Origin of the sequence: Tateyamaria omphalii (assembly GCF_001969365.1) — a bacterium.
In the GTDB taxonomy this organism is placed as follows: domain Bacteria; phylum Pseudomonadota; class Alphaproteobacteria; order Rhodobacterales; family Rhodobacteraceae; genus Tateyamaria; species Tateyamaria omphalii_A.
This window is the reverse complement of record NZ_CP019312.1, coordinates 2,653,753-2,710,307: the sequence shown is the minus strand read 5'-3', so window position 1 is coordinate 2,710,307 and position 56,555 is coordinate 2,653,753. Positions and strand designations below refer to the sequence as shown.

Sequence of the window (56,555 nt, the reverse complement as noted above, 5' to 3'; positions counted from 1 at the left end):
TGCAACCGTCGACTTCTGCGGTGCCAACCTGGTGACCACACGGCTGGACGTCGATCCGAATGATCCCGCCGCCGTGCTCGAAGAGAGCCACGCCGCGGCTGCCAGGCAGCGCGCGGCACATGACCTTGATGATGATCGCTTTGCCGGGGTCGGGGTGTCGATGCACGGGTTCCGGCTCAGCAGGGATGGCGCCTTCATGACCCCGCCACCGCTGTCGCAATGGGTCGACCTGCCGGTCAGCCCGATGTTCAAACCGGTGTTCGGCCCCCACGTCTTTGCAGAGAACAACGCGACGCTGGGCGCCATCGCGGAATCCTGGGTCGGGCACGGGGTGACGACACCAACCTTCGGCTACCTATCGTTCAACCATGGCTTCGGCGGCGGCATCATCCACAACGGCAATCCGATCTTCGGCGCCAACGGCAACGCGGGCGAGATCAGCACGATCTACTCGCAAGACGTGGTCGAGCGGCGTCCGCGCCTCGCTGGTCTCATCCAGGCGCTTCAGACGCATGGCGCTGACATTCAGGATATCTCGCAACTTGACGACGCCGTGCGCCGCGACCTGCCCGGCCTGCAGGACTGGCTCAAAGACGTCATGCCCCAGCTCGATCTCATCGTGCGCGGCCTGACCGCGATATTGGATCCCGAAAAGATCGTGTTCGGGGGCGAGGCGCCGCGCGTCCTGCAAAAAAAGCTGCTGGAACGTTGCGCGCCCCGTCGCCCTGACAGGTTCGGACGCACCGCACCCGCGCCGCTGCTGGTGCCCAGCCTCGTCAAGGGCGACCCCGCCTTGCTTGGCGCGGCGATCCAGGTGTTTCGCAGACGCATCTTGGCGAAACCCGCCTGAGCGGTTCGCAAATCCAACAAGCAATGCGATGGCGAGTACGCGGGCGCTTCCCGAAAACGGAGCACGCATCGGCCCTCGAAATTCGCGCGCCTCAAGACCAATTTTGCCAACGGCCCTTGGCTGCGTTGCCGGAGCTAAGATGGTTTGGGCCGGTAACACAGCGCTCTGCGGAACCACGGCCAAAGGTGGCTGTTGCAAAACCGTTCTATCCCAGACTTATCCACAAAAACGTCCACAAGACCTGTTGACGAACCCGGCGGATTACCGCCTACTGGTTGATATAGGCACACGATGTAGATGTGCCAACGCAAGCCGAGCAGCGTATCTGGGGGATATTCTATGGCATTGAAATATTTAAGGGACAGCCTCCCGTGGCTGGTTCCGTCCGCTGCAATTGTGTTTGCAGCATCCGGTTTTCTTGAATTGGGGGGCAAGGACGAGGCCGGACCGGCACAATCCATTGCAGCCGTCACACCGGTCGCACCACAAGCTGCACCCATCCAGGCCCCCGCTCCAGCACTGACCGCAGTGCCTGCCGATCAAGAGATCGTGGCCCGTCAGGTCACGCCCGAGACATCCCTGACCGGCATCGCGCCTGTCGCGGTGCACCCTCAGCCGCTCGCCGCCGCAGTGCCCACGCCCACGCAGCCAGCCAGTGCCGCGCCGCAGCGCACTGCATCGCTTGCAACAACGCCCGCCGCACCTTTGTTTGATACGAACACGTTTGCTGCAGGCGCCCGGCAGCAATGCGTCGATGACCTGCGCAACATGGCCGCGCAGGCGCGTGTCTATTTTCCCAGTGGCGGTCTGACGGCTGACCAGGGTGGGATTGAGCAGGGCCGCCTTCTGGGTTTGATCGCGCAGAACTGCACCGGTGTGCAGATCCGGGTCGAAGGGCACTCGGATCCGTCCGGTGATCCGGCCGCCAACCTCCGCCTCAGCCAGGCCCGCGCCGAGGCAGTGATCAATCGCATCGGTGCCTCTGGCATCGACACCGCCATGTTCTTTGCCGAAGGTCTGGGTGATCGCCAACCCTCCGGCATCGTAGGGCCGGAACCTGCATCATATTACGACCGCCGCGTCGAGTTTTCGATTGTCGACGACGTCACGCACGTCGCTGTCCGCGCACCCGCCGTGGTCCCCAAGCCCTGGGCCAACGCAACCTGCGTGACCGCTCTGCAACGCGCCGTGGACAGCACGATGTTGTTCTACGCACCGCGCTCCGTGTCCTTGGGTTCCAGCGACGTTGATACGGCGATGACCCTTGCCACGATGGCCATGGAATGCCCCCACGCGCGGCTGCGCGTCATCGGCCATCACGCGGGCGATGTGCAGGCGGGCGAGGGCGTCTCGACCGGTCTCCTGCGCGCCAAGGCGCTCATGGCGATGCTCGTCGGCCGTGGAGTAAATGCCGAAGAAATCATTATCGCAGCGCCCTCTCGCCCCCTGAACGATGCAGGCCTGCCCGGCAGCCGCGTCCGCTTTGACGTGATCCTCGAAGAGGGCTGACGTCCCGTCCCCGCGGGGACATTCCCCCTTGTCTTTCTGGCAGGAGCGCTGTAACCGGCGCTCCTGTTGCTTTGCAACATTCCCCGTGGGAGGCGAGGGCATCGCGATGCTCGGACCAAGACCACGTCAACATAGGTTTTGAAACGCGTTTCGAAGCTGTTTGAAAAGGAGATTGGCACATGGCCAAGAAACTCGCAGGCACCATGAAATTGCAGGTGCCCGCCGGTCAAGCAAACCCTTCCCCGCCGGTTGGTCCGGCGCTGGGTCAGCGCGGCATCAACATCATGGAATTCTGCAAGGCGTTCAACGCCAAGACAGCAGACATGGAGCCCGGTGCGCCGTGCCCGACCGTGATCACGTACTACCAGGACAAATCCTTCGCCATGGATATCAAGACGCCCCCCGCGTCCTACTATCTGAAGAAGGCGGCCAAGGTGAAATCCGGCGCCAACAACCCAAGCCGCGAAACCGTGGGCAGCGTGACCGTTGCGCAGGTCCGCGAAATCGCAGAGGCCAAGATGAAGGACCTCAACGCAAACGACATCGAGGGCGCGATGAAAATCATCGTCGGTTCCGCGACGTCCATGGGCATCGAGGTGAAGTAAGATGGCAAAGCTTGGAAAACGCACAAAAGCAGCCCGCGAAGCCTTCGCCGGCAAAGAGAACCTGACCGTTGAAGAAGCCGTGGCGCTGGTCAAAGGCAATGCCTCGGCCAAGTTCGACGAGACGGTTGAGATTTCCCTGAACCTGGGCGTCGACCCCCGTCACGCGGACCAGATGGTGCGCGGCGTGGTGGGCTTGCCCAACGGCACCGGCAAGGACGTCCGTGTCGCCGTGTTTGCCCGCGGTCCCAAGGCCGAGGAAGCGCAGGCGGCAGGGGCCGACATCGTGGGCGCCGAGGACCTGATGGAAACCGTCCAGGGTGGCACGATCGAGTTCGACCGCTGCATCGCCACGCCCGACATGATGCCCATCGTGGGCCGTCTGGGTAAGGTGCTGGGCCCCCGCAACCTGATGCCGAACCCCAAGGTCGGCACCGTGACCATGGACGTCGCGGACGCCGTGAAGGCGGCCAAGGGTGGCGAGGTTCAGTTCAAGGCGGAGAAGGCCGGTGTGGTCCACGCGGGCGTGGGCAAGGCATCGTTCGACGAGGCCAAGCTGGTGGAAAATATCCGCGCCTTCGTGGGGGCCGTGGCCAAGGCCAAGCCGTCGGGCGCGAAGGGCACGTATATGATGAAAGTCTCGCTCAGCTCGACCATGGGTCCGGGCGTGAGCGTGGACGTGGAGAATGCCGTCACCGAGTGATCGGAGATGGGATTTGAAAAAATGGACGCGGGCCCGGACGGGTCCGCGTTTTTTTTGTCCCGTGATGGGACAGAGGGCAGGGGCAGCAAAAACAAGGGGTTGCAGGGGCGGATTAACCGTTTGGTAGGGTTTATGCGGCGCGTGGGTGGGTCAGGGTGGGCCTTTGCCCGGTGGGGCATGGGGATTTTCACGGGGTGCCGCCGCATGACGCCCTAAGGCGGGCGGTTTTTGACGAGACGCCCCGATTGTTCATTTTGAAAGTGAGGCATTCGTGAAGCCGCCGCGGTCATTTTTGGATTTTTCGAGGGAGTTTCACCAAGACCTCGGCCTTGTGCATCCGGGGGGGCGGAGGGGCCGCCGCAGGTTCGGTACGAGATGTATGCGGATGTTCGGCAGAGATACGGCGACGCGGCGGTGCGGGACCTGGCGGCCTACTTTACCCGGATGTTGGCGGCGCCGGATCATGTGCTGGGTGCGCTCTGGTTTCGGACATCCGAGGCGGAGTGGGGCTGCCGGGGAAGGGCGTTCGGCGGATTTTTGAAGAGTTCGTGGATTGGGCGGCTGGGAGCGAATGACGCCGGTGTGGTCTGTGCCTGGTCGTCGGATGGTGGGCAGATTGCCCACCCTACGGTGCATTGGCTGCGCGGTGAGACGGACATCGCCGGACCGGGGGATGGCGATCTTGGGGTTGTGCGGGGCAACTGATTGACTTTGAATGATCCAACAATCTGATCTATCGGCGACTCTAGTAGTCAGTCGATCAACTTTACCGCAATTGCATTATGCAATAGAACCTCATTGTTTCCTAGCAAGCCAGTGTTTGCGGTCCACATGCCGCCACTTATACTGCCACTAAATCTCATAGCCGAATCGCAAAACGTCTCTATCAGAAGGAACTTTGTTAGAGACAAAGTGCTGATGCCAGTTGAAAAGCCAAAATACAGAGTGCCGGTATTAGAAATGCACACAAAGGGAATATTTTGGGCATCTGACACTAACCTATTTTCGCCAAACGAGAGCTGTCTGTTGTCAAAATTGGACTTGCTGTTGGCGATCATAAGCGGCCCTGCTTGGATGCAATCCGGGTAGTTGAATGCCAAATTTGATGGGTGCTTGAGAATAACCCAATCGCTGCCCGACGCACAAAATATACCAGTAGTGAGCCATGTATTGTGTGCTTTGCTATAATCGCGATCTTTGGATCGTACTAAGCCCAAAGGGATCACCGGAACGAATTCCGACAAGTATCCACCAGACAAGAAATAATCGTAATCTGTGCGCTGTACAAATTCAAGAAGAAGCAATCCTTCTCTTCTTCCAACCCCAAGAGTCTCGGCAACCAATATTTCGATAGAGGCTGTGCCGGGGGCAAACTGGCTCATCTGAACTTCGCCGGTTTCCCACTCAAATTTTTTAACATCTGCGGCGGCATAGGCTGGTGAAGAAGCTGTAAGAAGAATAACCAAAAGACCAAAGAAATATATCATTGCCTTACTTCCCGCAGCACGTTTCGAAATGGAGGAGACACAAATGCCAAATACTCTATGTAAACATCCGCATCTGACAAAGTGTCAAGCTCGCGCTTCTTTGCAGCTTCTTCAGAAATCGTGAGTATCACCTGGACAGGAAAATAGTTGTCTACTTCAGTCCCGAGCCTTCGAACAATACCATCCTTTTGATGTACACAATTGTTTGATAAGTCGATCTGCACATGGTAGTCATCGTCTTCTCGTAACCTGCTGATTGAATTCAATACGCAGTGAGGATGCTTGTAGATAATTTGAATTTCTTGTTCCGCCTCTAGGCCTTTTACATCCAACGCCAAGTCAACGGCATGCCCGGGTCTAAGATACAGTGGTATTGTATGCCTACTTGCGTCATTTGACAGAATTGTTGACCCTGCCACGACTGCGCCTATGTTTTGTGATAGCCTACGTTCTAGGGTCGACACGATGGCTTTCGACAATTCACTATCAGCATCACTTATTTGTGTTTTTACGTATTTTTCCACTACCGGCAGGACCAATTGCTGGCGCGCTGAAAAATACCAGTTTTTCAAATAAACCGACACCGCGTCTTCTGTGAAACCTGCTGCTATTAGAAACCCACTAAATATGACCCCAACTGCCATACTCCAAGGCTTCGTGATCACCTTGAAGAACCGATCGCGCAAGCCCGTAGAGCCTTCTCGGTTGTCGGGGACACTTGCCGTTGTAGGGACGCCCGTTGCAGTCTCTTCGGCGACAGCGTTTGTATTTGTGATATCTTGGTCTTCTGATGACATGTTTAATCGCCAAGCAAAAAAGAGACGTTCTGATAAATTGCTTAAGAAAGCTGAGACTAACTTAACGAGCCGAGCCACATGATTATGCATTCGATAGGGCTTACGTGCAACATTTGTTGTGCAGTTTGATATAGCGCCCGGCTAGGTCCAACTTTCGGTGTCAGAGACTTGCCCGCTGTCAGCTAGAAGCGATAGAGTAAATAGCGAGTAGCTGATTGATTTTAAAAGAAATATGCTTACGATTTCGTGGCGGGGGTGGTAAAAGCACCTTGTACAAAGTTATCTGAACGCACTTTGGATCACGCTATCGAAACAGTCGTTTTCCTTCATCTGCTTCTGTGGCGGTGTCGCAAGTGTGCTGGAGTTAACGTCAACTTGAGCTGACCGAGCCCTTCACAACGCCCCCCAAACCCTCTAACCCCCTCCTCCGAGGGTGTCCGATTGATTCGAACGCCCTCGCTTTCGTCCGAGACGGTGGGTGAGCCAGTGCTCATAAATCCTGCCCGAGGCGGGAACAGACCTTCTTCTCCAGATGCTCCGTCGAGCCTCTGGCGGTCTTGGACCCGTGTATTTCGAGGACCAAACCGCCGGAGTGATCCGGTGCAAACTGAGCCGGGGGGTTCGCCCCTCAGAAACTGGAGAAAACTGTGGATAGAGCCCAGAAAGAGAAAGTGGTCGAGGAACTCGGCCAGATCTTTGAAAGCTCTGGCGTCGTTGTGGTTGCCCACTACGCCGGTCTGACAGTTGCCGAAATGCAGGATCTGCGCGCCAAGGCGCGGGATGCGGATGCTGCGGTTCGTGTTGCCAAAAACAGGCTCGCCAAGATCGCCCTTGAGGACAAACCCTGCGCAAGCATCGGTGCGTACCTGACGGGCATGACCGTTCTGACCTATTCCGAAGACCCCGTGGCAGCCGCCAAGGTGTCCGAGGACTTTGCCAAGGGTAACGACAAGTTCGTGATCCTGGGCGGCGCAATGGGTGAGAACGCGTTGGACCGGGCCGGTGTGACGGCTGTGTCGAAGATGCCATCGCGCGAGGAGCTTATCGCTACCATCGCAGGCATGATCGGCGCACCCGCCAGCAACATCGCCGGGGCCATTGGCGCACCTGCAAGCAACATCGCCTCCATCCTCTCGACCATCGAGGAAAAGGCGGCCTGAGGCATTGTCTGAACGGCGTGGGACACCCCGCGCGTTGGAACACACTCATAAACGGAAAGAGCTGATACAATGGCTGATCTGAAAGCACTCGCCGAAAGCATCGTGGGTCTGACCCTGCTGGAAGCACAAGAACTGAAAACCATCCTCAAGGACGAGTACGGCATCGAGCCCGCCGCTGGCGGCGCTGTGATGATGGCGGGCCCTGCTGACGGCGCTGGCGCCGCGGCCGAGGAAGAGAAGACCGAATTCGACGTTGTTCTGAAGAACGCCGGCGCCTCCAAGATCAACGTGATCAAGGAAGTCCGCGGCATCACCGGTCTGGGCCTGAAAGAAGCCAAGGACCTGGTCGAAGCCGGTGGCAAGATCAAGGAAGGTTGCGGCAAGGACGAAGCCGAAGAGATCAAGGGCAAGCTGGAAGCAGCGGGCGCCGAGGTCGAACTGGCCTAAGCCACGCGACATCGCGAGACGGGGGGCGTTCCGGCGACGGGGCGCCCCATTTTCGTCAGGGTGGCGGGATTTGACAAAAGCGGGCGTTTGTTACAGTGTGCGCCTTGTGCTTTCCCCTCTGTCATCCTAAATGAACGTCTCCGCTGGGAGCGATGATTCGCGCCCGGCTTTTTGCGTCTTGTGTCGATGGGGGTATCCAGAAACAGCAATCAGTGTTCCGATCTTTCGCAAAAAGCCGCTGGACCGAACCGCCGCGGCGGCTTTTTAGGAAAGATTGTGATCGGGCGCGCATCTTGGGCGGGTGCGCAGGGATAGATCACCTTTTCGATCTTTGAGGATCGCGCCGGACCGCCCTCCCGCTGCGCGATCAGAACAAAGATGGAGTGCGAGAACCGCATGGCAAATACGTTCCTTGGCCAAAAACGTCTTCGGAAATATTACGGTAAGATCCGCGAAGTGCTGGACATGCCGAACCTCATCGAGGTGCAGAAATCATCCTACGACCTGTTCCTGAACTCTGGTGATGAGCCGACCCCCATGGATGGCGAAGGCATCATGGGTGTGTTTCAGTCGGTCTTTCCCATCAAGGACTTCAACGAGACGTCCGTGCTGGAATACGTCAAGTACGAGCTGGAAAAGCCCAAATACGACGTGGAGGAGTGCCAGCAGCGCGACATGACCTACAGCGCGCCGCTGAAGGTCACCCTGCGCCTGATCGTGTTTGATGTCGATGAAGACACCGGCGCGAAGTCCGTCAAGGACATCAAGGAACAGGACGTGTTCATGGGCGACATGCCCCTGATGACGCCGAACGGGACGTTCATCGTGAACGGCACCGAGCGTGTGATCGTGTCGCAAATGCACCGCTCGCCCGGCGTGTTCTTTGACCACGACAAGGGCAAGACCCACTCGTCCGGCAAGCTGCTCTTTGCCTGCCGCATCATTCCGTACCGCGGCTCGTGGCTGGACTTTGAGTTTGACGCCAAGGACATCGTGTTCTGCCGCATCGACCGTCGCCGCAAGTTGCCCGTCACCACGCTGTTGTACTCCCTTGGTCTCGACCAGGAAGACATCATGGACGCGTATTACGATACGGTTCAGTACAAGCTGGAGAAGAACAAGGGCTGGGTTACCCCGTTCTTCCCCAACCGCGTGCGCGGCACCCGCCCGACCTATGACCTCGTGGATGCGAAGACCGGTGAAGTCATCGCGGAAGCTGGCAAGAAGGTCACGCCCCGCGCCGTCAAGAAGCTGATCGACGAAGGTGCTGTCACCGACCTGCTGGTCCCTTACGAGAACATCGTGGGCAAGTTTGTCGCGAAGGACATCATCAACGAAGAAAACGGCGCGATCTATGTCGAGGCCGGTGATGAGCTGACCCTGGAATATGACAAGGACGGCGATCTGATCGGCGGCACCGTGAAGGAGTTGATCGACGCAGGCATCACCGACATTCCGGTGCTGGACATCGACAACGTCAATGTCGGTCCGTACATCCGCAACACGCTGGCGCAAGACAAGAACATGAACCGCGAGACCGCGCTCATGGATATCTACCGCGTCATGCGTCCGGGTGAGCCGCCCACCGTTGATGCGGCAAGCGCGCTGTTCGACACGTTGTTCTTTGACTCTGAGCGCTATGACCTGTCGGCCGTTGGTCGCGTGAAGATGAACATGCGTCTGGCCCTGGATGCCGAAGACACCCAGCGCACCCTGCGCCGCGAAGACATCGTGGCCTGCATCAAGGCGCTGGTGGAACTGCGCGATGGCAAGGGCGATATCGACGATATTGACCACCTTGGGAACCGTCGTGTCCGGTCCGTTGGCGAGCTGATGGAGAACCAGTACCGCGTGGGCCTCTTGCGTATGGAGCGTGCGATCAAGGAGCGTATGTCTTCGGTCGAGATCGACACGGTCATGCCGCAGGATCTGATCAACGCGAAGCCTGCTGCTGCTGCCGTGCGCGAGTTCTTTGGCTCGTCCCAGTTGTCGCAGTTCATGGACCAAACCAACCCACTGTCCGAAGTGACGCACAAACGCCGTCTCTCGGCGCTTGGGCCGGGCGGTCTGACCCGTGAGCGCGCGGGCTTTGAGGTGCGCGACGTGCACCCGACACACTATGGTCGGATGTGCCCGATCGAGACACCGGAAGGGCCGAACATTGGTCTGATCAACAGCCTCGCGACCTTTGCCCGTGTGAACAAGTACGGCTTTATCGAAACGCCGTACCGTGTGGTGAACGAAGGTCAGGTGACGGACGAAGTCCACTACATGTCCGCGACCGAGGAAATGCGTCACACCGTGGCGCAGGCCAACGCGATGCTGGATGATGACGGCAAGTTCCGCAACGAGATGGTGAACACCCGGAAATCCGGGGATTACACCTTGTCGCCCGTGGATCAGGTGGACCTGATCGACGTGTCGCCCAAGCAGTTGGTGTCGGTTGCGGCATCGCTGATCCCGTTCCTTGAAAATGACGACGCGAACCGCGCCCTGATGGGGTCGAACATGCAACGTCAGGCGGTTCCGCTTCTGCAAGCCGAGGCGCCGCTGGTCGGCACCGGCATCGAAGAGGTTGTGGCGCGCGATTCCGGGGCGGCCATCATGGCGAAACGCGCCGGTATCATCGACCAGGTGGACGCCACCCGGATCGTGATCCGGGCGACCGAGGACCTTGAGCTGGGCGACGCGGGTGTGGACATCTACCGCATGCGGAAATTCCAGCGGTCGAACCAGAACACCTGCATCAACCAGCGTCCGCTGGTGAAGGTGGGCGATCTGGTGACCAAGGGCGAAGTGATTGCCGATGGGCCGTCCACCGATATGGGGGAACTGGCGCTGGGCAAGAACGTGGTCGTCGCGTTCATGCCGTGGAACGGCTACAACTACGAGGACTCGATCCTGATTTCCGAGCGCGTGTCGCGCGATGACGTCTTTACCTCGATCCATATCGAGGAGTTTGAAGTCGCCGCCCGTGACACCAAGCTGGGGCCGGAAGAGATCACCCGCGATATCCCGAACGTCGGTGAGGAAGCCCTGCGCAACCTCGACGAGGCGGGCATCGTGTATATCGGTGCGGATGTTGAGCCGGGCGATATCCTGGTGGGCAAGATCACCCCCAAGGGCGAAAGCCCGATGACGCCGGAAGAAAAGCTGCTGCGCGCCATCTTTGGTGAGAAGGCCAGCGACGTGCGCGATACATCGCTGCGGGTGAAGCCGGGTGACTTTGGCACGGTTGTGGAAGTGCGTGTGTTCAACCGCCACGGTGTGGAGAAAGACGAACGTGCCCTGCAGATCGAGCGTGAGGAAGTCGAACGTCTGGCCCGTGACCGGGACGACGAGCTGACCATTCTGGACCGCAACATCTATGCCCGTCTGGGCGACATGCTGCTGGGCAAAGAGATCGCCAAGGGGCCGAAAGGCGTCAAGGCAGGCTCGAACGTCGATGCGGATCTGCTTGAGGCCTTCCCACGGTCGGCCTGGTGGCAGATTGCGCTGAAAGACGAGCAATCGGCACAGGTGGTCGAGGCCCTGAACGAGCAGTATGAGGCGCAGAAGCGTGCCCTGGATGCCCGTTTCGAGGACAAGGTCGAGAAGGTCCGCCGTGGTGACGATCTGCCCCCGGGCGTGATGAAGATGGTCAAGGTGTTCGTGGCGGTGAAGCGCAAGCTGCAACCGGGCGACAAGATGGCTGGCCGTCACGGCAACAAGGGTGTGATTTCGAAAGTGGTGCCGATGGAGGACATGCCGTTCCTCGCCGATGGCACCCCGGTCGATTTCTGTCTGAACCCGCTGGGCGTGCCATCGCGGATGAACGTCGGTCAGATCCTTGAGACGCACATGGGCTGGGCCGCGCGCGGTCTGGGCGTGAATGTCGATGAGGCGCTGCAAGAGTATCGTCGCTCGGGTGACCTGACGCCGGTGCGTGAGGCGATGCAACTGGCCTATGGCGAGGATGTCTATAACGAGGGCATCACCGTCATGGACGAGGATCATCTGGTCGAGGCCGCGGGCAACGTGACACGCGGTGTTCCGATCGCCACGCCCGTCTTTGACGGTGCGAAAGAGGCCGATGTGAACGATGCGCTTGAGCGTGCCGGGTTCTCGACCTCGGGTCAGTCGGTGCTGTTCGATGGTCGTACGGGTGAGCAGTTCAGCCGCCCCGTGACCGTGGGCATCAAGTACCTGCTGAAGCTGCACCACCTTGTGGACGACAAGATCCACGCCCGGTCGACCGGTCCGTACTCGCTTGTGACCCAGCAGCCGCTGGGTGGTAAGGCGCAGTTCGGTGGTCAGCGCTTTGGTGAGATGGAGGTCTGGGCCCTGGAAGCTTATGGCGCCGCCTACACCCTGCAGGAGATGCTGACGGTGAAGTCGGACGACGTGGCGGGCCGGACCAAGGTCTATGAGAGCATCGTCAAGGGCGAGGACAACTTCGAAGCCGGCGTGCCGGAATCGTTCAACGTTCTGGTCAAGGAGGTCCGCGGTCTGGGCCTCAATATGGAGTTGCTCGACGCCGAGGAAGACGAGTGAGATTAGCTGTGGCGCTTGTCGCCACAGCCACCCTCACCGGATGCTACAAGATCGCTGGAGGAACCGTGTACGATCAACAGAGCCAACGCTTCTTTGGATACGAAGAAGATGTATCGGCGAATGTGAACGCAGCGATTTGTCCATCAAGCTTTGAGCTTAGCCCCGAGGCAGCCACAGCACCGCAACGGCGCAACACCAGACAAGTCTGGGGATCGCGCGGCACACAAGAAATTCCCATGAGGTGGCGCTCTTATCGCCGTGCCACCTTCTACGAATGCAAAGAGCCTGGAAAGGACGCCCAATGAACCAGGAACTGACAAACAACCCGTTCAACCCGCTGACGCCGCCGAAGGTCTTTGACGAGATCAAGGTGTCGCTGGCCTCGCCCGAACGCATCCTCTCGTGGTCGTTTGGCGAGATCAAGAAGCCCGAGACCATCAACTACCGGACGTTCAAGCCCGAGCGTGATGGCCTGTTCTGTGCCCGTATCTTTGGCCCGATCAAGGATTACGAATGCCTGTGCGGCAAATACAAGCGCATGAAGTATCGCGGCGTTGTCTGCGAGAAATGCGGTGTGGAAGTCACGCTGCAAAAGGTGCGCCGCGAGCGGATGGGCCACATCGAACTGGCCGCACCCGTCGCGCACATCTGGTTCCTGAAATCGCTGCCGTCCCGCATCGGTCTGATGCTGGACATGACGCTGCGTGATCTGGAGCGGGTTCTGTATTTCGAGAACTATGTGGTAACGGAGCCGGGTCTAACGGACCTGTCCTATGGCCAGATGCTGTCGGAAGAAGAGTTCATGGACGCGCAGGACGCGTTTGGTATGGACGCTTTCACCGCCAATATCGGTGCCGAAGCCATCCGCGAGATGCTGAGCCAGATTGATCTGGAAGCCGAAGCCGAGAACCTGCGCGCCGATCTGAAAGAGGCAACGGGAGAGCTGAAGCCCAAGAAGATCATCAAGCGTCTCAAGGTGGTTGAGTCCTTCCTTGAATCCGGCAACCGCCCGGAGTGGATGGTTCTGACCGTGATCCCCGTGATCCCGCCAGAACTGCGCCCGCTGGTGCCGCTGGATGGGGGCCGTTTCGCAACCTCCGATCTGAACGACCTGTACCGCCGCGTTATCAACCGGAACAACCGTCTGAAGCGCCTGATCGAGTTGCGCGCGCCCGACATCATCGTGCGCAACGAAAAGCGGATGTTGCAGGAATCTGTCGACGCATTGTTCGACAACGGCCGTCGTGGCCGCGTGATCACCGGTGCCAACAAGCGCCCGCTGAAATCGCTGTCGGACATGCTGAAAGGCAAGCAAGGTCGCTTCCGTCAGAACCTTTTGGGCAAACGCGTCGACTTCTCGGGTCGTTCGGTCATTGTGACCGGGCCGGAACTGAAGCTGCACCAATGTGGTCTGCCCAAGAAGATGGCGTTGGAGCTGTTCAAGCCGTTCATCTACTCGCGGCTTGAAGCCAAAGGTCTGTCATCCACCGTCAAGCAAGCCAAGAAGCTGGTGGAAAAGGAACGTCCCGAGGTTTGGGATATTCTGGATGAGGTTATCCGCGAACACCCCGTCATGCTGAACCGTGCGCCGACACTGCACCGTTTGGGCATTCAGGCGTTCGAACCCGTTCTGATCGAAGGTAAGGCGATCCAGCTGCACCCGCTGGTCTGTTCGGCCTTCAACGCCGACTTTGACGGTGACCAGATGGCTGTGCACGTCCCGCTGTCGCTGGAAGCACAGCTGGAAGCGCGTGTTCTGATGATGTCGACGAACAACGTGCTGTCGCCTGCCAACGGCGCACCGATCATCGTGCCGTCGCAGGACATGATCCTGGGCCTTTACTATGTCACGCTGGAACGCGCGGGCATGAAGGGCGAGGGCATGGTCTTTGGCTCGATCGAGGAAGTGCAACATGCTCTCGACGCGGGCGAAGTGCATCTGCACGCCAAGATCACGGCACGGGTGCCGCAGATTGACGCGACCGGCCAGGAGGTCATGCAGCGTTTTGAAACCACGCCGGGCCGTGTCCGTCTGGGCGCACTTTTGCCCCTGAACAACAAGGCGCCGTTCGAACTGGTCAACCGTCTTCTGCGGAAGAAGGAAGTGCAGCAGGTCATCGACACCGTCTACCGTTATTGCGGTCAGAAAGAGTCGGTTATCTTCTGTGACCAGATCATGTCCATGGGCTTCAAGGAAGCGTTCAAGGCGGGCATTTCGTTCGGCAAGGACGACATGCTGATCCCCGACACCAAGTGGACCATCGTTGACGATACCCGCGAGCAGGTGAAGGATTTCGAACAGCAGTACATGGACGGCCTGATCACCCAGGGCGAGAAGTACAACAAGGTGGTCGATGCCTGGTCGAAGTGTAACGACAAGGTCACCGACGCCATGATGGGTTCGATCTCGGCCGATCGTCGGGACGAGGACGGGTCCGAGATGGAGCCGAACTCGGTCTACATGATGGCCCACTCGGGTGCCCGTGGTTCCGTCACGCAGATGAAGCAGCTGGGCGGGATGCGCGGCCTTATGGCGAAGCCGAACGGCGACATCATCGAGACGCCGATCATCTCGAACTTCAAGGAAGGTCTGACCGTTCTTGAATACTTCAACTCGACCCACGGTGCCCGGAAAGGTCTGTCTGACACCGCCTTGAAGACGGCGAACTCGGGCTATCTGACCCGCCGTCTGGTGGACGTGGCCCAGGACTGTATCGTGCGCGATCTGGACTGCGGCACGGACAAGGCCATCACCGCCGAAGCGGCTGTGAACGATGGCGAAGTGGTGTCGTCGCTGGCCGAGCGTGTGCTGGGCCGTGTGGCCGCCGACGACGTGCTGAAGCCCGGCACCGATGAGGTGATCCTGGCCGCTGGCACGCTGATCGACGAGCGCATGTCCGACATGATCGAAGAGATGGGTGTGCAGTCGATGCGCATCCGCTCGCCCCTGACCTGCGAAAGCGAAGAGGGTGTGTGCACCATGTGTTACGGGCGCGATCTGGCCCGCGGCACCATGGTCAACACCGGCGAGGCTGTCGGCATCATCGCCGCCCAGTCCATCGGTGAGCCCGGCACGCAGCTGACGATGCGGACCTTCCACATCGGCGGTGTTGCGCAAGGTGGTCAGCAGTCGTTCCTGGAAGCGAGCCAGGAGGGCAAGATCGTCTTTGAGAACGCCCAGACGCTGACCAACGCGGCAGGGCAGGTTCTGGTCATGGGCCGGAACATGAAGATGTCGATCATGGACGAGAACGGCGACGAGCGCGCGAACCACAAACTGGGTTACGGGACGGCATTGTTCGTGACCGATGGTCAGGATGTGAAGCGCGGCGACAAGCTGTTTGAGTGGGACCCCTACACGTTGCCGATCATCGCGGAGAAGGCCGGTACGGCGAAATACGTGGACCTCGTGAGCGGTCTGGCCGTGCGCGACGAGACGGACGATGCCACCGGTATGACCCAGAAGATCGTGATCGACTGGCGGACAGCGCCCAAGGGCAACGAGCTGAAGCCGGAGATCATTCTGGTGGGCGAAGATGGCGAGCCGGTCCGCAATGATGCGGGCAACCCGGTGACCTATCCGATGTCCGTGGATGCCGTTCTGTCGGTCGAGGATGGCCAGACCGTGGAAGCCGGTGACGTTGTCGCCCGGATCCCGCGCGAAGGTGCCAAGACCAAGGACATCACCGGTGGTCTGCCCCGTGTGGCCGAGTTGTTCGAGGCCCGTCGTCCCAAGGACCACGCGATCATCGCCGAGATTGATGGCTACGTGCGCTTTGGCAAGGACTACAAGAACAAGCGCCGCATTGCGATTGAGCCCAGCGACGAGACCATGGAGAAGGTCGAGTACATGGTGCCCAAGGGCAAGCACATCCCGGTGGCCGAGGGCGACTTCATCCAGAAGGGTGACTACATCATGGACGGCAACCCTGCCCCCCATGACATCCTTGCCATCATGGGTGTGGAGGCCTTGGCCGACTACATGATCAACGAGGTGCAGGAGGTTTACCGACTGCAGGGCGTGAAGATCAACGACAAGCACATCGAGGTCATCGTGCGTCAGATGCTCCAGAAATGGGAGATCGAGGACTCGGGCGACACCACGCTGCTGAAAGGCGAGCACGTGGACAAGCAGGAGTTCGACGCGGCCAACGACAAAGCGCTGTCGAAAGGTGGTCGTCCGGCACAGGGTGGTCCAATCCTGCTGGGGATTACAAAGGCGTCGCTGCAAACGCGGTCCTTTATCTCTGCCGCGTCGTTCCAGGAAACGACGCGTGTTCTGACCGAGGCGTCGGTGCAGGGCAAGAAGGACAAGCTGGTGGGTCTGAAAGAGAACGTGATCGTGGGCCGTCTGATCCCGGCAGGGACCGGCGGGGCAACCCAGGCCGTGCGCAAGATCGCATCGGATCGCGACAACGTGGTCATCGAAGCCCGCCGGGAAGAGGCCGAAGCGGCCGCTGCCTTGGCCGCGCCGAGCGCCGACGACGTGGTGGGTGGCGATGTGTTCGACACGGTCATCGACCATTCGGAAGACAGCCGCGACTGATCCCGTCCTTCGATTTTGACATTGAAACCCCCGCCCGAAAGGGTGGGGGTTTTTGCGTTTGTCAGGTTGTAGTTTAGCGGGGCGCGCGGTGGTTCAGGTTGGGTGCATTTGGGGTGAACTGGCGCTTGGCTTTCGGCTAAGGTGCACATTTTCCTGCCAATACTGCGTGTTTTGAAGAGGGAGGCGGAGTTTAGACGGCGTTTACCGTTGGCTCGCGTGGACGCGTTTGGGGAGGGGAACTTTTGGGTAAGGTTTGCTTGCGGCTTGGAACGGACGTCCGTCGCTGCTTGTCCGATGTCGTCGGTGCGGGACGGAGCGGCCGTTCGCGACAGTTACCCAAGGTCCGCTTCCAGGATTGACACTCAACAGGCCCTATATACGGACGCGGCGAAGCAGCCGGGCTTTGCGTTATGCAGATGAACATATGCGATTTCATCATTTTCGAGAGCCTTCGAGAGTTCCTCTGCAACCCGATCGCCCGACACAACGTCCGCATCTATCATCATGTGACTTTTGTCGAAGTATCGCATGGACATGAGCCGCGAGCGAATGACATCCGGAACCTCGTTGATGGCAAGATTGGCTTGCTCGGCACGTTCCCTGATGAAGACAGCGTGGCTGGCCTTGTAGGGGCTGTCTTCGGGCTGATGCTCATAGTTGAAAAGTATAACGGTCTCACCGACTTCAGCGTCTTGCATGCTAACCCGACAAGGGGTTCCCGGCTTCGATGAAACGATCTGTCGGCAGGCGTGTTGCGCGGCAAGTTCGGCGTCCGTCAACTCGAAAAGGTGCGCGAAGTCTGATCTTTGCAATGGTTTGATTTGGAAGTTCACAACAATTCCTCCTTCATTCCTGGTCGAACAATTTATGGATCTTTATTGGTCCGGGCGACCCGATTCATGCGCTTCCGTTTTACCGCGGTTGGTCATCCCAAATGCATCATCGGTCACTTTGGGCTCTTCGCCGCCGCTAGGCCTGACGCAGCATCTCAGCCCTTGGCATAGTTACATCCCGCAACGACGGCCCAAAGCCGCATCCGCTTGGATCGTCGGTCGCTGCAACGCAGCCCGTCAAAGGAGACATTCGCCGCGAGCGCAAAACCATGCCGCCGTCGAACTGGTGGTGTGCGGGACAAACTGGCCGTTCAGCTAGGTGAATAAACGTCAGCTTTCGATCTGAGTGGGTCATAGAGACCCGCGGTCACTCACTTATTGCCGTGTTGGAACGAACCGATCTCCTCATGAGATCAATGAATGCCTGGACTTTCGCTGGAACATAACTGGTGGCAACATAGACGGCGTGCAGCGGAAAAGCCTCCAACTCATAGTCCGGCAGCACTTGCACGAGCGATCCGTCGGCAAGGCCATCTTTGAACACCCAGGTTGGTCCCAAGTGTAGGCCCTTGCCCGCCCAGACGAGCCGTTTGATGGCAGACACGCTGTTGACGGTTAGGTTGCCTGACATCTGCATCGAAACGTGTTTTCCGCCCCGACGCATCTTGATGGAGGTGTTGTTCTGTTCGGGCCGGTAGATGATGAAGGGGTGTGCTTCGGCGTCGCCAGGTGTGTTGGGCGTGCCATGTTTTTCCACATACGATCTTGATGCCACGATGACCCGGGGCACCGCACCAAGCCGCCGGGCGATCAGGCTGGAATCCGGCAGCCGCCCGATGCGGATCGCCACGTCAATGCCTTGTTCCACGAGGTCCGAAAATGTGCTCCCGAGCAGCAGTTCAACCTTCAGGTCGGGGGCCTGCTCTTGCAGCTCGCTGAGAACGGGGGCCACGAATTCGGACCCGAAATCCACCGGTGCGGTCACGCGCAGCTTGCCGGTGGGCGTGTCGACCAAGCCCGCAACACGCGCTTCCAACGCGGATTGCTGTTCGATCAGCGCGCGCATCCCTTCGTAGTACTGTGTTCCAGCCTCTGTCGGGGTCGAACGTTTGGTGGATCGTTGCAGTAGTTTGACGCCTAGCCGGTCTTCGAGTGCGGCAATCTTGCGGCTCACGGCAGAGGGATCTGCGTGCACCTGTTCCGCGGCGGCCTTGAGGCTGCCAGCCTCAACCACCCGCAGGAAAAGCTGTTCGTTTGTCTCGATCATTAAGTGCGGTTTTTGCATGTAGTGAATGAGTTTTCTCTCTCTACATGAGTTTAGACCAGTACGCCATCTTCTTCATCAAGGCAGGGATGATCCTGCTTCCAACCAGATGGAGAAAGAACATGACAACCGAAACAAACACACCCGCCAGTTACGGACGTGACCTGACAGGCAAGGTGGCTCTGATCACCGGCTCGGCCCGCAACATGGGCCGCGCCTTTGCGCTCAGCCTTGCCGCCCGTGGCGCCGACATCGTGGTACATCACCACTCGGACAGTTCAGCAGCGGACGCGGAAGAAACGGCCCGCCTGGTGCAGGAAAACGGCGTGCGCGCCCTGATCACCAGCGGTGATCTTTCCAACCCATCCGAAGTCGAAGCAGTCTTTGCCAGTGCCAAGGATGCTTTCAACCGGATCGACATCGTGATCAACAACGCGGGCGTCGTCATCAAGAAGCCCTTTGCCGAGATCACCGAAGCCGACTTTGACCGTGCCTTCGGCATCAACACCAAGGCGGCGTTCTTTGCCATGCAGCAAGCGGCCAAATACATCGAAGATGGCGGCCGGATCATCAACATGGGTACAACCCTGCTTGGCGCGACAACGGGCATGTATGGCCTCTATGCCGGGTCCAAGGCCCCGCTGGAGGACTTTACCAGGGCGCTTGCCAAGGAGATCGGCAGCCGAGGCGTGACCGTGAACGTCGTGGCCCCCGGACCGATCAACACCGCCTTCTTCCATGGCGAAGAAAACGAACAGTCCACCGCGTACCTCAGCAATATGAGCGTCGCCGGACGGCTGGGTGAGATCACCGACATCGTGCCGTTGATCGACTTCCTGGCCTCGGACAGCAGCCAGTGGGTGACCGCCCAGACCTTGTTCATCAATGGGGGCTTTCTGGCCCGCTGATGCGCCGCATTGGGACGGATCGGCGCGGTCCATCAAATTGCCGCGCCGTTCCCGATCGCGCCGATCCACAGGAGAAAGCTAATGAACCGCATCGCAACGCTTGCCGCCGCAGCCCTTCTGCCAACCCTAGTCGCCGCACAGCAGGCCCCGCCCGTCGATCCCGCCAGCAGCATGGAAACCAAGCTGCAAATCCTTCTGGACCGCGAAGAGATCCGCCAGGTCATCACCAATTACGGGCTGGCCTTTGACATGCAGGGCTGGGACCTGCATCGCTCCGTCTTCACGATTGAACTCCAGATGGACTTCACGGCTTCCGCCTAAAGCACCACCCAAGCAAATCACCCCAACAAAAAAACCCGGCGCGAGCCATCGCTCTCGCCGGGTTCCTGAACATCAACGGGCTTAGTTGATCCAGGTTTGCACGATGTCCATGTTCTCGGCCACCCATTCTTCGGCGACGTCTTGCGGGTCCATCTCATCCCGGCCGATGGCAAGGATCCAGCTGTTCACGACCGCGGGGTCCAGTTGGATCTGGCTCAGGAATTTGGCCGCGGGCGGGTTCCGTTCTTCCAGCGACTTGGAGTAGCTGACAAAGATCTGGGCGTCCGGCGTTTTGCAGCCTGCTTCGGACACTTCCAGCCAGTCCTCGCCATCCAGCTGCAGGTTCATGCAGCCTTCGGTGTGCTCAGGCTCGTCCAGCGGCGTGATGTCATAGGCGGCGTGGATCCATTCGGGCGTCCAGTAGTAGAACAGGATCGGTTTCTGGTTGCCGTAGGACGATTTCAGCTGCGCCTTGAACGTCGCGTCCGAGATAATCTCGGGCTCCCACAGTTCGGAGAGGCCATAGGACTTCATCTTGACCTGCCAGATTTTCGTGGATTTCCAAGAGGCGTCACCGGCCCAGTATTCGCCCTTGCCGTTGCCGTCCTTGTCGAACATGGCAGCCACGGCCGGGTCCTTCAGATCCTCGAACGAGCTGATCTGGTCGGACATGTAGCTGGGCACGTACATCTGCTGGGTGCCCGCGTAGGGCTGGTTGTGGGCGACGGTGCCTGCGTCCTCGATATACTTGTCCCAGGGCGCTTGCTGGTTCGGCATCCACATGTCGGTCCAGACGTCGGCCGAGCCGTCGCCCTTGTCCATGCCTGCGCCGATGATGGCCTGGTCGGAGAGCCCTTCGACGATCTCGGCTTCGGAGTTCAGCGGCCCTTCGATCACGGTCTTGATGACGTATGCGATGGCCTTGGCGCCGGTCCAGTTGAGGTCGGAGATGGCGACCTTTTCCTGTGCCTGCGCGCCCACGGCAGCGACCGACAGGGCCCCTGCAGCGGTGAGGGTTGTCATGAGTTTCATATGTGTCTCCCTTATTGAACTCATTCTTGGTTAGTGTTTGACGGTGTTGGCCTTTTGCACGACCCGGTCGATCATCATCGCCAGAAGCGCGATGCCGATCCCGGCCAGGATGCCCGCGCCCGTGCGGGTGTTTGCCAGTGCTTCGGTGACGATGAAGCCCATGCCGCCCGCGCCGATCAGGGCCGCGACCACGACCATCGACAACGCCATCATCACCACCTGGTTGACGCCTGCCATGATGGACGGCAGCGCCTGGGGCAGTTCGACCTTGGTCAGCAGTTGACGGGGGTTGGCGCCGAAGGCGAGGGCCGCTTCCTTGGTGTTTTCGGGGACGTGGCGGATGCCGAGGGCGGTGAGGCGCACCATGGGCGGCATGGCGAAGATGACCGTGGCCAGGATGCCCGGCGGTTTGCCGATCGAGAAGAAGGCGACCGCAGGCAGCAGGTACACGAAGGACGGGATCGTCTGCATGATGTCGAGGATGGGCGTGATGATCGCCTGCCCTCGTTTCGATTTGCCGACCCAGATGCCTAAGGGTAGGCCGAAGACGATGCATATGATTGAGGCGGCGACCACGAGGCTCATGGTGTCCATGGCCGTTTGCCAGAAGCCGAAGAGGGCGAGGTAACAAAGGGAGGCGGCGACAAATATGGTTATTCGGGTGCCTGCCATCGTATAGCTGATCGCCATGATCGCCCCCATGGCGATGATCCATGGCGTGCCCACGAAGACGGCTGTGATGGCGGACAGCATCGACCGCAGACCCGCCGTGATCCCGTCGAAGAAGAAGCCGTAGAAGGCGGTGAGGTAGCCGATGCCGTCGTCGATCAGTTGTGCGGTGTAGCTGTTGAGGTTGACGGGGGGCAGGCCTTCGCGGGGCGCTTCGCGGCGCACGAAGCGGTCGCCGTTGTCGTCGCGGGGGTATGTGACGATGTCGCGCCGGTCGAGCCAGACGATTGTGGGGAATTCGCCGATGATGAGACAGTCGAACCGGTCCTTGAACCCGACCTCTTCGCCGTCGGCGATGGCGCGGGCCTGTTTGATGCAGGTCCGTTCCTCTGGCGGGAATTGCGAGGCGCGGTAGAGCATCAGCGGCGCGATCATCGCGACGATGACGGCGGCCCAGACGAGGCGTTTGGTGTCCCAACCCGAAGGCTTGGAGTGGTCTACGCGCCAGGTGTTGTATTGCTTGAAATAGAGGCGGTCGGCGAGCCAGCCATAGAGCAGGCGGCCCAGCACGAAGATGATGACGGCGGCCCAGAGGCTGGAGGAGGTCCAGTTTTCGTAGCGTTCGACGAGGAAGTCCTTGTTGTCGATGACCGCCTGTTCGGCGGCGCGCGAGAATTTCCAGACCTGCATCAGGTAGACGGCGGCCACGAGGTCGATCAGGAAGCCGACCCAGAACAGCATTTTGTTGGCGCGGATCGCGGCCCAGGGAAAGCCCGCGATGGCGGCGATCCAGTTCACGTGGGTCGCAGGCAGTTGCGCCTTCTGGATCGACAGAAAGGTCTGTGCGAAATAGCCGCCGGATTTGTCGGCGAAATCGGCGAAGGGTTTGGTTTCGTCCGTGGTCGCGGCTGTCGCGCCGCCCATGTGATCGGGTGTTGTGTCGGTCATGTTTACGCCTCCCCCTGGACGCCGTGCAGGATTGCATCTTTGGACACCACACCCACGACATTGCCGTCCGACTTGATCAGGACCGGGTGGTCCTGGTTGACGCTGAGCGCGATCAGCTTGTCGAGGTCGTCATCCGGGTCGGCCACGGGTGCCTCGGCCTGCGCCACTGGCCCTTTGCGTTGTTCGTAGGCTTCGAGCGGTTCCATGACCGTGTGGGCATAGAGCAGTTTCAGCTTGGAGATGCCCGCCACGAAGTCCGCGACGTAATCGTCGGCGGGCTGGGTCACGATGTCTTCGGGTGTGCCGACTTGGACGATCTCGCCATCCTTCATGATGGCGATGCGGCTGCCCATGCGGATCGCTTCATCAAGGTCGTGGGTGATGAAGAGCGTGGTCTTGTTCATGGACTTCGACAATTCGAGGAATTCGTCCTGAAGCACGCGGCGGATCAGCGGGTCGAGGGCCGAAAAGGGTTCGTCCATCAACAGAATATCTGGATCGGCGGCCATGGCACGGGCCAGGCCCACGCGTTGCTGCATCCCGCCGGAAAGCTCCGAGGGCAGGCGGTCGCCGTAGCCCTGCAGGCTGACCAGTTCGATCACGCGGTCAGCCACTTGCGCCCGTGTGTATGCGTCGACATTGCGCAATTCCAGCGACAGGGCGACGTTGTCGCGCACCGTGCGGTGGGGCAGGAGGGCCATGTTCTGGAACACCATGCCGATCTTGTCGGCGCGCATGGCGCGCAATTCCTCGGCATTGAGTTGGCCGACATTGGCGCCGTTGATCAGGATATCACCGCCCGTGGGTTCGATCAGGCGGTTGATGTGCCGCACAAGGGTGGATTTGCCGGAGCCGGAGAGGCCCATGATGCAGAAAATCTCGCCCTCGCCGACGGAGATCGAGACATCCTTGACCCCGACCACGGCGCCGAACTCTTCCAGCACTTCGGCCTTGGACAGGTTGTCTCGTCGGACGGCTGCCATCGCCTCATCCGCGCGGCTGCCAAAGATTTTCCATACGTTGCGGGTGACGACCACCCCGTCTTCGCTGTGTTCTGTCACGCGCGTGCCTTTTCTCTTTTGGGGTCGAGGAAGGGCAGATCGACAAGCGTGGCGCCCAGGCGCTTCATATGTCCGTCCAGTTTGCCCACTTCCAGGTTCGTGCCAGTTGCGGCGTTCTCAACGGCAACGCGCGCCATGCAGATCGCATGACCAAGTGCAGGAGAGTGGCAGGCGCTTGTGACCGTGCCCACCTGCTCGCGCCCGACAAAGATGCCGTCGCCATGGACGGGCACCTCGTTGCCGACCATGTGGAGGCCCACGAGCGTGCGCCGGGGGGCCGTGGTGTTGCGTTCGAGCGCGGTGCGCCCGATGAAGTGCGGTTTTTTCAGATCGACGGCGAAACCGAGGCCCGACTCAAAAGCGTCAGCCTCGGGCCCGAATTCGGCGCCCGAGATCATCAGCCCCGCCTCGATCCGCAACATTTCAAGCGCGTGGCTGCCCATCGGCACCAGCCCGTCGGGAGCGCCTGCTTCCATCAGCGCGTCCCAGATGGTGACCGCATCGGCGCTGTCGCAGAAGATTTCATAGCCCAGTTCGCCGGTGAAGCCCGTGCGGCAGAGCATGAACATCGGCCCGTCGCGGTCGTGCAGGCGGGCGATGGTGAAGCCGAACCATTTGAGGTTGTCGAGCGCCGGGCGCGAGGGTTGGGTGAAGACGATCTTGCGCAGGATATCGCGTGATTTGGGCCCTTGGAGTGCAAGGTTCTGGATCTTGTCGCCGTAGCTGAGCACCCGCACGTTCAGCCCGTGGGCGGCCGCCTGTTCGCGCAGGTGCAGGCCCGAGTTGTCCGACCCGCAGCACCAGCGGAAGGCCGTGTCTTCGAGCCGGAAGAGCGTGCCGTCGTCCAGCACCGAGCCGCGCGCGTCGCAAATAAGGGCGTAGAAGCCGCGATGTTGGGACAGTTTGGCTGCGTTGCGGGTCAGGCAGATTTGCAGGAGTTCCTCGGCATCCGGGCCGATGATGTCGAATTTGCGCAGGCCGGACATGTCCTGGAGCGTGGCGGCGGTCTTGCAGGCCCAGTATTCGGCGATGGCCCCCGTGGCGTCGTATTGCGTGGGCATCCAGAGCTGCCGCGCGACCTGGAAGCTGCTGGTCAGCTTGGAAATGCGCGGATGGAAGGCGGAGCGGGCGGTCATTTGCGCGGCGTCCTCGGGGTTGGCGCGCCAGGCCACGGCGTGCTGTATCCGGCTGGTTTCGTCATAGATGCGCACATGGACATCCGTCGGGTTCCATCCATTGATCGGGTCCACGTCGTCGGGGCAGGCGGTCGAGACGCAGACGAGGTCAGTCAGCGCCTGCATGGTCACGTGATCACCGGGGCGGGACCATGCCTCATCCGCGGCGATGTGGTGGTTCTGCCAGTCGATCCACGAGTTGAAGAAGAAGTTGATGGCGGGCCAGGCGCGGCGGGTGCCGATGCCGTAGGGCGCGAAGGCGCCCGAGATGTTGTCGGAGCAGTTGATGTGGCCGGGAAAGCCGCGTTCTTCGTATCCGCGCGCGGTGCAGGCAAGGGCAAAGGTGTCGTGCCGCCCCACGGTGTCCTGGCGCAGGGCCAAAAGCGGCACCATGTCCTGGTCAAAGAATTTGTCGTGCAGGCCGGGGGTTGGGTAGGCGCCGCGCGCCATGGTGCGGGAAACGGTGCTGTCGATATAGCGTTCGACCCCTTGGTCCAGCGCGTCGGCGCGCATCGCCATGAAGTCCGAGCATTGCTGCCCTTCGACGTCGATGATCTGCACGAATTGTCCCTTTTTCAGGGTGTAGGCCCGGGCCGTGCCGCGGCTGACCCGCCATTCGTCCACCACGTGGCCCAGAGGGTCGGGCAGGGTGAGATCATGGCCGTTGCCCGCGGGCGGTTGGATTGTGAGCACCACGCGCCCGCCAGCGCCTGTTTCGATGAACCCGCCCTGCGCGGGCAGGATGCAGATCAGGTCGGCGTCTTGCGTGATCTTGCCGATATGGGTTTCGCCTGCGGGGGCGTCGGGACCAAAGATGCGCAGGCCTCGGGCCTGGTCCAGCGTGGTGTCGCGGCTTTGCGCCATGGCTCGAAGCGCCCGTGTGTCGAACCCTGTAGCGGGCAGCGCATCACCTGTGCCGATGGGCCCGTCGAAGGCGGTTACGCCAAAGTCGCGTGCGTCACGGGGCCGTGAGGTCAGCCAGACGTCGCATCCGCCATCGACTGTCGTGACGGAGATGACGGAGCCTGCCCGCACATGCACGTGGTCCATTTGGCCATATCGTACATCGCGGCGCAGGGTCGATGCGTCTTTCAAACCCTGATACCGCACGCGTTGTGGTGCCAAGCTATCGCTACGTTGTAACACGAGCTATTTCCCTGTTTGGTTGCCGCATCATTTGACGAGCGCACGGTGTAACCGGTTACATTTGAACACTTGCGAATCGCTTCGGTCAAGAGCGTGGGGCAGGAGGGGGGCGGTTTGTGAACAGGATTGGTGTCAGTATCCGCGATGTTGCCCGCGAAACGGGCTTGTCCACGGCGACAATCTCGCGCGTGGTGAATGGTGGCAGCAAGGTCAGCGAGAAGACGCGGCAGACCGTACTGGAAGCCTGTGCGCGGCTGGATTACCTGCCCAACCCGGCGGCGCGCGCCTTGTCGACGCGGCGGTCGAAGGCGGTGGCGGCCATCATCCCGACCATCGAGCATTCGGTCTTTGCCAAGTTCATCGCAGCCATCGAACGGACGCTGGGCGCACGTGGGTATTCACTGATCATGGCCATTTCCAACGCCGATGAGGTCGAAGAGTTGGCCGCCGCCCGCAAGCTGCTCGGTATGGGGGCCGATGCGCTGATCCTGAGCGGCCTCGATCACAGCGACCTGCTGCTTGACATGCTGGAGCGGCGGGCGGTGCCTTATGTGTTCACTTCGGCCTGGGACGCGCGCAGTGCGCGACCGACCATTGGATACGACAATGCGTTGCTGGCGGAGCGGGCGCTGGCGCACTTGGCAGAGCGCGGGCACCGAAGGGTGGCCGTGGTGCATGGGCCGCTGGCCGAGAGCGACCGGACCCGTGCCCGCCGCGCCGGTGCGATGTCGGTGGGCGATCGGTTCGAACACCTGGCGTTCTTCGAGGCGCCTTTGGATGTGGCCGGGGGAAAGGCCTGCGTGCGCGCGGCCCTTGATGATCCACGTGAATTTACCGCTTACCTCTGTTCCACTGACGTGCTGGCGCTGGGTGCCTATTTTGCCTGTGCCCAGGCGGGCAAGCGCATTCCGCTGGATGTGTCGGTTATGGGCTTTGACAACCTGGACTGGTCGCGCGACATTGAGCCGCCGCTGACAACAATCGACCTGCCTGCCACCGGCATGGGGGACATGGTGGCAGAGCGGATCGTGGCGTATCTGGAGGATGGCGTGGACCTGCGGAGTGAGGAGTTGCCCGCGCGGATCATCGAGCGGGCGTCTGTCGCCGATCTTCGCTAACCGCGCGCGGCCGCCCCGTAACCCGCGCGTCGCCCGAACACGGCACCCGAAGTCAGCCCGGATCCGCCCGGATAGCCGCCCCAGAACACGCCGCCCACCAGTTCGCCGCAGGCATAGAGACCGGGGATCGCATTGTCTTCGGTGTTCAAGACCGCGCCTGTCGCGCCCACTTTCAGCCCGCCATAGGTGAACGTGATCCCTCCGGTGACCGGGTAGGCGCGGAAAGGGCCTTGATCCAATTTTTGCGCCCAGTTGGACTTGGCCAGCGGCAGCCCCTGCGTGCCCTTGCCATCAAGGATCGTGGGGTCAAAGGGCACTGCGTCGTCCACCGCGGCGTTGTAGTCGGCCAGCGTCTGCGCCGCCTGCGCCTGATCCACGCCGTCCAGCATCGGGATCAGCGCGGCGAGCGTATCGGCTTCGACATAGTGCGCATCGTGGAAGTGGTATTCGCCATAGAGCAGGTCCAAAACCTTGGCATCGAAGATCTGCCAGGCGAAGTGGCCGGGTTGTTCCATAATGGCGGCGCCGAATTGGGCGTAGGTGTAGTTGCGGAAATTGATCCCCTCATCGACAAAGCGGTGGCCGTTTGCGTTGAGCATCACGCCGAGGAAGTAACAGATCTTGCGGTAGTTCTTGCGCTCGCCCGGGGGCAGGTCGAGGTTGCCGTAATCGGCCATGTGCAGGTCCATGGGTGTGGCGTGACAGCCGCCGAAGAAGCCATATTCCTGCGCGCCCAGCCTGGCGGCCATGACCAGCCCGTCGCCGGTGTTGTGCGGTGTCCCGCGCACCTTGGCCTTGTCCCAATCGGCGCCGATATGTTGCTGGCGCAGATCGGCGTTTGCCTCGAACCCGCCGCAGGCCAGGATAACGGCGTCTGCCATCAGGCGGTCGCCCGTGTCGGTCATGACGCCGGTGACGTGGCCCTCGTCGTGGATCAGATCCGTGACGGCGGTTTCATAGCGGATCTCACCGCCGAGCCGCGTGAAGGCGGCAAGCTCTTGATCGAACAGGCCCACTCCCTCGTTTTCGGCGGCAAGGGTCAGACCGCCCCAGAACACGTGGCGCCCGTCCTTTTCAAAACTTTGACGCGCATAGATCGGTTCGAATTTCACGTCATGGCTGCCCAGCCATTTCAGTGTGTCGTAGCTTTCCGAGATCAGCGTTTGCTGTTCCGGGCTGAGCGGGCGGCCGTCGTTGAAGCCCAGCAGGTCGGCGCCGAATTTATCTGCTGTGTAGCTGCCGAAATCCGTCCGCGGCAGGCGGGGATCGTCGGGGTCGCGCAAAAGCGGGATCAGGTCGGCGCCATCCTCATATGCAAAGCGCATCGCGCCTGCGGTATACTTCGTGTTGCCACCGGCGAGTGCCTCGTCCGCCTTTTCCAGCATCAGGACGCTCGCCCCTTTTTCGAGGGCTGCAATGCCTGCGCAGAGGGCGGCGTTGCCGGATCCGGCGATGATGATGTGCGTCATAGGGTGGTCCAGATTTCGGGGTTGATCATGTGGATGGGGCTGCCGTCTGCGAAGGCGTTGATCTGGTCGAATATGTCGGCGAATTGCAGGTCGAACTCGTCCTCGGTCACGTAGCCGATATGGGGGGTCGGCAGGACGTTGGGTGCGGTGAGCAGCGGGTGAGCGGTATCTGTGAGCGGTTCGGTGTCGAAGACGTCAATGGCGGCAAAGATGCGGTTGCGGGCGATTTCGGTTTCGAGCGCGCCGGGGGCCACGAGGCCCGCGCGCGACGTGTTCACGAACAGGCTACGGGGTGCCATGGCGGCAAGGTCTTCGCTTGTGATAATCCCCCTTGTGGCGGGCTTGAGGCGCACATGGATGCTGAAAATGTCCGATGTGGCGAAAAAGTCCGCACGCGAGGGGGCGACGGTTTCGCCCGCCGCCTTGGCCCGCGCGCGCCCTTCGTCGGACGCCCACCATTGCACATGCATCCCGATGGCCTGGGCGTATGTCGCAACGGCTTGTGCGATCCGCCCGTAGCCGTAGAGCCCGAGAGTGCGGCCCCGCAGTGTGCGCCCGACGCCCGCCTGCCACTGGCCTGCGCGGATGGCGGCGACCTGTTCGGGGATCTGCCGATAGCTGGCCAGCATCAGCGCCAGCGTGTGTTCGGCGGCGGCATAGGAGGGCGTGTCGGAGTGCATGTTGGAACACAGGAGCACACCGTTGCGTGTGCAGGCTGGCACGTCGATATGCGGATAGACGCTGCGCTGCGAGATGAGTTTGAGCTGCGGCAGGCGGTCGAGCAGATCGGCGGTGATCTTTGTGCGTTCGCGGAAGAGCACGAGCACCTCCGCCTCTGCCACGCGCTGGGCAAGGGTGGCCGGGTCGGGGGCGTGGTCGGTCCATACGGTGACGTCGTGTGCTGCCAGCTTGCCGAAGCACGGCAGGGAGCGCAGCGTGTCGAACCAGTCGTCGAGGATGTGAACCTTCATCGGCTCTCGACACCGTCCTGCGGTGAGGGGGAGCGTGGGGTTGGGACAAAGACGCATTCGTCCAGAGACTGGATCGCGGTCAGCACCTTTTGTCGTTCGGCCAGCAGGTGGTTGAATTGGGCGTCACAGCCCGCGATGGGGCCGGGGTAGTTGGAAATCTCGTCCTGCAGCAGTTGTCGGGCCATGGCCAGTTCCGCGCGGGCGGCGAGAACGCAGTCTTCGAACGTATCGAGCATCTTGCACCTCCATTTTGTATCCGCTTGTATACAATTTTGAGCGCGCGTCAATTCCCTCCCCAGACTGAGGCCGGGATATAGACGTGCCCGGCGGCCAGTTTGCGCGCTGTACGGACCAGTCCGGCGGAGTTGATCGCGATGCCGGTATCCGTCAGGTCGTAATCCACCAGCACGTCGATTTGACCCGATGCGTGTTCGAGGGTGATGGGCGCCGGGCCTGCGTTCGGGATCGGCGCATCTGCGACCGTGCCGGGCGTCAGCACGCAGCAGGCGAGGCATTGCGCGCCTGTGACCGCCATGGTCGGGTGGGTTTTCCATGGCATGAAGTAACGTGTGGCGATTGTCCCGCCGGTGCGGGCAGGGGCGACGAGGCCGAACTTGGGTGTGACGGATTTTGAGACATCGCCCATGCCCATGAGCGCTCCGGCCTGCAGCCTGATGGCTTCCATATGGGCGAAGAAGTCGGTGTTCTCGTCCAGTTCGGTGGCGCTTTCATAGCCGCTGAGGCCGAAATCCGCGGCGCGCGCGATCACCATGGGCATGGCGACGTCCATGCAGGTGACCGGGATGCCGTCGATGGTGTCGATCAGGTTGCCGGTGGGCAGGAACGACCCCGTTGCTCCGCCGACCGTGTCCATGAACTGGAGTGCGACGGGTGCTGCCGTACCGGGCACGCCGTCGATCTGAGTGGGGCCATCATAGGTGACTTGGCCGTCAGGTGTTTGCACCGTTGCGCTGACCCGCGCGCCGGTGTTGACGGCGCGGATGTTGACCTGGGTTTCGCCGCCACGGGCGCCCACCAGCCCCATCTCGATCGCGGCGGGGCCGACGCCGGACAGGATGTTGCCGCAGGTGGGTTTGAAATCGACCAGACGGTCTTCGACGCTGACCTGGGCGAAGAAGTAGTCGATGTCGGCCCAATCATCCGCTGACCGTGACAGCATGGCGACCTTGGTTGCCACCGCAGCGCCGCCGCCGATGCCGTCGATATTGAGTGGGTGGCCGGAGCCGAGCATGGCGATCAGGACGTCGGCCAGCATGTCCAGATCGTCAGGCAGGTCGGCGCGGTTCAGGTACGGCCCGCGCGAGGTGCCACCGCGCATGAAGAGGTATGGGATGGCTGTCTGTGTCATGTCAGGGGCCAGGGCAGGTCGACATATTCTTGCAAAAGACCGGGTGGGAAGTCGCGGTTCAGCAGGCCCGCCATCGTGCACATGAAGGCGATGCCTGCGGCTGTGTAGGCCGTAGCCATGGCTGTGCTGAGCCCGGCGCGGATTTTAAGAAAGGCGAACAGGAATAGGGCGAGGGCGAGGATGAAGCCAAGGAGGGATGTCAGGATCAGGAGGACCGCGAACCACGCGAGTGTCGGCCAAAGGCCGTATGTGGCGTCGGCGTCGTCCCCTTCACGCTCGCGGTCGGCAAAGATCGTGTCTGTTTCGGGTTTCAGCATCATGCGGATCACCAGGATCACGCAACCCACGAGGCAGACGCCCGCCACGAACATGGGGAAGGTGCGGTCGCGGCTGAAGCTGGGGATCGAGGCGGCGTCGTAGAAGGCGTAGGCGATGTAGGCGGTGACCGCGATCAGGAACAGGAAGGGTGCACGTTTCGAGCCGGACTGGACGTCGCCCTCGGCCATGATGTTCTTGGATTGGCGCAGGCCGACGACCACCGACAGGACGGTGATGATGATCAGGACGATCACGATAGGGGAAAAGATGTAGTCGAGCCCTTCGTCGAAACCGCGGCGGAAACGGGATTGGGCGATTTGCAGGGCCTGGTTTGCGTAGGTTTCGGCTGGGTTCGACAGCACGAAGCCGATCAGAAAGGCAGGCCGCGACCAGTCGAAGCGGCGCATCAGGATGCCCAGGAAGCCGATGGCGAAAAGCGCCACGAGGTCCATCAGGTTCTGGCCCGACTGGAAAGCGGCGAAGCTGATGATCATGAAGAGGAACGGCGCCAGGAGCGCGAAGCGGATCGTTGTGAGCTTGGCGATCCCGCCGGAGGCTGCGATGCAGATCACCGTGCCCACGACGTTGGCAAGTGCCAGGAGCCAGACGATGGAATAGGTAATGTCGAGGTTGTTTTTCAGCATGGCCGGGCCGACCTCGATCTGGCCAGAGCCCAGCAAGGCGATGGCACCGATGAAGATGGCCATGGAGCCGGAGCCGGGAATGCCGAAGAGGAGGGTGGGGACGAGCCCGCCGCCCTCTTTGGCATTGTTGGAGCTTTCGGGTCCGATCACCCCGCGCACTTCGCCCTTGCCAAAATTGGCCTTGTCCTTGGTCGATTGGACGGCGTGGCCGTAGGCGATCCAGTCGACGACCGATCCGCCAAGGCCGGGGATCACGCCGACCACCACGCCGATGATCGAGCAGCGGACAGACAACCAGATGTTCGCAAACCAGTCGCGCACGCCTTCAAGCCAGCCGCCGCCCAGCGACTGTTCCTTGGCGATGGCGCGGTCCTGGCGCAGCAGCGATATGATCTCGGGGATGGCGAAGATGCCAAGGCCCACGATCACCAGTTTCAGCCCGTCGGTGAGGTAGGGGTAATCGTAGGACGACATGCGCAAGTCGCCCGAAGATGCGCCCTCTCCAATTGTGCCGATCAGCATGCCGAGGCCCGCAGCCACCAGTCCTTTGATGGCGACGCGGCCCGCGAGGATACCGACCATGGAGAGGCCGAAGATAGTGATCATCAGGAGTTCCGGCGTGCGGAATTCCAGCACGATGGGGCGGGCGATCAGGATGAAGATGGTGAGAAAGCTGGCGCCCACGAGGCCGCCGAAGAGCGATGAGGCGAATGCGGCTGACAGGGCGCGCGCCGCCTGGCCGCGCTTGGCCATTGGGAAGCCGTCGAGCACCGTCGCTTGCGACGCGGAGGAGCCGGGGATGCCCATGAGGACGGAGGCGAACGTGTCCGAGGTGGGCACGATGGCCACCATGCCGACCATCAGCGCAAGGCCCAGGATCGGGTCCATGCCGAACATGAAGGGCAAAAGCAGCGACAGCCCGGCAATGCCGCCCAGGCCCGGAAACACCCCGATACACAGGCCCATAACGACGCCCAGCACCAGATAGCCCAGCACGATGGGTTGCAGGATCAGGGCCCACGCATCACTGAGCGCGGGGAGTGCCGTTGCCAGAATGTCCATGAAATGCCCCTTGCTTTGCTTGATGAAACGCGCTGTCCCCGCGGGGACAGCGCGCTCCGAAAGCAAAGACTTAGTTGAGCGTCACGCCGTAGCGTTCTTCGAGCCAGCCAACGACGAAGTCCTTGGCCTCTTGCGGGACGTTGGTGCCGCTTTCGAGCGCACCTTGTGCTTCGGCGCCTGTCATCTGCGGGTATTTACCCAGACGCTTGGACGAGATGTCGCCAAAGTCGGCGCGGGCTTTGACCGCCTCGAACGCCTGCGTGTAGGTGGCAATCGCGTCCGCCGATGCGCCGTTGGGCAGAAATACCATCTTCTGCGCCGGGAAACCCGCGATGAAGAAGGCTTTCCACGCGTCCCACTGCGTGCCGGAGGTTTCGCAGCCGTCTGTTGCCTCGCACACCTCCTTGAACGTCGGCATGTCGGGGAAGGTCGGATCGCGCACGATGTTGCCATCTGCGTCCAGCGCACCCCAGCTCATCATCGGCACGGCGGTGCCTGCTTCGACCAGCGGGGTCACGCCCGACAGGAAGGACGACGAGGTCTGGTAGTCGATGTTGGCTTCGCCCCGTTCGAACATCAGCCGACCATCGCCGCGTCCCTTGATGCCAAAGACGGGTTCGACTTGCAGACCCAGCATCTCCCACGCCAGAAGCGGCACGAGGTCGAGACGCGTGGCGCCCTGCGAGCCATAGATGAAGTCCTCTCCCTGCAGGCCCGACGCATCGAGCCCGTCCATCTTGGCCGCCATGTCTGGCGGCAGATAGGCAACACCGCCCGTGCCCGACGCCAGGACGACGTTCCAATCCGCGTAGTTGTACTTCACCCGCGGATCGCCCAGCAGGAACGGGAATTGAGTCGATCCGGATGAGCCGAAGATCAGCGTGCCCTCGCTGTCGGCATAGTCCTGCTCCTGGAAGAAGTTCGCGCCCTTGGTCGAGCCTGCGCCGGGCATGAACTTGACGACGACGGTGGGCTGGCCGGGCAGTGCTTCACTCAGCAACGGCGCGTAGAAGTTGGCCCATTTGGCCGAGCCGCCCGTTTCCGAGAACGGGATGATCCATTCGACGGTCTTGCCTTCGAGATCAATGCCGTGCCCGCCTGCGTTGGCTTGAACGGCGAATGTGGCGGCGGCTGCGGCCACGAGGCTGCAGGCCACACGACGTGTGGTTTTGATGATGGACATATATTCCTCCCTTATGTGTTGGTCGTCCCCTCCCCGGGTCGACCGAACCAGTGTGACCGGGCTGTCCATGCCCGGTTGATGTCGTCAAACTGACCTGCGAACCTTGCGCGAAACTTGCAGACCGGAAAATTCATGCGGATCACGTTGGTGGAGGACAATGTCGGGCTGGCCAAGGGCATCGCCTACAGGCTTGAGGATGCGGGACATGCCGTGGACGTGCTGCATGACGGGACTGCGGCGGCGGATTTTCTGAAGACGGACGCGTCTGACATGATCATTCTGGACATCAACCTGCCGGGGACGGATGGATTGCAGATCCTGTCCGAGCTGCGCGAGCGCGGCGATCAGAGGCCCGTGGTTCTGCTGACCGCGCGGGCCAAGACCGAAGACCGTGTGCTGGGCCTGGATGCAGGCGCCGATGACTATCTGATCAAACCTTTCGAGATGGCCGAGCTTGAGGCGCGCGTGCGGGCGCTGGCCCGGCGTCGTTCCGTGCCGCAGCGTCGGGTACAGCAGGTCGGCCCGCTGACCTTTGATCCGGATGCGCGGCAGCTTTTTGACGGGGACACGCCGGTCGAGTTGCCGCGCCGCGAGTTGGCGGTGTTTGAATGCCTTCTGGCCGCGGGTGAGCGGCTGGTGACCAAATCGGCCCTGCTGGACTACGCCTATGGCGTGGGTGCCGATGTCGAGGAGCAGGTGATTGAGGTCTATATCTCGCGCATCCGGTCGCGGCTGAAGCCCCATGGCATCGTCATCAAGGCGCAGCGCGGTTTGGGCTATCAGCTGCGGGTGAGTGACGGAGCATGAAGATGGGGTCCCTGCGCACGCGCCTGATCATCATCATCCTGACGCCTTTGCTGCTTATCGCGGTGGTGGCCGCCGTGATGGAGTTTCGCGGCACCACCGAACGCGCGGGCGAGATTTTCGACCGGGGGCTGTTGTCGGCGGCCCTGGCCATCTCGCGGGATGTGGCGCTGTCGGGGGGTGATGCGCTGTCGCCTGCCACGCGGCGTTTGATCAGCGGCACGTCGGGGGGCGAGCTGTTTTATCACGTCTATGCCCCGGACGGTGTGTTCGTGACAGGCTACGCCACGCCGCCGCGTCCGCCGTCGGATGTGCTATTGGCCGAAGCCGAGCCGCTGTTTTTCGATGCCATCTATCAGGGCCGCGACGTGCGTGTGCTGCGGTTTCGGGATGCGGCGACGCTGGATGGGTTTACGGGGCTGTTCACCATTTCCGTCTGGCAGGACATGTCGGTGCGCGCATCTTTTGTCACGTCTGTGGTGTCGCGCACGATTGCTGTCCTGGCGCTGCTGCTCGCGTCGGTGGCCTTGGTCGTGTGGTTTGGCGTGCGGTTGGGGCTGCGGCCGTTGTTGGAGTTGGAGGACGCCATTGCCAGCCGCACGCCCAGTGATCTGACGCCCATTCGGCGTCCCGTCCCGACCGAAGCGCAGGGGATTGTGGGCACGTTGAATGCGCTGCTCGACCGCGTCGCCCGGCGCATCAGTTCCAAGGACGAGTTCATCTCGAACGCCGCGCATCAGTTGCGCAACCCGATTGCTGGGGTTCTGGCCCTGGCAGAGGCGGTTGAAAGCGCACCGAGCGCGGAGGCATCAAAGGCGCGCAGTGCCGAGTTGGTCGCCGCCGCGCGGGAGGCCACGCATCTGACGAACCAGCTCTTGTCCTTTGAGCGGGCCAAGGGGTCCGATACGGCGCACGCCAACGCGGTGCTGGATTTGGCCGCGCTGTGCGAGAGCGTGATCGCGCGCTTTCAGGGCGGATCATCTGTGGCAACCGATCATGTCACAGTGACGTTGGAGGCGCCGCCTGCGCCGCTTTATGTCGCGGGCGATGATCTGATGTTGCAGGAGGCGCTCTTGAACCTGCTGACCAACGCGGTTGTGCATGGGGGGCCGGATGTCTCTCGGATCAGGCTGGCGCTGCGCGCGGATGACAACATGGTTCGATTGCAGGTCACGGATGACGGGATCGGCATCGCGCCCGAGGATCGCACCCTCGCCGTCGGGCGCTTCAGTCAGGCCAATGCGGGGCCCGGCACTGGGCTTGGCCTGCCAATTGCCGCGCGCGTGATGGAGAACCATGGCGGGCGTTTGACGATTTCCGCGCGTGATCGGGGCGCGTGCATTGTTCTTGAATTGCCTTTGACGGTCGTGGCCTGACGCTGCTTGTTACTTTGGATGGATCGGTTTGAACCCACGCGCCAGGGGGCGCCATGCCAAAACCGTAAGCAGCGCCGCACCCGCCGCCGCAACCACAAATGGTGCGACCAGTGCGAGATCGCGCGCGAGCATGCCTTCGGACCAGCGGACGATCAGACCGGATAAAAGCAGACCGACGGGCATCATGCCCCACGCAAGCAGCCGGTAGATGCTGTTCACCCGGCCCAAGAGCGCATCGGGGATGGACCGCTGCCGGTAGGACACCGACACCGTGTTCCAGATCAGTCCCGTAAATTCGAACATTGCAAGCACCAGCGCCAGGACATAGCCGTTGGGGGCAAAGGGCATGATGGCAAAGGCCACGGCAGAGGCAAGCGTCATCCACTGCGCCGCCGCGTTCTGGCCCATCACCCGGACCACGCGTGCGGCCACAAACCCGCCCGCGATGCCGCCCACCGCACCTGCGGCCAGGATCAGGCCGTAACCTTGCGCCCCGATGCCGAGGTTTTCCTGCACATGCAGGATCAGCGCGATCACCACCATCTGGTGCAGCAGGTTCCATATCCCGGTGATCACCGCCAGCACCATCAGGAAGGGCGAGGCACGCAGGAAGGCCCACCCCTCCGCCAAATCGCGGCGCCACGATCCGTGCGCGGTGCGCGTCGGTTTGAATGGGCCGGAGAGTGACAGAACAAGTAGAGCGGCGATAGCGAACATTGCGGCGTTCAGCGCGAAGGGGGTCCAGAGGACAGCGGCGATCAGAAACGCGCCCAGGGCGGGGCCAAGCAATGAGTTGCCGACCAGCTCGACGCTCCACAACCGGCCATTGGCCTGTTCGAGCCTGTGATGGGGGACAAGGGCGGGTAGAATGGTCTGGGCCGCATTGTCGCGAAAGACCTCTGCGGTTCCGACGAGCAGGGCGCACCCCAAGAGCGCGTAAAAGAGCATGGGGTTCGCAGTGCCGCTATCCGGCGCAGGCGCCAGCGGCAGGGAAAGCCACACGCAAAGCCCGGCGGCGGCAAAGGCGGTCGCGCGCAACAGGTCCATGCCGAGGATCAGCAGTCGCCGGTCAACGCGGTCCGTGACCACGCCTGCGGGCAACGCAAAGAGGAACCAGGGCAGGCGCAGGGCGATGGGCATCAGCGCGATCAGCAGCGGGTCGCGGCTGAGCAGGGAGGCGATCCACGCCCAAACGACCACAGCGATGCCATCAGCGAGGTTGGTCATGCCACTGGCGGCAATGAAACGGGGAAGGAAGTTGGGCTGTGCCATGGGAGTGCTCGTGCCAGAGTTTTCCAAGGGCTACGAGGTCAAGCGCACTTGAGGTCAAGGATTAACTCTGGACTGTGTGTCTGGTCACCCGATTGCCGCGCGGGTAGCGTCGGCGCGCAAGGTCAGGATAGGTTCTTCCCAATGTCTCCCAACACGGTCGGTGCGCTTCTGATGATGGCGTCGATGGCGTCCTTTACGCTGAACGATACGTTGATCAAGCTGACGGGCGGGGCTGTGCCGCTGATGCAATTGCTGGTTCTGCGGGGTGTGGTGTCATCGGTGTTGATCGTCGTGCTGGCCCGATGGCTGGGCAGCATCCACTTTCGGATCGCGCGGCGGGATTGGGGGCTGATCGCGGTGCGCTCCGGGGCCGAGGTGGGGGCGGCCTATTTCTTTATCACTGCGCTTTTGAACATGCCGCTGGCCAATGTGACGGCCATCCTGCAGGTGCTGCCGCTGACGGTGGCCGTGGGGGCGGCGCTGTTTTTCCGCGAGCCGCTGGGCTGGCGCCGAATGTCGGCCATCTTGATCGGCTTCATGGGAATGCTGTTGATCGTGCGTCCGGGGGGCGACGGGTTTTCGATCTGGTCGCTCTATGCGCTGATCGCGGTGGCCTGTGTGACCGTGCGCGACCTTGCCACACGCCGTTTGTCGGCAGGGGTGCCGTCGATGACGGTGACGCTGGTTGCAGCCGTGACGGTGATGGCCTTTGCCGGGGTCAGTTCGACAACAACCGAATGGGTGCCCATTGATCGGCGCCTTGCCCTGCTGATCGGAGGCGCGTCCGTCTTTATCATCGGCGGCTATTTCTTTTCCGTGCAGGTGATGCGGGTGGGCGAGATCAGTTTTATCGCGCCATTCCGCTATACCGGACTGATCTGGGCGCTTGTTCTGGGGTGGATTGTGTTTGGCGACTGGCCCTCGTCGCTGACGCTCCTTGGGGCTGCGATTGTCGTCGCAACCGGGCTTTTCACGCTTTACCGGGAGCGGCGTGTTTCAGGGGGCTGAGAACACTGACCTGATCTGGTGTACGTCCACGGCGAAGCAGCTTTTGAACAGGCTTTCTTGCGCCGGTGTCAGTTGTTCAACGGGCCACTGCTTGACCTTTTTCTGGCGGCTGTCGTTGTAGCCGTTGTGGGTGCGAACAAACATGTGTTTGTCGGAATATGTCACGCAGGGCATGAACTGCGGAATGCGTTCATGCATGAAGTTGTGGATCGACGTGGTCACACCGCCCGCGATGTGCATGCCAAGGGACGAGACATAGAATGGGCGGTAAATCTCGGTGGCGGCGATGCCATGCGCGCCGACCTCGGCCACGTAGCCCTGGTTCCAGTCAAAAGCCACGGTCTTGTTCTGACGGCACAGGGTCTTCGCATCCCGCGCCGCGCCGCGCAGCTTTTCGATGAAATCGACAGCGCAGGCATCGTCATCGTCGTGGCGAAACTGGATGCAGGGCTTGTCGATGTCCTTGCGGGCACGGTTCAGCACGTCGCGGCAGACCGGACGGCTCTTTTGCGGGGGTTCCTTGATGATCTGAATTTGCGGCATGTCGGCGGTCAGGTCGCGCAATCGGTCCTCGTGCTGCTTGGGGAACGCGTCGCCGATCAGCATGAGCAGGTCGAAGTCCTCGTCTGTCTGGGCGCGGACGCAGGGCAGGGCCATGGTTTCAAGGAGGCGAAAACGCTCTTCGAGCCGGTCATGAGACCATAGGTAGTCCATGCGCTCTTCGATGGTTTCGTGATCAACCTGAAACCCCCCGATCGCAGGGTAGGAAAAGCGGCACAGCCCGATGATCTGCATGGCGGCAAAGCCCCTTGTTTTTCTGCTCGTATTGCGGTGGACTGTGCCCTACGGAATGCACCCCACGCAAGTCGGGTGTAGCTGTTGACAGTACCCCCGACTCCCCCTATACGCCCGCTATCTCGGCTAAGGGGTCGCCCCAGCACCGAAATCAAAGCTTAAGTGGACACGATCCGGCCCTCGCATTGGCCCGATCCTCTGGAAACCCACCGCGTCGCCCCTGTGAACAGGAGCGATTGCGGTTTTTGCGCTGTTGTGGACGCACAACAAGCGATGGAATTGAAACCGCGGGGGCGCCCCGCACATGACTGAACGCGTGCAGGCCTGCACGACATATGTTGAAGAGACTGGGAAAGAACCTGCAATGCCAACGATCCAACAGCTGATCCGCAAGCCGCGGCAGCCCAAAGTAAAACGCTCGAAGTCGCTTCACCTTGAGGGCAACCCTCAGAAGCGCGGCGTGTGCACGCGCGTATATACAACGACACCAAAGAAGCCGAACTCGGCCATGCGGAAGGTCGCCAAGGTGCGCCTGACCAATGGCTTCGAGGTCATCAGCTACATCCCCGGCGAGAGCCACAACCTGCAAGAGCACTCGGTTGTGTTGATCCGCGGCGGTCGTGTCAAAGACCTTCCCGGTGTGCGCTACCACATCCTGCGCGGTGTTCTGGATACCCAGGGCGTCAAAGACCGTAAGCAACGTCGTTCCAAATACGGCGCCAAGCGTCCCAAATAAGGAGAGCAGCAGATGTCACGTCGTCACGCCGCCGAGAAACGCGAAGTCCTGCCCGACGCCAAATATGGCGATAAGGTGCTGACCAAGTTCATGAACAACCTGATGGTCGATGGTAAGAAATCCACCGCCGAGCGCATCGTCTACAACGCGTTCGATCGGGTTGAATCCAAGATCAAGCGCGCACCCGTGGAAGTGTTCCACGAAGCGCTGGACAACATCAAACCGTCGGTCGAAGTGCGGTCTCGCCGCGTCGGCGGTGCCACCTATCAGGTGCCGGTTGAAGTGCGTCCCGAACGCCGCGAAGCGCTTGCCATCCGCTGGTTGATCACAGCCAGCCGTGGTCGCAACGAAAACACGATGGAAGAACGCCTCGCCGGTGAACTGCTCGACGCTGTCCAGTCGCGCGGTACTGCCGTGAAGAAGCGCGAAGACACGCACAAGATGGCCGACGCCAACAAAGCGTTCAGCCACTACCGTTGGTAACCCAGACACTCTGAGGAAGCAGCCCCATGGCACGCGAATATCCGCTCGACCGCTACCGCAACTTCGGCATCATGGCCCACATTGATGCCGGCAAGACCACATGTTCGGAACGCATCCTGTACTATACAGGCAAGTCCCACAACATCGGTGAGGTGCACGATGGTGCAGCCACCATGGACTGGATGGAGCAGGAGCAGGAACGCGGGATCACCATCACATCGGCTGCGACCACCACGTTCTGGGAGCGCACCGAGGACGGTCAGACCGCTGATACGCCCAAGCACCGCCTGAACATCATCGACACCCCCGGCCACGTGGACTTCACCATCGAAGTCGAGCGTTCGCTGGCGGTTCTGGACGGTGCTGTCTGTGTTCTGGACGCCAACGCGGGCGTTGAGCCGCAGACTGAAACCGTGTGGCGTCAGGCAGACCGTTACAAGGTGCCGCGCATGGTTTTTGTCAACAAGATGGACAAGATCGGCGCCGACTTCTTCAACTGCGTGCGCATGATCGAAGATCGCACCGGCGCGCGTGCCGTGCCCGTCGGTATCCCGATCGGTGCCGAAACCGAGCTGGAAGGTCTGATCGACCTCGTCACCATGGAAGAGTGGTTGTGGCAGGGCGAAGATTTGGGTGCATCCTGGATCAAGGCACCTGTGCGCGACAGCCTGTCCGACATGGCCAACGAATGGCGCGAGAAGATGATCGAGGCCGCGGTCGAGCAAGACGACGACGCCATGGAAGCCTATCTCGAGGGCAACGAGCCCGACGTCCCCACCCTGCGCAAACTGCTGCGCAAGGGCACGCTGGCGCTGGACTTCGTTCCGGTTCTGGGCGGCTCGGCCTTCAAGAACAAAGGCGTGCAGCCGTTGCTGAACGCCGTGATCGACTATCTACCCAGCCCGCTGGACGTTGTTGATTACATGGGCTTCAAACCCGGCGACGAAAACGAAGAGCGTAACATTCCGCGCCGTGCGGATGACGACATGGCGTTCTCGGGCCTCGCGTTCAAAATCATGAACGACCCCTTCGTGGGCTCGCTGACCTTCGTCCGCATCTATTCGGGCACCCTGAACAAGGGCGACTCGATGCTGAACTCGACCAAGGGCAACAACGAGCGCGTCGGTCGTATGATGATGATGCACTCGAACGACCGGGACGAGATCACGGATGCCTATGCGGGTGACATCATCGCTCTGGGTGGTCTGAAGAACACCACGACGGGTGACACGCTCTGCGACAAGAACGATCCGGTGGTTCTGGAAACCATGAACTTCCCCGATCCCGTGATCGAGATCGCGGTCGAGCCCAAAACCAAGGGCGACCAGGAGAAGATGAGCCAGGGTCTGGCGCGTCTGGCGGCCGAAGATCCGTCCTTCCGCGTGGAAACGGACATGGAATCCGGTCAGACCATCATGAAGGGCATGGGCGAATTGCACCTCGACATCCTGGTGGATCGCCTCAAGCGTGAGTTCAAGGTCGAAGCCAACATCGGCGCCCCGCAGGTGGCCTACCGCGAGACCATCGGTCACGAGGTCGAGCACACCTATACCCACAAGAAGCAGTCGGGTGGGTCGGGTCAGTTCGCCGAGGTGAAGATGATCATCTCGCCGACGGAGCCGGGTGAAGGCTATTCGTTCGAGAGCCGCATCGTCGGTGGTGCCGTGCCCAAGGAATACATCCCGGGCGTCGAAAAAGGCATCAACTCGGTCATGGACAGCGGTCCGCTCGCGGGCTTCCCTGTGATCGACTTCAAGGTGGCCCTGATCGACGGGAAATTCCACGACGTTGACTCCAGCGTTCTGGCCTTTGAAATCGCCGCCCGCATGGGCATGCGCGAAGGCATGAAGAAGGCGGGTGCGAAGCTCTTGGAACCGATCATGAAGGTCGAGGTCATCACGCCTGAGGAATACACCGGTGGCATCATCGGTGACCTGACATCGCGTCGGGGTCAGGTGTCGGGCCAGGAAAACCGCGGCAACGCCATCGCTATCGACGCGATGGTGCCGCTCGCCAACATGTTCGGCTACATCAACACGCTGCGTTCGATGTCGTCGGGCCGTGCCCAGTTCACCATGCAGTTCGACCACTACGATCCCGTCCCGCAGAACATCAGCGACGAGATCCAGTCGAAATACGCGTAATTCCAGCGGTGGGCAGATTGCCCACCCTACCACCCCCGTAGGGTGGGCAATCTGCCCACCGCGACACGAGACAAAGAAGGAGCTTTGCAATGGCAAAGGAAAAGTTTGAACGTACGAAGCCGCACGTTAACATTGGCACGATTGGGCATGTTGACCACGGCAAGACGACGCTGACGGCGGCGATCACGAAGTATTTCGGTGATTTCCAGGCATATGACCAGATTGACGGCGCGCCCGAAGAGAAGGCGCGCGGGATCACGATCTCGACCGCGCACGTGGAATACGAGACCGAGAACCGCCACTACGCCCATGTCGACTGCCCCGGCCACGCCGACTACGTCAAGAACATGATCACCGGTGCCGCTCAGATGGACGGCGCGATCCTGGTGGTGAACGCCGCGGACGGCCCGATGCCGCAAACGCGCGAGCACATCCTGCTGGGCCGCCAGGTGGGCATCCCCACCATGGTCGTGTTCATGAACAAGGTGGACCAGGTCGACGACGAAGAGCTGCTGGAGCTGGTCGAGATGGAAATCCGCGAGCTTCTGGACAGCTACGAGTATCCCGGCGACGACATTCCGGTCATCCCCGGTTCGGCCCTGGCGGCGATGGAAGGCAACAACCCCGAGATCGGCGAAGAGGCGATCCGCAAGCTGATGGCGGCCGTGGACGAGTTCATCCCGACGCCCGAGCGTGCGGTGGACCAGCCCTTCCTGATGCCGGTCGAGGACGTGTTCTCGATCTCCGGCCGCGGCACGGTTGTGACCGGTCGTGTGGAACGTGGCGTGATCAATGTGGGCGACGAGATCGAGATCGTCGGCATCAAGGACACGCAGAAAACGACCTGCACGGGCGTTGAAATGTTCCGCAAGCTGCTGGACCGCGGTGAAGCGGGCGACAACATCGGCGCGCTCTTGCGCGGGATCGACCGTGAAGCGGTCGAGCGCGGCCAGGTGCTGTGCAAGCCCGGTTCGGTCAAGCCGCACACGAAGTTCGAGGCCGAAGCCTATATCCTGACCAAGGAAGAGGGTGGCCGTCACACGCCGTTCTTCGCGAACTACCGTCCGCAGTTCTACTTCCGCACGACGGATGTGACGGGCACGGTTCAGCTGGCCGAGGGCACCGAGATGGTGATGCCCGGCGACAACGTGTCGTTTGGGGTTGAGCTGATCGCGCCGATCGCGATGGAAAACGGCCTGCGCTTCGCGATCCGCGAAGGCGGCCGCACCGTCGGCGCCGGCGTGGTGTCGAAGATTACTGAGTAAGTCATTGGCAAGCAGCGCCCGGGATGGTCCCCGGGTGCTGCTCCCATTGCTTTTGCAAGCAAAAGCAATTGCCGCACATTGGGTGCACCGGGCGTTGCCCGGCACCCCCGAGACGCGACGAGGGGTGTCGGTGGTCGATGCTCCTCCTCTCCGTTGGAAGCCCTAAGTCAAGGGAACACGACAATGGCCATGCAAAGCCAAAACATCCGCATTCGGCTGAAGGCGTTTGACTATCGTGTGCTGGACGCGTCCACGCAGGAAATCGTCAACACCGCCAAACGCACCGGTGCGTCCGTGCGCGGCCCCATTCCGCTGCCGAACAAGATCGAAAAGTTCACTGTTCTGCGCGGTCCGCACATCGACAAGAAATCCCGCGATCAGTTCGAGATCCGGACGCACAAGCGTCTTCTCGACATCGTCGATCCGACCCCCCAGACCGTGGACGCGCTGATGAAGCTCGACCTCGCCGCTGGTGTGGATGTCGAGATCAAGCTGCAGTCGTAAGGAGGGTATGAATATGCGCTCTGGAATTCTCGCAAAGAAAGTCGGCATGACCCGGCTGTTCATGGAAGACGGCAAGCAAGTGCCCGTCACCGTGCTGCAACTCGACGCCCTTCAGGTTGTCGGTCAGCGTACCTCGGACAAGGACGGCTACACTGCTGTGACGCTTGGCGCCGGTACGCCAAAGGTCAAGCGCGTGTCGAAAGCCATGCGCGGCCACTTCGCCGCCCAAAAGGTCGAACCCAAGCGGAAGCTCGTCGAGTTCCGCGTGACCGAGGACAACCTGATCGGTGTGGGCGAAGAGATCATCGCCGACCATTACTTCGAAGGTCAGTTCGTGGACGTCACCGGCACGTCGATTGGTAAAGGCTTTGCCGGTGCCATGAAACGCCACAACTTCGGTGGTCTGCGCGCCTCGCACGGTGTGTCGATTTCGCACCGTTCGCACGGTTCGACCGGCCAGTGTCAGGACCCCGGCAAGGTGTTCAAGGGCAAGAAGATGGCCGGCCACATGGGTGCTGCCAAGGTGACCACGCAGAACCTGCAGGTTGTGCGCACCGACAGCGACCGTGGTCTGATCATGATTAAGGGTGCCGTGCCCGGATCGAAAGGTGGCTGGGTCACCGTGAAGGATGCGGTCAAAAAGCCGTTCCCTGAAAACGCGATCCTGCCCGCCGCTCTGAAATCCGCCAAGGAAGAAGCGATGCGCGCCGCCGAAGAAGCCGCCGCAGCCGCCGCCGCCGAAGCGGAAGCCGAAGCACAGCGTCTGGCCGAAGAGCAAGCCGCCGCCGAAACGGCAGCCCTGAAGGAAGCCGAAGCGTCCATCGAAGCCGACAAGGCCGAAGATGGTGACGCAGACAAGAAAGAAGGTGACGCATGAAACTTGATGTCATCAAACTGGACGGCGGCACAGCCGGATCGGTCGAGCTGAGCGAGGACCTGTTCGGTCTCGAGCCGCGCGCCGATATCCTGCACCGCATGGTTCGCTGGCAGCGCAACAACGCTCAGGCCGGCACGCACAAGGTCAAGACCCGTTCGGAAACCAGCTACTCGACCAAGAAGATCTATCGCCAGAAGGGCACCGGCGGCGCACGCCACGGTGACCGCAACGCGCCGATCTTCCGCAAGGGTGGTATCTACAAGGGTCCGACACCGCGTTCGCACGGCCACGACCTGCCCAAGAAGTTCCGCAAGCTGGGTCTCAAGCACGCCCTGTCGGCCAAGGCCAAGGCAGGCGAGCTGGTGATCATCGAGGATGCGGGCACTGCGGGCAAGACCGCCGCTCTGGCCAAACAGGTCAAGGACCTCGGCTGGAAGCGTGCGCTGGTGATCGACGGGGCTTCGGTCAACGAAGAGTTCCTGAAGGCATCGCGCAACATCGAAGGTCTGGATATCCTGCCGACGATGGGTGCAAACGTATATGACATCCTCAAGCGTGACACCCTGGTGATCACGAAGGCGGGTGTCGAAGCACTGGAGGCCCGTTTGAAATGAGCGCCAAGGCAGAACATTATGACGTGATCCGCAAGCCGATCATCACCGAGAAAGCGACCATGGCGTCCGAGAATGGCGCGATCGTTTTCGAAGTGGCGATGGACAGCAACAAGCCCCAGATCAAGGAGGCCGTCGAGGCGCTCTTTGGGGTCAAGGTGAAGGCCGTGAACACGACCATCACCAAGGGCAAGGTCAAGCGGTTCCGCGGCCAGTTGGGCAAGCGGAAGGACGTGAAAAAGGCCTATGTCACGCTGGAAGAAGGCAACACGATCGACGTGACCACCGGTCTTTGATCGGGTTTGGTGGGCAAATTGCCCACCCTACGGAAATTGAGAACCCCGGCTGCGTGAGCGGTCGGGGTTTTTTCGTTGTCCCGTGGTGGGACAGGCCTTGGTTTGTGCGAAATCAAGGGGTTGTGGCGGCGGTTTAGGTATTTGTTAGGGAATTGAGCCGTTCGCCATGGGTGAGTGGGGCCTTACATTCATCACGCCCCGGCGGGCCAGTGCAGGCCACTTGCGTCCTTGTCAGGACAGGAGGCTTGTCGTTTTGCGGGCGGTGTGGACGGTGATCCGTTTAGATACTGCCATGGGCCGCGGGATGGCAGGTGGAGGCGTCATGTCCCGCGCGCCTCGATGCGGCAGGGCCGGTTACTTGCGTCTTCATCAGATCGGAAGGTTCGTCATTTTTGCGGGAGGTGGGGGCGGTGCGCCGCTGGCTGCTGGCACGAGTAGGGGCAGCAGGTGGGAGCCGTTGTGTCAATCGTGCTCGGAGCGACGGAGCAGGCCGCTTGCGCCCTTGTCAGAACGGAAGGCTCGTAATTTTCGGGGCAGGGCAGGGCAGGGCAGGGCAGGGCAGGGCAGAGGCGTTCACGCCGCTGGCGGCTGATATGGACCGGGGGGCGGCAGGTGGATGCCGTTATGTCACTTGAGTCCGGCGGGACAGAGCAGATCTGGTCCCCTCGTGTCAGAGCGGGATGTCGTCGTATTTGCGGGAGGCGGGGGCGGTGACGCCTTCGGTTGCCTTGGCGGTGGCCTTTGTCATCATCTCGACCATCCGCGTGGCTTGGTCCGTGTAGTCCTGCGCGGCCTCGCGGCAATAGGTCGACTGCATTGCCATCAACTCGGTCGGTGAGGTGCACGCCATCATCGCGCGCTGCGCGGCGAGGTCCTTTTGCATGCGCTCCATGGCGAAGCGGGTACACTCGGTCGTGATCTCCATCCACGCCTGTGCCGCGGTGGGATTGAAGGCCGCGAAGGTGGCGGTCATGGGATCGGTTTCGGCATGTGAGGATTTGGGCATAGGGGTGTCCTTTGCGGTGGGAGGCATGGGCAAAATAACGCGTTTGGCATGGGCACGAATTGATCTGGATCGTCTGCGCGACGGGACCGCAGCAAAGCGCCATCCGATGGCCCGGCGCCCGCCGAACATATATCACACCGTTACCTACAATGCTGTGTCGGTCTGGTGTTTGCGCAGCACCCATGTGACATGTGACGGCCAAATGCGCTGGCGTTGTGGCCACCCCATCCGACAATGCGTGCGATGATAGGGTGCAGCCATTGACAGAAGCACGGCCCAGACAAGAGGAAAAGACGATGTCCGATACGATCTACAGCAATCTCAAGCAGCTGGGCGGCGACACGGTGCAGCCCCGATCCCCCGAAGAGGCGGAGCTGGAGCGGGTGCAGAACCCGCAGGCCGACGTGGCCTATAACGTGCGGTTCACGGCGCCGGAGTTCACGTCGCTGTGCCCGATGACGGGCCAGCCGGACTTTGCTCATCTGGTGATCGACTATGTGCCGGGGCAATGGCTGGTCGAAAGCAAGTCGCTGAAGCTGTACCTCACGTCGTTCCGCAATCACGGGGCGTTTCACGAGGATTGCACGATTTCCATTGCGCGGCGGTTGGTGGGTTTTCTGGAGCCCGCGTGGCTGCGCATCGGGGGGTATTGGTATCCGCGCGGCGGGATCCCGATTGATGTATTCTGGCAGACGGGGGAGATGCCGGAGGGCGTGTGGATCCCGGATCAGGGCGTGCCGCCGTATCGGGGGCGGGGGTAGGGTTTGGAAGCCCCCTGGCGCTGAGGTCGAGCGCCATGCCTGATCGGGTCGTCATGTTTTGATGACAACCGTCTGATTGTCCCGACATCTGCCGTCAGTTCCAGGAAATCGACGTCCAATTCCGCGGCGATGTCGGTTGGGACCGACAGGGTTGCAAGCTGTTCCTTGAGGACGTGTTTCGCCAATAGTTTTGAGAGAAACGGAGATTTGCGTCTACACTTGGCAATCAGCCTGTGCCGTTTATGGCTGAGGATCGATGTCAAAACACTTCCCGCATCTATTGCGGGCAACCAGCGTGCGCCCGCCGCGCCGGTTTTGCTGATGTTTTTCTGTTGCAAAGCCGTAATTGCTTGGATGCCGTCCAGTTCCGGGAATTGCGCCAGGTGTTTGGGAAAGTCATTCAGCATTTCGAAATTTAACAGGACGAGCGTTTCGAAACCAAGCGCGGTCAACCGTTGAATGATACATTTATATCGGTAGCAATGCACATGACGGCTGGTGCAAAAGCCGTTGAAGTCACGCCAGTATTTGCCTTCCAGACCCAAATACAATTCCTGATAGAGAGATGGAATAGCGTCGCTTGGCCGGCGCAATGTCAGCAGGATGACCGTGGGCATGCCCTGCACCATGTCGGCCAGGGCCTCAAGCCGGTCGGGCGATTGCAAGTGCCTGTCGCCCAGCAGCAGCATTTCTTCGGAAATGAACACGGATTGGCCGGCGTTGAGTGCGTCTTTGAACTCTTTGCGGATCTCGGCGCGTTTGGCGCTGCCTTTTGCGTCCGGAAGATGGGCGTGCGCCAGCACCTTTGCCGACAGGCCGGTGTTGTTCTCGCGCGGTTGAAAACACCCGCCATACCGTGCGCGTGTCAGTGTTGCATTCTGGACGGCGAATTGCAGGGCAGTTGTTCCTGTTTTGGGCGGGCCGATATGAATGAAGATTTTCGCGGTCATGTTTCTGGCAGTGCGATTGGGGGTATTTTTGTTTCGGGTCGTTTGGCGATGTATCTATTGCTCCCGGATTGAATCAACGCGGCGGCAGATGGCTCGGCATGGGATTGCGCAGCCCTAAGCGCGTAATTGCGCGATGCCTGTAAATTCAGCTTATTTCACTGCGACGGAAATTCGGGGGTATTGCGTATTGGGCAAATAATTTGGAAATACGCGACGGAATTCGCGTGCTGTTCCGTAATGGCCGATTGCACTGTGCGCGGACCGAACGCCCGGCCCCTTGACCCCACCCGACCCCTGCCGTAAACGACCCCATCTGCACCGCCCCGGATTCGTCCGGGGCTTTGCCGTTGTTCGTAAGGCGGACGTGTCGTCCGCCCTGCCAGCACTCGACCCGGGCACCTTCGGGGGCCTTTAACCATAGGTGGACGTCAACGGACGGACCATCGTTTAGCAAAACGGAAGACAGTAACATGGCACTCAAGTCGTACAAGCCGACGACGCCGGGCCAGCGTGGGCTGGTTCTGATCGACCGTTCGGAGCTGTGGAAGGGGCGCCCCGTCAAGGCGCTGACCGAAGGTCTCACCAAGAATGGTGGCCGCAACAACACCGGACGGATCACGATGCGCCGCAAGGGCGGGGGCGCAAAGCGTCTTTATCGGATCGTCGATTTCAAACGGAACAAGATGGACGTCACGGCCGTGGTCGTGCGCATCGAATATGACCCCAACCGGACCGCGTTCATTGCCCTGGTGCAATATGAGGACGGCGAGCAGGCCTATGTGCTGGCGCCGCAGCGTCTGGCCGTGGGTGACAAGATCGTGTCGAGCCAGAAGGCCGACATCAAGCCCGGCAACTGCATGCCGTTCTCGGGCATGCCCATCGGGACAATCGTGCACAATATCGAGCTGAAGCCCGGCAAGGGTGGTCAGATCGCGCGTGCCGCCGGCACCTATGCCCAGTTCGTGGGCCGTGACGGGGGCTATGCCCAAGTCCGCCTGTCGAGCGGAGAGCTGCGTCTGGTCCGTCAGGAATGCCGCGCCACCGTGGGTGCCGTGTCGAACCCCGACAACTCGAACCAGAACTACGGTAAAGCCGGGCGCATGCGCCACAAGGGTATCCGCCCGTCCGTGCGTGGTGTGGTCATGAACCCGATCGACCACCCGCACGGTGGTGGTGAGGGCCGGACCTCGGGTGGTCGTCACCCTGTGTCCCCATGGGGCAAGCCCACCAAGGGGGCCCGGACCCGCAACAAGAACAAAGCGTCGCAAAAGCTGATCATCCGCTCGCGTCACGCCAAGAAGAAGGGGCGTTAAGATATGTCTCGTTCAGTCTGGAAAGGTCCGTTTGTCGACAGCTATGTGCTGAAGAAAGCGGAAGCGGCGCGCGAGAGCGGTCGCAACGAAGTCATCAAGATCTGGTCCCGTCGGTCCACCATCCTGCCCCAGTTCGTGGGGCTGACCTTTGGTGTGTACAACGGCCAGAAGCATATTCCCGTGAACGTGTCCGAAGAGATGATCGGTCAGAAGTTCGGGGAATATTCGCCCACGCGGACCTATTACGGTCACGCCGCTGACAAGAAGGCGAAACGCAAATGAGCAAGGACAAGAACCCTCGCCGCGTGGCGGACAATGAGGCGATGGCAAAGACGCGCATGTTGCGCACGTCTCCGCAGAAGCTGAACCTCGTGGCCCAGATGATCCGTGGCAAGAAGGTGGACAAGGCCCTGACGGACCTGACCTTTTCCAAGAAGCGGATCGCGCAGGACGTCAAGAAGTGCCTGCAATCGGCCATCGCCAACGCTGAAAACAACCACAACCTGGATGTGGACGAGCTGATCGTCGCGGAAGCCTGGGTTGGCAAGAACCTGACCATGAAGCGTGGACGCCCCCGGGCGCGCGGCCGGTTCGGCAAGATCATCAAGCCGTTCGCCGAGATCACGATCAAAGTGCGTCAAGTTGAAGAAGTCTCTGGGGAGCAAGCCTGATGGGGAATAAAGTCAATCCGATTGGCATGCGCCTGCAGGTGAACCGCACCTGGGACAGCCGCTGGTATGCCGACACCAAGGATTACGGTGATCTTCTGCTGGAAGACCTGAAAATCCGTGAGTTCATCAAGACCGAGTGCAAGCAGGCCGGTGTGGCCCGTGTGATCATCGAGCGTCCGCACAAGAAGTGCCGCGTCACGATCCACACAGCCCGCCCCGGTGTCATCATCGGCAAGAAGGGTGCGGACATCGAAGGTCTGCGCAAGAAGCTGTCGAAGCTGACCGACTCCGAGCTGCACCTCAACATCGTTGAGGTCCGCAAGCCCGAGCTGGACGCCGCCCTGGTCGGTGAAAGCATCGCGCAGCAGCTGGAACGCCGTGTGTCCTTCCGCCGTGCCATGAAGCGTGCCGTGCAGAACGCCATGCGTATGGGTGCCCTGGGCATCCGCGTGAACGTGGCCGGTCGTCTGGGTGGGGCAGAGATTGCCCGCACCGAGTGGTACCGTGAGGGCCGCGTGCCCCTTCACACCCTGCGTGCTGACATCGATTACGCACATGTCGAGGCGGAAACCGCCTATGGCATCATCGGGATCAAGACCTGGATCTTCAAAGGCGAGATCATGGAACACGACCCCGCTGCGCGTGACCGCAAGGCACAAGAACTCCAGGACGGTCCGGCCCCACGTGGTGCCGGTGGCCGTCGCTAAGGGAGAGTAACAGATGCTTCAACCAAAGCGTACGAAGTTCCGTAAGCAGTTCAAAGGCTCGATCAAGGGCAAGGCAAAGGGCGGGTCCGACCTGAACTTTGGCACCTACGGCCTGAAGGCGCTGGAGCCCGAGCGGGTCACGGCCCGTCAGATCGAAGCCGCGCGTCGTGCGATGACGCGTCACATGAAACGTCAGGGCCGGGTCTGGATCCGGATCTTCCCCGACGTGCCTGTGACCGCCAAGCCGATCGAAGTGCGGATGGGTAAAGGTAAGGGCTCGGTCGACCGGTGGGCGGCCAAGGTCAAACCCGGCCGCGTGATGTTCGAGATCGACGGTGTGAACGATGATGTTGCGCGCGAAGCGCTGCGTCTGGCGGCCATGAAGCTGCCGATCAAGACGCGGGTCGTGGTGAGAGAAGACTGGTAAGCCGATTGCGCCCTTTGGGGCGCAATCCGTGCGCGGTAGGGTATTTGCCAAAGGCAAATGCACGAGAGCGGCACCCGGTAGAGTTTTTAGGACTGGTCCTGTGGTGGGCAGATTGCCCACCCTACATGGCGAATTGAGAGCCCCCGGCGTGAGAGCGTCGGGGGCATTTTGTTTGATGGAGGAGTCATACTTTGAAGTGTGATGTCGACCGCTTCTTTGACGTAATGCCAGTGTTTTATCTGGGATTGGTGATCGGTTTTTTGGTGATGCTGTTTTTGAACCGCGGTAGTTTCATTGATACGATTATGGACCTGATTGGTCGTCGAGCCAGCAAGTATCCTGGTACCAAGTTTTGTTTGTCCGCCCTTGTCTCTGGTGGAACGTTGGCGGCATTTATCCTATTACATTGCGAAAGCACCTGATCGCTGCACCAAGCCGGGCACCCAGCCCGGCCAGCGCCCGCCCGCCCGCCCCCCGGAGGGCGGGCGCTATGTCAACATCCGCGCTGAGCGATTGTGCTGTGCTCAACGGTGAGGGAACGCGCAGATCAGAGGCCCTCCAGGTCGGTCGGGCGCTGGCCTGTTTCGAACATTGGAATTGAGAGACCCAGCGCGGAGTCAAGGCCGCAGGCCGCCGCGCCATCGACAGGCCACCCCCGGGCCTGTCGATTGGGTGATGTCAGCGCGTCGCTTGTATGGAAGATGTACTTGGCTGCCATAAAGTGCTGCAGAATTGGCGTTGGTTCGACAGACCGTGGCCTGTCGAGGGCGCGGCTTGAGCCATAGTGGAGCCTGTCGATTGGGGGATGTCAGCGCGTCGCTCGGACCTAAGCTGTACTTGGCTGCCATAAAGTTCTGTTGAACGACGGTTGGGTCGACAGAGCGTGGCCTGTCGATGACGCGGCTTCGGTTGCAACCCCCCTTTGGGCATAGCCAAATCCCGACAAACCTCTACACTCGGTTCCAAGCGCCACATCTGCCAAAGAGGCCGTATCCATGAAGCACGTTCCCAAAGCCACCACCGACGAAGACCTGATCCAAGCCTTTCTCGACAAGGGCGGCGAGGTCAAGAAGGGCAAGACGAAGCCGATGCCCGAAGGGTTGGGCCTGTCCAACAATCAGTGGGGCAATACGCTGACGAAAGAGGAAAAGGCGGCCAGGAAGGCGCACGAAGAGGCCAGCAAGGCGGCCGCCAAGAAGTAGGACGCGTGCGGTGCGCAGTGAATGCGCACCCTATGGGAGCAGGGCGTTTCAGGCGGTCTGGGGCTTCGCCCGCTCGGACCTCAAACGCTCCCCCGGAGCGTTTGCCGCTGCGCGGGCCGGTCCTCTCACTCCCAACCGTAGTTGAAAGACACCGACACGCGCTCGTCCTCGGCCATGTTCATGGGCACCTCGTGGCGCAGCCAGCTTTCCCACAGCAGGACATCCCCCACGGACGGTTTGGCGTAGTGGAACTGCGCCAGGTCTTCTGGTGCATCCTTTGTCCGGCCGGGTGAGGCCATCATCATGGGCAGGCGCGGGTCTTCGAGTTTCAGCGCGCTTGTCCCGTCGGGCATCGCCACATAGGTCGTGCCCGAGATGACCGAGTGGGGGTGGATGTGGCCGGTATGTATCCCGCCTTCGGGCAGGATGTTGATCCAGATACTGTCGAGTTTGAGGGCCTTGTCGCCGAGGTCGAAGGCCAGGTCCTTGGCGAAGGCGGCGACGTGGGCGTCGAGCGCCTTGACGAGATCGGCGAAGATCGGAAACCGCCAGGGCAGGTCGTCGAGCGAGGCGTAGGAGGTGTAGCCGGGGTAGCCTTGCGCCTCGCACCAGTCGTGGCCTGCCTCGTCGTCTTCTGCGATGGCGTAGCAGTGCTGTTCCAACTCGTCCGGATCGAGTTTGGGCGCGAAGTCGGACAGTGGCGCGTGGTAGAGGCGGGTGGCGAAGAGGGATGTGATTTTGGGCATGCCGGTTCAATACCGCGGAACGCGATATTGAACCAGTGCGCGGGTGTTGCTTCTTGCAAGACGCAGCGGATGCGGGCCCCGGTGGCAGTGGTATCCCTCAGCCCAGTAAGGCATAGATATAGTGTGCAGCGCAGCGCCCCCGCGCACCCCTGTTTTTCTTTGCGCTAATGGGGTTGCCATACCCATGGCGCCCCCATATACGGCCCCTCTATTCACCCACTCCACGGGAATCGGTGTCACGTCTTTGGCGGCACCCTCGTGATGTTGAAAAGGAAAAAGGCGATGAACGCCCAGGAACTTCGGGATAAAACCCCGGACCAGCTGCGTGATGAGTTGGCAAATCTGAAGAAAGAAGCCTTTAACCTGCGCTTTCAGCAGGCCACAGGTCAACTTGAGAACCCGGCGCGTCTGCGTTCGGTCCGTCGTGATGCAGCCCGCGTCAAGACGATCCTCAATGAACAAGCCGCCAAAGCGGCCGAATAAGGAGAGCACGAAATGCCCAAGCGTATCCTGTCTGGCGTCGTGACCTCCGACGCAAACGCACAAACAGTCACCGTGTCCGTCGAGCGCCGCTTTACGCACCCGGTTCTGAAAAAGACCATTCGTAAGTCCAAGAAATACCGGGCGCACGATGAACAGAATGCCTTCAAGGTCGGTGACACCGTTCGCATCATCGAATGCGCGCCGAAATCGAAGACAAAACGCTGGGAGGTGCTGGAGGCCTAACTCCGGCGCTTGTCCGCATTAATCGAAACCCTGGGGATCAGGCGAACGCATCAGCCCCCCAAAGGTCGGGAGACACCAAATGATCCAGATGCAGACAAACCTGGATGTTGCTGACAACTCCGGCGCCCGCCGAGTGCAGTGCATCAAGGTTCTGGGTGGTTCCAAGCGTAAATACGCGTCCGTCGGCGACATCATCGTCGTGTCGGTCAAGGAAGCCATCCCGCGCGGTCGCGTGAAAAAGGGCGACGTCCGCAAGGCCGTCGTCGTGCGCACCGCCAAGGAAGTGCGTCGCGAAGATGGCACTGCCATCCGCTTCGACCGCAACGCAGCCGTTATCTTGAACAACAACAACGAACCCGTCGGCACCCGTATCTTTGGGCCCGTCGTTCGTGAGCTGCGCGGCAAGAACTTCATGAAAATCATCTCGCTCGCCCCGGAGGTGCTGTGACATGGCTGCCAAACTGAAAACCGGTGACAAGGTCGTCGTGCTGGCTGGCAAGGACAAGGGCAAGGAAGGCACCATTTCTTCCGTGAACCCCAAGGCCAACAAGGCCGTTGTGGACGGTGTGAACATCGCCATCCGCGCCACGCGCCAGACCCAACAGAGCCAGGGCGGTCGCATCCCCAAGGCGATGCCCATCGACCTCAGCAACCTCGCGCTGATCGACGCCAACGGCAAACCCACCCGCGTGGGCTTCAAGATGGACGGCGACAAGAAAGTGCGCTTTGCCAAGACAACAGGGGACGTGATCTGATGCTTGACACAGCAAACTACACCCCGCGCCTGAAGACCCAGTTCAAGGACAGCATCCGCGCTGCCATGAAAGAGGAATTCGGCTACAAGAACGACATGCAGATCCCGCGTCTGGACAAGATCGTTCTGAACATCGGCTGCGGCGCTGAAGCTGTCAAAGACAGCAAGAAGGCAAAATCCGCACAGGAAGACCTCACCGCCATCGCCGGTCAAAAGGCCATGACCACGAAAGCCAAGAAATCCATCGCGGGTTTCCGGGTGCGTGAGGACATGCCCTTGGGTGCCAAAGTCACCCTGCGCGGCGACCGCATGTATGAATTCCTGGACCGTCTGATCACCATCGCGCTGCCCCGCGTCCGCGACTTCCGCGGCGTGTCCGGCACATCCTTTGATGGCCGTGGCAACTATGCCATGGGCATGAAAGAGCACATCGTGTTCCCCGAGATCGACTTCGACAAGGTCGACGAGACCTGGGGGATGGACATCGTGATCACCACGACCGCCGACAATGATGCCGAAGCAAAAGCCTTGCTCAAGCATTTCAACATGCCCTTCAACTCGTAAGCGCAGAGGAAAAAGATATGGCTAAAAAATCCATGATCGCGCGCGAAGTGAAGCGCGAAAAGCTGGTGAAGAAGTACGCGGCCAAGCGTGCGGAACTCAAAGAGATCATCAGCGATGAAAGCAAACCGATGGAAGAGCGTTTTCGCGCCTCGCTGAAGCTGGCAAAACTGCCCCGCAACAGCAGCGCCACGCGTCTTCACAACCGCTGCCAGCTGACCGGTCGTCCGCATGCGTATTACCGCAAGCTGAAGATCAGCCGGATCGCGCTGCGGGACCTTGGCTCTGCCGGCCAGATCCCCGGCCTTGTGAAATCAAGCTGGTAAGGGAGAGAGTGTTATGAACGATCCTATCGGCGATATGCTCACCCGTATCCGCAACAGCCAGATGCGCGGCAAATCCGTGGTCGAGACGCCTGCGTCGAAACTGCGCGAG

57 protein-coding genes (2 of these 57 only partly in view) are annotated in these 56,555 nt (G+C 61.0%); 38 read left to right on the top strand and 19 right to left on the bottom strand.

Translation table 11 applies throughout. From position 1 onward, the window contains the following. The 5 genes from BWR18_RS13405 to BWR18_RS13380 form a co-directional block, all read left to right on the top strand. A protein-coding gene (locus BWR18_RS13405; RefSeq protein WP_076628934.1) for an ROK family protein crosses the window boundary here: on the top strand, window positions 1–850 show its 3' portion. Its footprint begins 266 nt before the window's first position; 850 of the gene's 1,116 nt are visible here — the last part of the coding sequence; its start codon lies off the left edge, out of view; it ends in the stop codon at window positions 848–850. 339 nt (window positions 851–1,189) lie between these two features. After that, entirely contained in the window at window positions 1,190–2,359 is a 1,170-nt protein-coding gene (locus tag BWR18_RS13400) for an OmpA family protein (protein WP_076628932.1), read from the top strand. Between the two features lie 179 nt (window positions 2,360–2,538). Continuing rightward, entirely contained in the window at window positions 2,539–2,964 is a 426-nt protein-coding gene (gene rplK, locus BWR18_RS13395) for a 50S ribosomal protein L11 (RefSeq protein WP_076628930.1), read from the top strand. 1 nt (window position 2,965) lies between these two features. Then, the gene (rplA, locus tag BWR18_RS13390; protein WP_076628928.1) at window positions 2,966–3,664 is read left to right on the top strand and encodes a 50S ribosomal protein L1; all 699 of its coding nucleotides are present in this window, start codon (window positions 2,966–2,968) and stop codon (window positions 3,662–3,664) included. A 375-nt stretch (window positions 3,665–4,039) separates the two neighbouring features. Next, window positions 4,040–4,369, top strand: a complete 330-nt coding sequence (locus tag BWR18_RS13380; RefSeq protein ID WP_076628925.1) for a hypothetical protein — start codon at window positions 4,040–4,042, stop codon at window positions 4,367–4,369. 47 nt (window positions 4,370–4,416) lie between these two features. Here BWR18_RS13380 and BWR18_RS13375 read toward each other — a convergent pair whose 3' ends face one another. Beyond that, window positions 4,417–5,151: a hypothetical protein gene (locus tag BWR18_RS13375; RefSeq protein ID WP_076628923.1), complete on the bottom strand. Its 735-nt coding sequence runs from the start codon at window positions 5,149–5,151 to the stop codon at window positions 4,417–4,419. Further along, a complete protein-coding gene (locus BWR18_RS13370; RefSeq protein ID WP_157598770.1) occupies window positions 5,148–6,038 on the bottom strand; it encodes a hypothetical protein in 891 nt (296 codons plus the stop codon). The genes BWR18_RS13375 and BWR18_RS13370 overlap by 4 nt, the downstream gene beginning before the upstream one ends. 557 nt (window positions 6,039–6,595) lie before the next feature. Between BWR18_RS13370 and rplJ the strand changes: the two genes are divergently transcribed. From rplJ to rpoC, 4 genes are all read left to right on the top strand, one after another. After that, window positions 6,596–7,108 (top strand): 50S ribosomal protein L10, encoded by a 513-nt coding sequence (gene rplJ, locus BWR18_RS13365; protein WP_076628920.1) that lies wholly within the window; start codon window positions 6,596–6,598, stop codon window positions 7,106–7,108. Window positions 7,109–7,177: 69 nt separating this feature from the next. Continuing rightward, on the top strand, window positions 7,178–7,555 hold the full coding sequence (rplL, locus tag BWR18_RS13360; RefSeq protein ID WP_076628918.1) for a 50S ribosomal protein L7/L12: 378 nt from the start codon (window positions 7,178–7,180) through the stop codon (window positions 7,553–7,555). A 396-nt stretch (window positions 7,556–7,951) separates the two neighbouring features. Continuing rightward, the gene (gene rpoB / locus BWR18_RS13350; protein WP_076628914.1) at window positions 7,952–12,088 is read left to right on the top strand and encodes a DNA-directed RNA polymerase subunit beta; all 4,137 of its coding nucleotides are present in this window, start codon (window positions 7,952–7,954) and stop codon (window positions 12,086–12,088) included. A gap of 301 nt (window positions 12,089–12,389) precedes the next feature. After that, a complete protein-coding gene (rpoC, locus tag BWR18_RS13345; RefSeq protein ID WP_076628912.1) occupies window positions 12,390–16,634 on the top strand; it encodes a DNA-directed RNA polymerase subunit beta' in 4,245 nt (1,414 codons plus the stop codon). A 362-nt stretch (window positions 16,635–16,996) separates the two neighbouring features. On the opposite strand, the gene BWR18_RS13340 is transcribed toward rpoC, so the two are convergent. Both BWR18_RS13340 and BWR18_RS13335 read right to left on the bottom strand, forming a co-directional pair. After that, the gene (locus BWR18_RS13340) at window positions 16,997–17,467 is read right to left on the bottom strand and encodes a DUF1203 domain-containing protein (protein WP_076628911.1); all 471 of its coding nucleotides are present in this window, start codon (window positions 17,465–17,467) and stop codon (window positions 16,997–16,999) included. A 367-nt stretch (window positions 17,468–17,834) separates the two neighbouring features. After that, the gene (locus tag BWR18_RS13335; protein ID WP_076628909.1) at window positions 17,835–18,734 is read right to left on the bottom strand and encodes a LysR family transcriptional regulator; all 900 of its coding nucleotides are present in this window, start codon (window positions 18,732–18,734) and stop codon (window positions 17,835–17,837) included. A gap of 119 nt (window positions 18,735–18,853) precedes the next feature. On the opposite strand from BWR18_RS13335, the gene BWR18_RS13330 reads away from it, so the two are divergent. Together BWR18_RS13330 and BWR18_RS13325 are read left to right on the top strand one after the other, a co-directional pair. After that, window positions 18,854–19,639, top strand: a complete 786-nt coding sequence (locus BWR18_RS13330; RefSeq protein ID WP_076630313.1) for an SDR family oxidoreductase — start codon at window positions 18,854–18,856, stop codon at window positions 19,637–19,639. Between the two features lie 81 nt (window positions 19,640–19,720). Further along, on the top strand, window positions 19,721–19,960 hold the full coding sequence (locus BWR18_RS13325; RefSeq protein WP_076628907.1) for a nuclear transport factor 2 family protein: 240 nt from the start codon (window positions 19,721–19,723) through the stop codon (window positions 19,958–19,960). Between the two features lie 81 nt (window positions 19,961–20,041). Here the strand turns inward: BWR18_RS13325 and BWR18_RS13320 are convergent, their stop codons facing one another. The 4 genes from BWR18_RS13320 to BWR18_RS13305 are packed head-to-tail and all read right to left on the bottom strand — an operon-like array spanning window position 20,042 to window position 25,940. Then, window positions 20,042–20,992: an ABC transporter substrate-binding protein gene (locus BWR18_RS13320; RefSeq protein ID WP_076628905.1), complete on the bottom strand. Its 951-nt coding sequence runs from the start codon at window positions 20,990–20,992 to the stop codon at window positions 20,042–20,044. Between the two features lie 30 nt (window positions 20,993–21,022). Further along, entirely contained in the window at window positions 21,023–22,609 is a 1,587-nt protein-coding gene (locus BWR18_RS13315; protein ID WP_076628904.1) for an ABC transporter permease, read from the bottom strand. A 2-nt stretch (window positions 22,610–22,611) separates the two neighbouring features. Then, window positions 22,612–23,670 carry a quaternary amine ABC transporter ATP-binding protein gene (locus BWR18_RS13310; RefSeq protein WP_076628902.1) on the bottom strand — a complete coding sequence of 353 codons (1,059 nt, stop codon included), beginning with the start codon at window positions 23,668–23,670 and terminating at the stop codon, window positions 22,612–22,614. Beyond that, a complete protein-coding gene (locus tag BWR18_RS13305) occupies window positions 23,667–25,940 on the bottom strand; it encodes a DUF1989 domain-containing protein (RefSeq protein ID WP_254684860.1) in 2,274 nt (757 codons plus the stop codon). Before BWR18_RS13305 ends, BWR18_RS13310 begins: the two co-directional genes overlap by 4 nt. 167 nt (window positions 25,941–26,107) lie before the next feature. Between BWR18_RS13305 and BWR18_RS13300 the strand changes: the two genes are divergently transcribed. Further along, window positions 26,108–27,109: a LacI family DNA-binding transcriptional regulator gene (locus BWR18_RS13300; RefSeq protein WP_076628899.1), complete on the top strand. Its 1,002-nt coding sequence runs from the start codon at window positions 26,108–26,110 to the stop codon at window positions 27,107–27,109. On the opposite strand, the gene tcuA is transcribed toward BWR18_RS13300, so the two are convergent. The 6 genes from tcuA to BWR18_RS13270 all read right to left on the bottom strand — a co-directional run bounded on the left by tcuA (window position 27,106) and on the right by BWR18_RS13270 (window position 34,098). Beyond that, the gene (gene tcuA, locus BWR18_RS13295; protein WP_076628898.1) at window positions 27,106–28,578 is read right to left on the bottom strand and encodes an FAD-dependent tricarballylate dehydrogenase TcuA; all 1,473 of its coding nucleotides are present in this window, start codon (window positions 28,576–28,578) and stop codon (window positions 27,106–27,108) included. The genes BWR18_RS13300 and tcuA overlap by 4 nt on opposite strands. Further along, entirely contained in the window at window positions 28,575–29,549 is a 975-nt protein-coding gene (locus BWR18_RS13290) for a D-2-hydroxyacid dehydrogenase family protein (protein ID WP_076628896.1), read from the bottom strand. The genes tcuA and BWR18_RS13290 overlap by 4 nt, the downstream gene beginning before the upstream one ends. Beyond that, window positions 29,546–29,785: a hypothetical protein gene (locus BWR18_RS13285; protein WP_076628894.1), complete on the bottom strand. Its 240-nt coding sequence runs from the start codon at window positions 29,783–29,785 to the stop codon at window positions 29,546–29,548. Before BWR18_RS13285 ends, BWR18_RS13290 begins: the two co-directional genes overlap by 4 nt. A 47-nt stretch (window positions 29,786–29,832) precedes the next feature. Further along, complete coding sequence (locus tag BWR18_RS13280) at window positions 29,833–30,918, bottom strand: 4-oxalomesaconate tautomerase (RefSeq protein ID WP_076628893.1); 1,086 nt, start codon at window positions 30,916–30,918, stop codon at window positions 29,833–29,835. Continuing rightward, entirely contained in the window at window positions 30,915–32,942 is a 2,028-nt protein-coding gene (locus BWR18_RS13275; protein ID WP_076628891.1) for a tripartite tricarboxylate transporter permease, read from the bottom strand. The genes BWR18_RS13280 and BWR18_RS13275 overlap by 4 nt, the downstream gene beginning before the upstream one ends. Before the next feature lie 70 nt (window positions 32,943–33,012). After that, a complete protein-coding gene (locus tag BWR18_RS13270) occupies window positions 33,013–34,098 on the bottom strand; it encodes a tricarboxylate transporter (protein WP_438873648.1) in 1,086 nt (361 codons plus the stop codon). A gap of 159 nt (window positions 34,099–34,257) precedes the next feature. Between BWR18_RS13270 and BWR18_RS13265 the strand changes: the two genes are divergently transcribed. Then, window positions 34,258–34,932 (top strand): response regulator transcription factor, encoded by a 675-nt coding sequence (locus BWR18_RS13265; RefSeq protein WP_076628889.1) that lies wholly within the window; start codon window positions 34,258–34,260, stop codon window positions 34,930–34,932. A gap of 2 nt (window positions 34,933–34,934) precedes the next feature. Beyond that, window positions 34,935–36,305: a sensor histidine kinase gene (locus tag BWR18_RS13260; protein WP_172839387.1), complete on the top strand. Its 1,371-nt coding sequence runs from the start codon at window positions 34,935–34,937 to the stop codon at window positions 36,303–36,305. Window positions 36,306–36,314: 9 nt separating this feature from the next. On the opposite strand, the gene BWR18_RS13255 is transcribed toward BWR18_RS13260, so the two are convergent. Beyond that, on the bottom strand, window positions 36,315–37,577 hold the full coding sequence (locus BWR18_RS13255; protein ID WP_076628886.1) for an MFS transporter: 1,263 nt from the start codon (window positions 37,575–37,577) through the stop codon (window positions 36,315–36,317). Between the two features lie 141 nt (window positions 37,578–37,718). Between BWR18_RS13255 and BWR18_RS13250 the strand changes: the two genes are divergently transcribed. Beyond that, window positions 37,719–38,585 carry a DMT family transporter gene (locus tag BWR18_RS13250; protein ID WP_076628884.1) on the top strand — a complete coding sequence of 289 codons (867 nt, stop codon included), beginning with the start codon at window positions 37,719–37,721 and terminating at the stop codon, window positions 38,583–38,585. Here BWR18_RS13250 and BWR18_RS13245 read toward each other — a convergent pair. Further along, entirely contained in the window at window positions 38,574–39,380 is an 807-nt protein-coding gene (locus tag BWR18_RS13245) for a putative rhamnosyl transferase (protein WP_076628882.1), read from the bottom strand. The two genes, BWR18_RS13250 and BWR18_RS13245, sit on opposite strands and share 12 nt — an antisense overlap. 364 nt (window positions 39,381–39,744) lie before the next feature. Between BWR18_RS13245 and rpsL the strand changes: the two genes are divergently transcribed. The 8 genes from rpsL to BWR18_RS13205 all read left to right on the top strand — a co-directional run bounded on the left by rpsL (window position 39,745) and on the right by BWR18_RS13205 (window position 46,296). Further along, window positions 39,745–40,116 carry a 30S ribosomal protein S12 gene (gene rpsL / locus BWR18_RS13240; protein ID WP_024809820.1) on the top strand — a complete coding sequence of 124 codons (372 nt, stop codon included), beginning with the start codon at window positions 39,745–39,747 and terminating at the stop codon, window positions 40,114–40,116. A 12-nt stretch (window positions 40,117–40,128) separates the two neighbouring features. Next, a complete protein-coding gene (rpsG, locus tag BWR18_RS13235; RefSeq protein WP_076628880.1) occupies window positions 40,129–40,599 on the top strand; it encodes a 30S ribosomal protein S7 in 471 nt (156 codons plus the stop codon). A 26-nt stretch (window positions 40,600–40,625) separates the two neighbouring features. After that, on the top strand, window positions 40,626–42,743 hold the full coding sequence (gene fusA / locus BWR18_RS13230) for an elongation factor G (protein WP_076628879.1): 2,118 nt from the start codon (window positions 40,626–40,628) through the stop codon (window positions 42,741–42,743). 89 nt (window positions 42,744–42,832) lie between these two features. Further along, window positions 42,833–44,008, top strand: a complete 1,176-nt coding sequence (gene tuf, locus BWR18_RS13225) for an elongation factor Tu (protein ID WP_076628877.1) — start codon at window positions 42,833–42,835, stop codon at window positions 44,006–44,008. A gap of 189 nt (window positions 44,009–44,197) precedes the next feature. After that, the gene (rpsJ, locus tag BWR18_RS13220; RefSeq protein ID WP_039688718.1) at window positions 44,198–44,512 is read left to right on the top strand and encodes a 30S ribosomal protein S10; all 315 of its coding nucleotides are present in this window, start codon (window positions 44,198–44,200) and stop codon (window positions 44,510–44,512) included. Between the two features lie 13 nt (window positions 44,513–44,525). Beyond that, a complete protein-coding gene (gene rplC, locus BWR18_RS13215; RefSeq protein ID WP_076628875.1) occupies window positions 44,526–45,389 on the top strand; it encodes a 50S ribosomal protein L3 in 864 nt (287 codons plus the stop codon). After that, window positions 45,386–46,003, top strand: coding sequence for a 50S ribosomal protein L4 (gene rplD, locus BWR18_RS13210; protein ID WP_076628874.1), 618 nt, complete (start codon window positions 45,386–45,388; stop codon window positions 46,001–46,003). The genes rplC and rplD overlap by 4 nt, the downstream gene beginning before the upstream one ends. Next, entirely contained in the window at window positions 46,000–46,296 is a 297-nt protein-coding gene (locus BWR18_RS13205) for a 50S ribosomal protein L23 (RefSeq protein WP_039688636.1), read from the top strand. Before rplD ends, BWR18_RS13205 begins: the two co-directional genes overlap by 4 nt. Window positions 46,297–46,966: 670 nt before the next feature. On the opposite strand, the gene BWR18_RS13200 is transcribed toward BWR18_RS13205, so the two are convergent. Then, window positions 46,967–47,302, bottom strand: coding sequence for a phasin family protein (locus tag BWR18_RS13200; protein WP_076628872.1), 336 nt, complete (start codon window positions 47,300–47,302; stop codon window positions 46,967–46,969). A 296-nt stretch (window positions 47,303–47,598) separates the two neighbouring features. On the opposite strand from BWR18_RS13200, the gene queF reads away from it, so the two are divergent. Next, on the top strand, window positions 47,599–48,063 hold the full coding sequence (gene queF / locus BWR18_RS13195) for a preQ(1) synthase (protein ID WP_076628871.1): 465 nt from the start codon (window positions 47,599–47,601) through the stop codon (window positions 48,061–48,063). On the opposite strand, the gene BWR18_RS13190 is transcribed toward queF, so the two are convergent. After that, window positions 48,030–48,866 carry a hypothetical protein gene (locus tag BWR18_RS13190; RefSeq protein WP_157598766.1) on the bottom strand — a complete coding sequence of 279 codons (837 nt, stop codon included), beginning with the start codon at window positions 48,864–48,866 and terminating at the stop codon, window positions 48,030–48,032. The two genes, queF and BWR18_RS13190, sit on opposite strands and share 34 nt — an antisense overlap. 617 nt (window positions 48,867–49,483) lie before the next feature. Here BWR18_RS13190 and rplB point away from each other — a divergent pair. From rplB to BWR18_RS13155, 7 genes are all read left to right on the top strand, one after another. Then, entirely contained in the window at window positions 49,484–50,326 is an 843-nt protein-coding gene (gene rplB, locus BWR18_RS13185) for a 50S ribosomal protein L2 (protein WP_076628868.1), read from the top strand. Window positions 50,327–50,329: 3 nt separating this feature from the next. Further along, window positions 50,330–50,608 carry a 30S ribosomal protein S19 gene (gene rpsS, locus BWR18_RS13180; protein ID WP_076628866.1) on the top strand — a complete coding sequence of 93 codons (279 nt, stop codon included), beginning with the start codon at window positions 50,330–50,332 and terminating at the stop codon, window positions 50,606–50,608. Then, entirely contained in the window at window positions 50,605–50,997 is a 393-nt protein-coding gene (rplV, locus tag BWR18_RS13175) for a 50S ribosomal protein L22 (RefSeq protein ID WP_076628864.1), read from the top strand. Before rpsS ends, rplV begins: the two co-directional genes overlap by 4 nt. After that, window positions 50,997–51,704, top strand: coding sequence for a 30S ribosomal protein S3 (rpsC, locus tag BWR18_RS13170; protein ID WP_076628862.1), 708 nt, complete (start codon window positions 50,997–50,999; stop codon window positions 51,702–51,704). The genes rplV and rpsC overlap by 1 nt, the downstream gene beginning before the upstream one ends. A gap of 13 nt (window positions 51,705–51,717) precedes the next feature. Continuing rightward, window positions 51,718–52,131, top strand: a complete 414-nt coding sequence (rplP, locus tag BWR18_RS13165; RefSeq protein ID WP_076628861.1) for a 50S ribosomal protein L16 — start codon at window positions 51,718–51,720, stop codon at window positions 52,129–52,131. A gap of 191 nt (window positions 52,132–52,322) precedes the next feature. After that, on the top strand, window positions 52,323–52,553 hold the full coding sequence (locus BWR18_RS13160; protein ID WP_172839386.1) for a hypothetical protein: 231 nt from the start codon (window positions 52,323–52,325) through the stop codon (window positions 52,551–52,553). A 573-nt stretch (window positions 52,554–53,126) separates the two neighbouring features. Beyond that, window positions 53,127–53,333 (top strand): hypothetical protein, encoded by a 207-nt coding sequence (locus tag BWR18_RS13155; RefSeq protein ID WP_076628857.1) that lies wholly within the window; start codon window positions 53,127–53,129, stop codon window positions 53,331–53,333. A gap of 125 nt (window positions 53,334–53,458) precedes the next feature. On the opposite strand, the gene BWR18_RS13150 is transcribed toward BWR18_RS13155, so the two are convergent. Beyond that, on the bottom strand, window positions 53,459–54,079 hold the full coding sequence (locus BWR18_RS13150) for a TIGR02466 family protein (protein ID WP_076628855.1): 621 nt from the start codon (window positions 54,077–54,079) through the stop codon (window positions 53,459–53,461). A gap of 282 nt (window positions 54,080–54,361) precedes the next feature. Between BWR18_RS13150 and rpmC the strand changes: the two genes are divergently transcribed. The 7 genes from rpmC to rpsH all read left to right on the top strand — a co-directional run. Then, the gene (gene rpmC, locus BWR18_RS13145) at window positions 54,362–54,562 is read left to right on the top strand and encodes a 50S ribosomal protein L29 (RefSeq protein WP_076630311.1); all 201 of its coding nucleotides are present in this window, start codon (window positions 54,362–54,364) and stop codon (window positions 54,560–54,562) included. A 12-nt stretch (window positions 54,563–54,574) separates the two neighbouring features. Further along, a complete protein-coding gene (gene rpsQ / locus BWR18_RS13140) occupies window positions 54,575–54,805 on the top strand; it encodes a 30S ribosomal protein S17 (protein ID WP_076628854.1) in 231 nt (76 codons plus the stop codon). 79 nt (window positions 54,806–54,884) lie between these two features. Next, window positions 54,885–55,253 (top strand): 50S ribosomal protein L14, encoded by a 369-nt coding sequence (rplN, locus tag BWR18_RS13135; RefSeq protein WP_008757934.1) that lies wholly within the window; start codon window positions 54,885–54,887, stop codon window positions 55,251–55,253. A gap of 1 nt (window position 55,254) precedes the next feature. Further along, on the top strand, window positions 55,255–55,560 hold the full coding sequence (gene rplX / locus BWR18_RS13130; protein ID WP_076628852.1) for a 50S ribosomal protein L24: 306 nt from the start codon (window positions 55,255–55,257) through the stop codon (window positions 55,558–55,560). Further along, the gene (gene rplE, locus BWR18_RS13125) at window positions 55,560–56,123 is read left to right on the top strand and encodes a 50S ribosomal protein L5 (protein WP_076628850.1); all 564 of its coding nucleotides are present in this window, start codon (window positions 55,560–55,562) and stop codon (window positions 56,121–56,123) included. The genes rplX and rplE overlap by 1 nt, the downstream gene beginning before the upstream one ends. A 17-nt stretch (window positions 56,124–56,140) precedes the next feature. Continuing rightward, window positions 56,141–56,446 (top strand): 30S ribosomal protein S14, encoded by a 306-nt coding sequence (rpsN, locus tag BWR18_RS13120; protein ID WP_076628849.1) that lies wholly within the window; start codon window positions 56,141–56,143, stop codon window positions 56,444–56,446. Between the two features lie 13 nt (window positions 56,447–56,459). Then, window positions 56,460–56,555: the beginning of a 30S ribosomal protein S8 gene (gene rpsH, locus BWR18_RS13115; RefSeq protein ID WP_076628847.1), read on the top strand. Its footprint extends 297 nt past the window's final position; the window shows 96 of its 393 coding nt (coding positions 1–96); its start codon is at window positions 56,460–56,462; the stop codon falls past the right edge of the window.

Coding starts and splice junctions, on each gene's coding strand:
- rpsQ (WP_076628854.1), top strand. CDS start 54,575: ATGCCCAAGCGTATCCTGTCTGGCGTCGTGACCTCCGACGCAAACGCA.
- rplV (WP_076628864.1), top strand. CDS start 50,605: ATGAGCAAGGACAAGAACCCTCGCCGCGTGGCGGACAATGAGGCGATG.
- rplK (WP_076628930.1), top strand. CDS start 2,539: ATGGCCAAGAAACTCGCAGGCACCATGAAATTGCAGGTGCCCGCCGGT.
- BWR18_RS13320 (WP_076628905.1), bottom strand. CDS start 20,992: ATGAAACTCATGACAACCCTCACCGCTGCAGGGGCCCTGTCGGTCGCT.
- rpsJ (WP_039688718.1), top strand. CDS start 44,198: ATGCAAAGCCAAAACATCCGCATTCGGCTGAAGGCGTTTGACTATCGT.
- BWR18_RS13370 (WP_157598770.1), bottom strand. CDS start 6,038: ATGCATAATCATGTGGCTCGGCTCGTTAAGTTAGTCTCAGCTTTCTTA.
- BWR18_RS13205 (WP_039688636.1), top strand. CDS start 46,000: ATGAGCGCCAAGGCAGAACATTATGACGTGATCCGCAAGCCGATCATC.
- rpsL (WP_024809820.1), top strand. CDS start 39,745: ATGCCAACGATCCAACAGCTGATCCGCAAGCCGCGGCAGCCCAAAGTA.
- BWR18_RS13250 (WP_076628884.1), top strand. CDS start 37,719: ATGTCTCCCAACACGGTCGGTGCGCTTCTGATGATGGCGTCGATGGCG.
- BWR18_RS13280 (WP_076628893.1), bottom strand. CDS start 30,918: ATGACACAGACAGCCATCCCATACCTCTTCATGCGCGGTGGCACCTCG.
- rpoB (WP_076628914.1), top strand. CDS start 7,952: ATGGCAAATACGTTCCTTGGCCAAAAACGTCTTCGGAAATATTACGGT.
- BWR18_RS13245 (WP_076628882.1), bottom strand. CDS start 39,380: ATGCAGATCATCGGGCTGTGCCGCTTTTCCTACCCTGCGATCGGGGGG.
- BWR18_RS13290 (WP_076628896.1), bottom strand. CDS start 29,549: ATGAAGGTTCACATCCTCGACGACTGGTTCGACACGCTGCGCTCCCTG.
- rpsN (WP_076628849.1), top strand. CDS start 56,141: ATGGCTAAAAAATCCATGATCGCGCGCGAAGTGAAGCGCGAAAAGCTG.
- BWR18_RS13325 (WP_076628907.1), top strand. CDS start 19,721: ATGAACCGCATCGCAACGCTTGCCGCCGCAGCCCTTCTGCCAACCCTA.
- BWR18_RS13200 (WP_076628872.1), bottom strand. CDS start 47,302: ATGCCCAAATCCTCACATGCCGAAACCGATCCCATGACCGCCACCTTC.
- rpsG (WP_076628880.1), top strand. CDS start 40,129: ATGTCACGTCGTCACGCCGCCGAGAAACGCGAAGTCCTGCCCGACGCC.
- rplE (WP_076628850.1), top strand. CDS start 55,560: ATGCTTGACACAGCAAACTACACCCCGCGCCTGAAGACCCAGTTCAAG.
- BWR18_RS13380 (WP_076628925.1), top strand. CDS start 4,040: ATGTATGCGGATGTTCGGCAGAGATACGGCGACGCGGCGGTGCGGGAC.
- rplP (WP_076628861.1), top strand. CDS start 51,718: ATGCTTCAACCAAAGCGTACGAAGTTCCGTAAGCAGTTCAAAGGCTCG.
- BWR18_RS13330 (WP_076630313.1), top strand. CDS start 18,854: ATGACAACCGAAACAAACACACCCGCCAGTTACGGACGTGACCTGACA.
- BWR18_RS13155 (WP_076628857.1), top strand. CDS start 53,127: ATGAAGCACGTTCCCAAAGCCACCACCGACGAAGACCTGATCCAAGCC.
- rplX (WP_076628852.1), top strand. CDS start 55,255: ATGGCTGCCAAACTGAAAACCGGTGACAAGGTCGTCGTGCTGGCTGGC.
- tcuA (WP_076628898.1), bottom strand. CDS start 28,578: ATGACGCACATCATCATCGCCGGATCCGGCAACGCCGCCCTCTGCGCA.
- BWR18_RS13375 (WP_076628923.1), bottom strand. CDS start 5,151: ATGATATATTTCTTTGGTCTTTTGGTTATTCTTCTTACAGCTTCTTCA.
- BWR18_RS13260 (WP_172839387.1), top strand. CDS start 34,935: ATGGGGTCCCTGCGCACGCGCCTGATCATCATCATCCTGACGCCTTTG.
- BWR18_RS13265 (WP_076628889.1), top strand. CDS start 34,258: ATGCGGATCACGTTGGTGGAGGACAATGTCGGGCTGGCCAAGGGCATC.
- rplL (WP_076628918.1), top strand. CDS start 7,178: ATGGCTGATCTGAAAGCACTCGCCGAAAGCATCGTGGGTCTGACCCTG.
- BWR18_RS13400 (WP_076628932.1), top strand. CDS start 1,190: ATGGCATTGAAATATTTAAGGGACAGCCTCCCGTGGCTGGTTCCGTCC.
- BWR18_RS13255 (WP_076628886.1), bottom strand. CDS start 37,577: ATGGCACAGCCCAACTTCCTTCCCCGTTTCATTGCCGCCAGTGGCATG.
- BWR18_RS13150 (WP_076628855.1), bottom strand. CDS start 54,079: ATGCCCAAAATCACATCCCTCTTCGCCACCCGCCTCTACCACGCGCCA.
- queF (WP_076628871.1), top strand. CDS start 47,599: ATGTCCGATACGATCTACAGCAATCTCAAGCAGCTGGGCGGCGACACG.
- BWR18_RS13315 (WP_076628904.1), bottom strand. CDS start 22,609: ATGACCGACACAACACCCGATCACATGGGCGGCGCGACAGCCGCGACC.
- rpoC (WP_076628912.1), top strand. CDS start 12,390: ATGAACCAGGAACTGACAAACAACCCGTTCAACCCGCTGACGCCGCCG.
- rpmC (WP_076630311.1), top strand. CDS start 54,362: ATGAACGCCCAGGAACTTCGGGATAAAACCCCGGACCAGCTGCGTGAT.
- rplB (WP_076628868.1), top strand. CDS start 49,484: ATGGCACTCAAGTCGTACAAGCCGACGACGCCGGGCCAGCGTGGGCTG.
- rpsC (WP_076628862.1), top strand. CDS start 50,997: ATGGGGAATAAAGTCAATCCGATTGGCATGCGCCTGCAGGTGAACCGC.
- rplC (WP_076628875.1), top strand. CDS start 44,526: ATGCGCTCTGGAATTCTCGCAAAGAAAGTCGGCATGACCCGGCTGTTC.
- BWR18_RS13285 (WP_076628894.1), bottom strand. CDS start 29,785: ATGCTCGATACGTTCGAAGACTGCGTTCTCGCCGCCCGCGCGGAACTG.
- rpsS (WP_076628866.1), top strand. CDS start 50,330: ATGTCTCGTTCAGTCTGGAAAGGTCCGTTTGTCGACAGCTATGTGCTG.
- BWR18_RS13275 (WP_076628891.1), bottom strand. CDS start 32,942: ATGGACATTCTGGCAACGGCACTCCCCGCGCTCAGTGATGCGTGGGCC.
- tuf (WP_076628877.1), top strand. CDS start 42,833: ATGGCAAAGGAAAAGTTTGAACGTACGAAGCCGCACGTTAACATTGGC.
- rplN (WP_008757934.1), top strand. CDS start 54,885: ATGATCCAGATGCAGACAAACCTGGATGTTGCTGACAACTCCGGCGCC.
- fusA (WP_076628879.1), top strand. CDS start 40,626: ATGGCACGCGAATATCCGCTCGACCGCTACCGCAACTTCGGCATCATG.
- rplA (WP_076628928.1), top strand. CDS start 2,966: ATGGCAAAGCTTGGAAAACGCACAAAAGCAGCCCGCGAAGCCTTCGCC.
- rplD (WP_076628874.1), top strand. CDS start 45,386: ATGAAACTTGATGTCATCAAACTGGACGGCGGCACAGCCGGATCGGTC.
- BWR18_RS13335 (WP_076628909.1), bottom strand. CDS start 18,734: ATGATCGAGACAAACGAACAGCTTTTCCTGCGGGTGGTTGAGGCTGGC.